General features: G+C 40.6%; 43 protein-coding genes (2 of these 43 cut by a window edge). 39 read left to right on the forward strand and 4 right to left on the reverse strand.

Annotated elements, in window-relative coordinates; translation table 11 throughout:
- From rfbG to speD, 32 genes are all read left to right on the forward strand, one after another.
- Positions 1 to 653 carry the 3' portion of a CDP-glucose 4,6-dehydratase gene (gene rfbG / locus ACFVRY_RS08830; RefSeq protein WP_387499295.1) on the forward strand. The gene continues 409 nt to the left of window position 1, outside the view, so only the last 653 of its 1062 coding nucleotides appear in the window; its start codon lies beyond the left edge, outside the window; it ends in the stop codon at positions 651 to 653.
- Positions 654 to 664: 11 nt separating this feature from the next.
- Positions 665 to 1417 (forward strand): glycoside hydrolase family 16 protein, encoded by a 753-nt coding sequence (locus tag ACFVRY_RS08835; RefSeq protein ID WP_387499297.1) that lies wholly within the window; start codon positions 665 to 667, stop codon positions 1415 to 1417.
- Between the two features lie 1274 nt (positions 1418 to 2691).
- Positions 2692 to 4794, forward strand: coding sequence for a sensor histidine kinase (locus ACFVRY_RS08840; RefSeq protein ID WP_387499299.1), 2103 nt, complete (start codon positions 2692 to 2694; stop codon positions 4792 to 4794).
- Positions 4791 to 5516, forward strand: a complete 726-nt coding sequence (locus ACFVRY_RS08845; RefSeq protein ID WP_387499301.1) for a response regulator transcription factor — start codon at positions 4791 to 4793, stop codon at positions 5514 to 5516. Before ACFVRY_RS08840 ends, ACFVRY_RS08845 begins: the two co-directional genes overlap by 4 nt.
- 265 nt (positions 5517 to 5781) lie before the next feature.
- Complete coding sequence (locus ACFVRY_RS08850) at positions 5782 to 13695, forward strand: NHL domain-containing protein (protein WP_387499303.1); 7914 nt, start codon at positions 5782 to 5784, stop codon at positions 13693 to 13695.
- A 199-nt stretch (positions 13696 to 13894) separates the two neighbouring features.
- Positions 13895 to 14596, forward strand: coding sequence for an RNA polymerase sporulation sigma factor SigK (gene sigK / locus ACFVRY_RS08855; protein WP_066373374.1), 702 nt, complete (start codon positions 13895 to 13897; stop codon positions 14594 to 14596).
- Positions 14597 to 15260: 664 nt separating this feature from the next.
- Positions 15261 to 16349: a 3-dehydroquinate synthase gene (gene aroB, locus ACFVRY_RS08860; RefSeq protein WP_387499305.1), complete on the forward strand. Its 1089-nt coding sequence runs from the start codon at positions 15261 to 15263 to the stop codon at positions 16347 to 16349.
- Positions 16350 to 17402: 1053 nt separating this feature from the next.
- Positions 17403 to 18389, forward strand: coding sequence for an ABC transporter ATP-binding protein (locus tag ACFVRY_RS08865; protein WP_387499307.1), 987 nt, complete (start codon positions 17403 to 17405; stop codon positions 18387 to 18389).
- Positions 18390 to 19199 (forward strand): ABC transporter permease, encoded by an 810-nt coding sequence (locus tag ACFVRY_RS08870; protein WP_387499309.1) that lies wholly within the window; start codon positions 18390 to 18392, stop codon positions 19197 to 19199. It begins immediately after the preceding gene.
- A 1-nt stretch (position 19200) separates the two neighbouring features.
- Complete coding sequence (locus ACFVRY_RS08875) at positions 19201 to 19989, forward strand: ABC transporter permease (protein ID WP_387499311.1); 789 nt, start codon at positions 19201 to 19203, stop codon at positions 19987 to 19989.
- A 50-nt stretch (positions 19990 to 20039) separates the two neighbouring features.
- Positions 20040 to 20303, forward strand: coding sequence for a phosphopantetheine-binding protein (locus ACFVRY_RS08880; protein ID WP_387499313.1), 264 nt, complete (start codon positions 20040 to 20042; stop codon positions 20301 to 20303).
- Positions 20304 to 20357: 54 nt separating this feature from the next.
- A complete protein-coding gene (locus tag ACFVRY_RS08885) occupies positions 20358 to 22199 on the forward strand; it encodes a B12-binding domain-containing radical SAM protein (RefSeq protein ID WP_387499315.1) in 1842 nt (613 codons plus the stop codon).
- Positions 22186 to 23307 (forward strand): radical SAM protein, encoded by a 1122-nt coding sequence (locus tag ACFVRY_RS08890; protein ID WP_387499317.1) that lies wholly within the window; start codon positions 22186 to 22188, stop codon positions 23305 to 23307. Before ACFVRY_RS08885 ends, ACFVRY_RS08890 begins: the two co-directional genes overlap by 14 nt.
- A gap of 12 nt (positions 23308 to 23319) precedes the next feature.
- Positions 23320 to 24789, forward strand: a complete 1470-nt coding sequence (locus tag ACFVRY_RS08895) for a class I adenylate-forming enzyme family protein (protein ID WP_387499319.1) — start codon at positions 23320 to 23322, stop codon at positions 24787 to 24789.
- The gene (locus tag ACFVRY_RS08900; protein WP_387499321.1) at positions 24786 to 25853 is read left to right on the forward strand and encodes a Gfo/Idh/MocA family protein; all 1068 of its coding nucleotides are present in this window, start codon (positions 24786 to 24788) and stop codon (positions 25851 to 25853) included. The genes ACFVRY_RS08895 and ACFVRY_RS08900 overlap by 4 nt, the downstream gene beginning before the upstream one ends.
- Entirely contained in the window at positions 25843 to 26745 is a 903-nt protein-coding gene (locus tag ACFVRY_RS08905; protein ID WP_387499322.1) for an ROK family protein, read from the forward strand. The genes ACFVRY_RS08900 and ACFVRY_RS08905 overlap by 11 nt, the downstream gene beginning before the upstream one ends.
- Before the next feature lie 5 nt (positions 26746 to 26750).
- Complete coding sequence (locus ACFVRY_RS08910) at positions 26751 to 27902, forward strand: DegT/DnrJ/EryC1/StrS family aminotransferase (RefSeq protein WP_387499324.1); 1152 nt, start codon at positions 26751 to 26753, stop codon at positions 27900 to 27902.
- Complete coding sequence (locus ACFVRY_RS08915) at positions 27899 to 28576, forward strand: HAD family hydrolase (RefSeq protein WP_387499326.1); 678 nt, start codon at positions 27899 to 27901, stop codon at positions 28574 to 28576. The genes ACFVRY_RS08910 and ACFVRY_RS08915 overlap by 4 nt, the downstream gene beginning before the upstream one ends.
- Positions 28576 to 29481 (forward strand): glycosyltransferase family 2 protein, encoded by a 906-nt coding sequence (locus ACFVRY_RS08920; RefSeq protein WP_387499328.1) that lies wholly within the window; start codon positions 28576 to 28578, stop codon positions 29479 to 29481. Before ACFVRY_RS08915 ends, ACFVRY_RS08920 begins: the two co-directional genes overlap by 1 nt.
- A gap of 15 nt (positions 29482 to 29496) precedes the next feature.
- Positions 29497 to 29931, forward strand: coding sequence for a type II 3-dehydroquinate dehydratase (locus ACFVRY_RS08925; RefSeq protein ID WP_387499330.1), 435 nt, complete (start codon positions 29497 to 29499; stop codon positions 29929 to 29931).
- A 17-nt stretch (positions 29932 to 29948) separates the two neighbouring features.
- Positions 29949 to 31643 (forward strand): carbamoyltransferase family protein, encoded by a 1695-nt coding sequence (locus ACFVRY_RS08930; protein ID WP_387499332.1) that lies wholly within the window; start codon positions 29949 to 29951, stop codon positions 31641 to 31643.
- Position 31644: 1 nt separating this feature from the next.
- A complete protein-coding gene (locus ACFVRY_RS08935) occupies positions 31645 to 32802 on the forward strand; it encodes a radical SAM/SPASM domain-containing protein (RefSeq protein WP_387499334.1) in 1158 nt (385 codons plus the stop codon).
- Complete coding sequence (locus tag ACFVRY_RS08940; RefSeq protein WP_387499336.1) at positions 32799 to 34028, forward strand: DegT/DnrJ/EryC1/StrS family aminotransferase; 1230 nt, start codon at positions 32799 to 32801, stop codon at positions 34026 to 34028. Before ACFVRY_RS08935 ends, ACFVRY_RS08940 begins: the two co-directional genes overlap by 4 nt.
- Complete coding sequence (locus tag ACFVRY_RS08945) at positions 34022 to 34900, forward strand: sugar phosphate isomerase/epimerase family protein (RefSeq protein WP_387499338.1); 879 nt, start codon at positions 34022 to 34024, stop codon at positions 34898 to 34900. Before ACFVRY_RS08940 ends, ACFVRY_RS08945 begins: the two co-directional genes overlap by 7 nt.
- The gene (locus ACFVRY_RS08950) at positions 34857 to 35633 is read left to right on the forward strand and encodes a PIG-L deacetylase family protein (RefSeq protein WP_387499340.1); all 777 of its coding nucleotides are present in this window, start codon (positions 34857 to 34859) and stop codon (positions 35631 to 35633) included. The genes ACFVRY_RS08945 and ACFVRY_RS08950 overlap by 44 nt, the downstream gene beginning before the upstream one ends.
- Position 35634: 1 nt before the next feature.
- The gene (locus tag ACFVRY_RS08955; RefSeq protein WP_387499342.1) at positions 35635 to 36687 is read left to right on the forward strand and encodes a hypothetical protein; all 1053 of its coding nucleotides are present in this window, start codon (positions 35635 to 35637) and stop codon (positions 36685 to 36687) included.
- Between the two features lie 32 nt (positions 36688 to 36719).
- Positions 36720 to 37841 carry a HemK2/MTQ2 family protein methyltransferase gene (locus tag ACFVRY_RS08960; protein ID WP_387499344.1) on the forward strand — a complete coding sequence of 374 codons (1122 nt, stop codon included), beginning with the start codon at positions 36720 to 36722 and terminating at the stop codon, positions 37839 to 37841.
- A 123-nt stretch (positions 37842 to 37964) separates the two neighbouring features.
- Positions 37965 to 38243, forward strand: coding sequence for an acyl carrier protein (locus ACFVRY_RS08965; protein ID WP_387499346.1), 279 nt, complete (start codon positions 37965 to 37967; stop codon positions 38241 to 38243).
- Positions 38244 to 38258: 15 nt separating this feature from the next.
- The gene (locus ACFVRY_RS08970) at positions 38259 to 39458 is read left to right on the forward strand and encodes a bis-aminopropyl spermidine synthase family protein (RefSeq protein ID WP_387499348.1); all 1200 of its coding nucleotides are present in this window, start codon (positions 38259 to 38261) and stop codon (positions 39456 to 39458) included.
- The gene (locus ACFVRY_RS08975) at positions 39455 to 39907 is read left to right on the forward strand and encodes a GNAT family N-acetyltransferase (protein ID WP_387499350.1); all 453 of its coding nucleotides are present in this window, start codon (positions 39455 to 39457) and stop codon (positions 39905 to 39907) included. The genes ACFVRY_RS08970 and ACFVRY_RS08975 overlap by 4 nt, the downstream gene beginning before the upstream one ends.
- Positions 39908 to 39913: 6 nt before the next feature.
- Positions 39914 to 40945, forward strand: a complete 1032-nt coding sequence (locus tag ACFVRY_RS08980) for an HAD-IIIC family phosphatase (protein ID WP_387499352.1) — start codon at positions 39914 to 39916, stop codon at positions 40943 to 40945.
- A gap of 567 nt (positions 40946 to 41512) precedes the next feature.
- The gene (gene speD, locus ACFVRY_RS08985; RefSeq protein ID WP_387499354.1) at positions 41513 to 41887 is read left to right on the forward strand and encodes an adenosylmethionine decarboxylase; all 375 of its coding nucleotides are present in this window, start codon (positions 41513 to 41515) and stop codon (positions 41885 to 41887) included.
- A 63-nt stretch (positions 41888 to 41950) separates the two neighbouring features.
- Here the strand turns inward: speD and ACFVRY_RS08990 are convergent, their stop codons facing one another.
- The 3 genes from ACFVRY_RS08990 to ACFVRY_RS09000 form a co-directional block, all read right to left on the reverse strand.
- A complete protein-coding gene (locus ACFVRY_RS08990; protein ID WP_387499356.1) occupies positions 41951 to 42226 on the reverse strand; it encodes a hypothetical protein in 276 nt (91 codons plus the stop codon).
- A 332-nt stretch (positions 42227 to 42558) separates the two neighbouring features.
- Positions 42559 to 44481 (reverse strand): ATP-dependent DNA helicase, encoded by a 1923-nt coding sequence (locus ACFVRY_RS08995; protein WP_387499358.1) that lies wholly within the window; start codon positions 44479 to 44481, stop codon positions 42559 to 42561.
- 825 nt (positions 44482 to 45306) lie between these two features.
- Positions 45307 to 46002 (reverse strand): cupin-like domain-containing protein, encoded by a 696-nt coding sequence (locus ACFVRY_RS09000; protein WP_387499360.1) that lies wholly within the window; start codon positions 46000 to 46002, stop codon positions 45307 to 45309.
- Positions 46003 to 47007: 1005 nt separating this feature from the next.
- Here ACFVRY_RS09000 and ACFVRY_RS09005 point away from each other — a divergent pair.
- The 6 genes from ACFVRY_RS09005 to ACFVRY_RS09030 all read left to right on the forward strand — a co-directional run bounded on the left by ACFVRY_RS09005 (position 47008) and on the right by ACFVRY_RS09030 (position 54422).
- On the forward strand, positions 47008 to 47958 hold the full coding sequence (locus tag ACFVRY_RS09005; protein ID WP_387499362.1) for a ThiF family adenylyltransferase: 951 nt from the start codon (positions 47008 to 47010) through the stop codon (positions 47956 to 47958).
- 14 nt (positions 47959 to 47972) lie between these two features.
- The gene (locus ACFVRY_RS09010) at positions 47973 to 49286 is read left to right on the forward strand and encodes a periplasmic substrate-binding domain-containing protein (RefSeq protein WP_387499364.1); all 1314 of its coding nucleotides are present in this window, start codon (positions 47973 to 47975) and stop codon (positions 49284 to 49286) included.
- 12 nt (positions 49287 to 49298) lie between these two features.
- The gene (locus tag ACFVRY_RS09015) at positions 49299 to 50501 is read left to right on the forward strand and encodes an MFS transporter (protein WP_387499366.1); all 1203 of its coding nucleotides are present in this window, start codon (positions 49299 to 49301) and stop codon (positions 50499 to 50501) included.
- A 562-nt stretch (positions 50502 to 51063) separates the two neighbouring features.
- Positions 51064 to 51639, forward strand: a complete 576-nt coding sequence (locus ACFVRY_RS09020) for a TetR/AcrR family transcriptional regulator (protein ID WP_387499368.1) — start codon at positions 51064 to 51066, stop codon at positions 51637 to 51639.
- 212 nt (positions 51640 to 51851) lie between these two features.
- Positions 51852 to 52892 (forward strand): NADH:flavin oxidoreductase, encoded by a 1041-nt coding sequence (locus ACFVRY_RS09025; RefSeq protein WP_387499370.1) that lies wholly within the window; start codon positions 51852 to 51854, stop codon positions 52890 to 52892.
- A gap of 189 nt (positions 52893 to 53081) precedes the next feature.
- Positions 53082 to 54422 (forward strand): O-acetylhomoserine aminocarboxypropyltransferase/cysteine synthase family protein, encoded by a 1341-nt coding sequence (locus tag ACFVRY_RS09030; RefSeq protein WP_387499724.1) that lies wholly within the window; start codon positions 53082 to 53084, stop codon positions 54420 to 54422.
- A 687-nt stretch (positions 54423 to 55109) separates the two neighbouring features.
- Here ACFVRY_RS09030 and ACFVRY_RS09035 read toward each other — a convergent pair.
- Positions 55110 to 56456 (reverse strand): LLM class flavin-dependent oxidoreductase, encoded by a 1347-nt coding sequence (locus ACFVRY_RS09035; protein ID WP_387499372.1) that lies wholly within the window; start codon positions 56454 to 56456, stop codon positions 55110 to 55112.
- A gap of 314 nt (positions 56457 to 56770) precedes the next feature.
- On the opposite strand from ACFVRY_RS09035, the gene ACFVRY_RS09040 reads away from it, so the two are divergent.
- Positions 56771 to 57671, forward strand: partial view of a CocE/NonD family hydrolase gene (locus tag ACFVRY_RS09040; RefSeq protein ID WP_387499374.1) — the 5' end (the start) only. 1079 nt of this gene lie beyond the right edge of the window; only the first 901 of its 1980 coding nucleotides appear in the window; the start codon lies at positions 56771 to 56773; its stop codon lies beyond the right edge, outside the window.

Here is a 57671-nt window from a genome sequence, read left to right on the forward strand (position 1 = left end):
ATACAGGTGGGTTCTGGGGATATCGTGAGTCTGATCCGCTGGGAGGTTCCGATCCTTATAGTTCTTCTAAGGCATGCTGTGAATTAGTGGTAAATGCTTACGCTCAATTTTCCATGGGAATAGCTACGGTAAGATCCGGTAATGTTGTGGGGGGAGGAGATTGGGGTGAACACAGACTTATTCCAGATATTTTTAGGGCAATTGAAACCAATCAGACTCTTTCTGTCCGAAATCCGCTATCTACGCGCCCATGGCAGCATGTTCTTGATTCGCTTCATGGTTATTTGATGCTTGCGATAGAACTGCATCAACAGCCTCAGAAGTATGGCGGAGCGTGGAACTTTGGGCCGCCGGCCGAGCATAGCTATACCGTAAAGGAAGTAGTTGATGAAGTGTATGCTGTCTGTAATATTTCGGACGAGCTGTGTGTGGAAGCGGGACAATTTAAGGAAATGAAGCTTCTGTCCCTTGATTCGACCAAGTCCAATATTATACTGAATTGGCGGCCCAAGCTCTCCTTTAAACAAATGATTGCATTGACTGTCGATTGGTACAAACACTGCGATAGTGCAGATATTCAGCAGCTCTGCCTTGAGCAAATCGCCCTGTATCATACGCAGGATCTTCTACAAAAGCAAGAGTTATTCATATAGGAGGGACAACCATGCCCGGTGAAGCGAAGTGGAGACTCGTCCTGGAAGAAAATTTTGATCAACCTGTTTTGAATTCAAAGCTGTGGTCTTATGTCCAAGGAGGAGGGGGCTACGGCAATGAAGAGCTTCAGAATTACACGGATAGGACCATGAACGTAAGGATCAATGAGGGTAAGCTTATCATTGAAGCCCATGAAGAAGCATATGGTAGCGATCCTTATACTTCGGGGAAAATCATCACTAAGAACCAGTTTTCTTTTCAATATGGAAAGGTCGAGATTCGAGCCAGGCTTCCTAAAGGCCAGGGTATTTGGCCTGCGTTCTGGATGATGCCGGAGGATGAGAAGCTCTATCGTGGATGGCCGTCATGCGGGGAAATTGACATTATGGAGATGATCGGCCATCAGCCGGGGACTGTTTATGGAACAATTCATTATGGGCATCCACATACATATACTAGCGGAGAGTACACATTGAATAATGGAGCCGCGTTTTCAGAGGACTTCCATCTGTTCAGTCTAGAGTGGTCAGAACGCGAAATTGCGTGGTATGTGGACAATCAGGAATACTCTAGGCTGAATGAGTGGCATAGTTCTCCGGGAGGAGAGAGATTGCCCTTCCCGGCCCCCTTCAATGCACCGTTTTATTTGCAAGTTAATTTGGCTGTTGGAGGTAGGTGGCCGGGTTACCCGGATGATTCCACTGTGTTTCCACAGCAACTGGTTGTTGACTATATTAAAGTGTATCAGTCGATACCGGAGTAGTAGAAGGTGACTATACACTCTTTTCACTGAAAACCGAAAGGCTTTTAGCTTGGGATAGCTAAAAATTCGGATAAAAGTGCTTTCGATGGATGCCATGAGCCAACCCTTGGGTTGGCTTTTTTGTTTGGAGAAACAACATGTTCTTGAGATATTTTGATCTGAATGTGATGCTTTATAATTTCCAAATAGAGGAATATACAAGTGTTCAAAAGGGATATATGCTCCGATCCGTATCGGGTAAAAAAACGTTCAAGGCATGCTTACGTTATCCCCCTTTAACGAATGAAAAGAGGTGGAAATGTGAAAGGAAGAGACAACCATATCTGTGATGTGCATGGGGATCTTCTTGTGTATGTTAGATACGACTATTATGAATATAACATTGCCGGCGCCGGCGATGCCTAGTGATTAACCGATTACAGACAGGATTCGATCAGTGGTTGATCGAGCACAACTTGTATTCCTAATGTGATAATATAAAAGGGAGATTAGAGATTTAGAGAACGTGAAGGTGATTATTATATTTCCTCTAAAGAACATCAGAGAGCTTTGCGGCGATATCTTCTACTAACGTGGGAAAGTGTATTACGAGTCTCAACGTGTCATGCGTTCAAAGAATCTCTCTGCACAAATCAGTGGACGTCATTTTCTAAATGGAAAAAATAAAGAATTATTATCCATACGCTAATCCTTTTCTATGGATTATGGACAGGTACTACCTTCCATTCCATCGTAAAGGATTTTTCTTTACCTATGGTCATTTTCACCGAATCTTAAGCAGATTGCAAGAATATTAATGCAACGCTGGTGATATTTTGGGTAAAGCGAGAATCGACATCTTCTTAGTGACTAGTGGTTAATTACACTGAAAATACAAAAAATTTATTGCATTAACGACTACAATGCAGGATATTTGTCGAATTTCGTAGAAATAAAACTATATATTTTTCAAAACAAGACGCCACACTGTGGGGTAAGAAAACGGCGTCCGAATACACCGCTGTAAACTGCATCGGTGAGTCTGCTTCGTTACCTGTCCCTTAAGACTTGGTTTTGCACGTTAATGAATCCGTTCGGGGGTGGACGGTTTTCTTACGTTCATAAAAAAGAACCTCATCGTGATGTTTGTATTCAACGCTTCGTAGATAGTTGTAGGGCATATTTTCTTGTAATGATGTTATTGTTTAGAGAATTAACTAACTTATCGCGCATCTTGTAGATTGGGGTCGGTTTCATCAATGAGGGGTATTTTCCGATTCGGTTCTCGTACTATCTTGCTTTATATAGCTGCTGCCGTTGTTTTTGGTTTGGCTGTAAGCTATGCCGTCATCTCTGCTCCGGATTCCCCTAAGCTACAAAGTAAAAAAGGCATTCTGGATTTAACGCAGGTTCATGTCACTGAGAATCCGGTAAAGTTAACAGGGGAGTGGACATTCTATTGGAAAGAGCTACTGTCGCCTGAGGAAATAAAGAATCGTTTAACAAGGGATGGAAATGATGACCGCTGGATCAGTATCCCGAGCTCCTGGCTGGGTTATCGGTTAGATGATCAGAAGCTAAACGGTACAGGCTTTGCAACCTTTCGGTTGGTCATAAAGCTTAGCGAGCAGGATAGGAATGAGCGGCTTGCTCTGCGGCTGCCTACCATCTTTCATGCGTATAAATTATGGGGTAATGGCGAGTTACTGGCGGAAGTAGGTGTGGTTGGTCAGGACAAGAGCAGCGTGACACCGCATCTGGCAACGAAGCTGGTGTTCTTCCAGCCCAAGAATGACAGGGTAGAGCTTGTAATGCAAGTCGCCAACTTCCATCATGCGCGAGGCGGCATCACCAAGTATATAGAGCTCGGCGGCAGTGATGTGTTAACGGTCAAGACCAATCTGAGAATTGCTGCTGAGATGTTCGTAACTGCAAGTCTGTTAGTGATTGGTGTGTATCACCTGCTGTTGTTCATCCTGCGACTCAAAGACAGGGCTACATTGTATTTTGGTCTGTTCACTCTGTTGTTTGGTATCCGATCCCTGATGGTCGGCGAGTTCTTGATCACACAATTGTGGCCAGCTATTCCGTGGGAATTGCAGTTCAAGATGGAGTACCTGATTCTTTGCAGCAGTACTTATATCATCACGATGTACTTTGATTGCATTTTTCCCAATTATGTGTCGCGTTGGTTTCATCTTAGCACGCGAATCCCCACCGGCGCATTCTGTATAATTATTGTGGTGGCCCCTGCACTTATCTATACAAAATTATTACTGCTGATCGGTATCATGATTGTTCTGCATATGGTTTATCTGATGGTTGGACTGGCCCGGGTGGCTATGCGGCGTATGGAGGGAGCGCTGATCTTCCTGCTGGTGTCGGTGGTTGCTTTGGCTACTGTCATCAACGATTTTTTATATTACAGCGAATGGTCACTAATCGGAAATACCTCTCCGCTTGGTCTGTTGGTATTTACGATTGCGCAGATGATGCTGCTTTCTTCAAGATTTACGAGGGCGGCAACAAACGAAGAGAGGATTGCACGTGAGCTGAAGGACGCTAACAACCAGTTGACCGAAATGAATATGAATTTGGAACGGACTGTGCAGGAACGCACAACTGCCCTATCCGAAGCTCATGATGGTCTCCGCACTTCGTATGACCGGTTGCTTCGCTCCGAGCAAGGGAGAAAAAAGCTTCTTGCCTATATTACACACGATTTGCGTATGCCGCTGTCCAGCATGCTTGGGTATGTAGAAGCTGTGCAGGACAAGATCAAGCCGGAACGAAATGAACAGTACCTGAAGTATATCCGGGATAACACGATAAGGGTTAACCGTATGATTGAGGAGTTGTCCTTCTTGTCGCATTTGGAGACAGGACAGGTCTCGTACCGAATGGAGCCGGTTCATGTGATTGACTTCTTGCGCCAATTCTATGAACAATATGAGTTGGTTGTAAGTGACGCAGGGTTAGATTTCATGCTGGAAATCGGAGATGCGGAAAATCAAGGACAAAGCCTGCCTGTTGTAGAGATGGATGCGCAAAGACTAGATCAGGCGCTGTTCAATCTAGTGTCGAACGCAATGAAGTTCACCTCTAGAGGTGGGGTGGTGCGTCTTGCGCTAGCTGTGAACAAGGTGAAAGATACCCGCTATGCGATAATTAGCATAGAAGACTCTGGCACGGGTATTCCTCCAGATCAGCTCGAGCAAATCTTTGATCGCAATTACAAGTATGATCGGCCGGACGTGGAGGATGGTATAGAGGGCAGCGGGCTCGGGCTGGCGATTTGCAGGGAAATTATACAAGGGCATGGAGGGACGGTTCGAGCGGAGAGTGACGGCAAGACGGGATCGATATTCTACGTATCGCTTCCTTGTATTGTTAAATGAAAGAAGGTGACGGTGTGGTAGACACTCACAAAATAATGATCGTCGATGATGATCCCCATATATGCGAGATTGTTCAGATGTATTGCGAGAGGGAGGGTTACAAATCCTCCTACAGTCATAGCGGGACAGAAGCGATGAAGCTGCTTGAATCGTTCGATCCGGATTTGATTGTACTGGATGTAATGCTGGCTAATGAAAACGGCATTGATTGGTGCAGGAACGCACGTAGCTACACGAATGCGCCGATCGTGTTTCTGAGCAGTCGTGAGGAAGACGAGGTGAAAATCAGTGCATTATCTGATGGCGGCGATGATTATGTGACCAAGCCGTTCAGTCCGGGAGTACTCATGGCCAAGATCAAGGCTCACCTTCGCAGAGTGTCGGCGGGCAGAAGGGAACAACTGCTGGAGTTACCGGGTTTGACGCTGGATTTCTACGCACAGTCCGTCAACATAGAGAGTAAAACTGTCTTTTTATCGAAAAAAGAGTTCAGTCTACTGTCCTATATGGCACAAAACGTTAATACTGTCGTCAGTGTCGATACGTTGTTTCAGATCATCTGGGGAATGAAGAGTCTGGAGGATACGAGAACGGTCGCTGTACACATCAGTAATTTGCGTAAAAAAATCGAGGCTGACCCTGTCCATCCGGAGAAAATCATTACGGTTCGGGGGGCCGGATATATGCTGGTTGCCAGAAATGCATCGCAAACGCGAACATAGCGTTAAGGTTGGTAGTGTGACTACTTCTGCCGTTAAACTTAAAAGATCGAATGTATTAAACAATAGCGACGTAGGAATATCTCCCTTACGACGCTTTTTTTATGCACTGTTACGATAGGACATTCCTTAATTCTTATAGTGATAAGAAAAGGCCGAGCGCGAACTTAAAGTTTTCTTTGAGTTTCATTAATGGGCTAAACTATCATGATAAAATACAATCAGGAAAAACACTGTGATTAATCATACTTTAGGAGGAAAAACATCCATGAAAAGGCGCATGATAAGGCGCATGATGAGTTTGTCGTTAGCCTTGCTACTAGCTTTGCCCCCTGTTGCCTACACGGCAAGCGAGGGTACAACGATCAGCAGCATAGCTGGCAGAGGGACCGCCGGATATTCAGGAGATGGAGAGGCAGCGACGTCAGCTCAGTTAAACGATCCACGAGGAATGACTGTAGACAGCAACGGGGATGTGTATATAGCGGATAGAAGTAACGCAGTCGTTCGGAAGGTGGACAAGTCGACGGGGTACATCAGTACGGTCGCGGGTACGGGGATTATTGGCTATTCGGGAGACGGAGGAGCGGCGACCTCGGCACAGTTGCAAGAACCGATGGGAGTAGCTATTGACAGCAGTGGAGATCTGTATATAACGGATACTGGAAACCACACGATTCGAAAAGTAGAACAATCGACGGGTATCATCAGAACGGTAGTGGGTACGGGGGATGTTGGCTATTCGGGAGACGGAGAAGCGGCAACATTAGCCCAGTTGAACTACCCGGAGAAACTAGCTTTTGACAGCAACGGAAATATGTATTTCGCGGATCATTATAACCAGCGGATCCGAAAAGTAGATAAGTTGACGGGTATCATCAGTACGGTGGCGGGCACGGGGATTGCTGACTACTCAGGAGACGGAGAAGCAGCGACCTCGGCCCCCTTGAGTTTCCCGTCAGGAGTAGCTTTTGACAGCGACGATAATCTATATATAGCGGAGAATGGAAGCAACACGATCCGGAAAGTTGATAAGTTGACGGGTATCATCAACACGGTAGCGGGCACAGGGGGTACTGGCTTTACTGAAGATGGACAACCAGCGATACTAACCACCATGAGCAACGTGACTGACGTAGCTTTGGACAGCAGCGGTAATATATATATAGCCGATACTACTAACCACCGGACTCGGAAAGTAGATAGATTGACCGGTATCATGGGCACGGTGGCGGGTACGGGGGAGGCGGGCTATTCAGGAGACGGAGGAGCAGCGACGTCGGCCCAATTGTTCTACCCGAATGGGGTAGCTGTGGACAGAAATGATAATGTATACATAGCTGATTCGAGTAATAACCGGATTCGAAAGGTAGGCCTATCTAGCGATGCTAGTTTGAGTAACTTGACGTTGTCGAGCGGAACGCTGAGTCCGGCATTTGTGCCGGGTGTGAAAAGCTACACAGCGAGCGTGGCAAACAGCGTGAGCAGCATCACGGTAACACCAACGGCGGGCGATAGCAGCTCGGCCGTAACCGTAAATGGTATGCCTGTGAAGAGTGGTTCAGCATCGGGAGCGATCGATCTGAACGTGGGGAGCAATAACACAATTACCGTCGAGGTGAAGGCGCAGGATGGTACGTCGAAACAAACGTATACCGTGACGGCTGAGAGAAAGCCTGCTGCAGCAACGATCGAGCTGACAGCGACAGCTGGCAACGGACAGGTGACGTTGAACTGGAGCAGTGTACCGGAAACCGTTACATATGATGTTTACCAGGGAACGGCAACAGGGCGCTATGACTCCACTCCGGTTGCGACCGTCAGCGGAGCAACCAACAGCTACACAGCATTGGAGCTGACGAACGGAACAACTTACTATTTTGCAGTACAAGCAAGCAACGCTACAGGCTCTATCAGTTACTCTAACGAAGTAAGTGCAATTCCACAGAAAGGTAATACAACGTTGGCGGCCACCGATCTGACCATCGGGACAGCTACACCCGTGACAGGCGCGACCCAAGCTGACGGAACGAATACATTTAACCATGCAACAGCGGCTGTAACATGGTCGAGCGGCGGGGCTTATGCGCCAGCAAGCGGAGCCTACTTGTCGGGTACAGCTTATAAAACGAAATATGTACTCACAGCCGATACAGGCTATGTGTTTGACGCAGCAGCTAATGCATACGGGAAAAACGGAGCGCAGGATTTAACTAGCCGAATTACCAATCTAGGTGCAGGCACATTTACAGCAACGGTATCAAGTACGGTTAAAACAAACGATACGCTAACCATTGTCGCAACCTGGCCGGCAACTTTTCAGAATTTGGTCAAAGTGAACCTGGATAACACGACTTACTTTCAAGCCTATCATAATGGCGCCACCATTCCTGCACAGGGGGTGAATATTGCTGGCGGAAGTGATTTCGGCATAGAATTGGCGAATACTTCGGTTTCCCCGTCTCAATTAAAGCCTGTAGTGGTTAAAAGCGTTACGGCTGTCGATGATAAGGGAAACAATGTACTGGTCAATTTAACACCAGATACCACGCATAGTGCTTGGGGCTTGAATTTAAACATTAAAGGAAATTCCACGCAAACGAACAGAACAGTAACCATAACTGTAAAAACGGATGCGGCGTATTCGATTAATCATTTGACCAATTTTACAGGCACAGCTGCTTATACGGACAGCTCAAGAAATGTCTATCCGAATCAGTACAACGCCGCACAGTATTTTACTGCCGGAGATAAATTGACCTTGAGTCTTTCCTCAAACGCAGTTATTCCTAATGGCGTCCAATTAGTCGGTACAAAAACCTCCAAGTTGGTTGAGCTGACGAACACACTTTTTGACACGATTAATTATAAATTCCAATATACATTTACAATGCCGAATGAGCCTGTATCTGTTGTTGTAAAATCAAGTACTAATGCAAATGCTCCACACAACATAAATGTAAGGCAAACAATAGATAACGTGATCCATCCAACGCTTTCGGGCGGCTCGACTTTTGTTCAGGCAACAGCAAGCGCGCCAGCGAGTGCAAAGGCGGGAGAGAAGGTTACAATTAATCCTGGCAACTACAATACGAAATTTTATTCAATTACCGGTATTGATGTAAGATCGGCGCTCTTTAATGAAGTTGTGCCGGTTACTAAGAATGACAATGGTTCCTACTCTTTTGTTATGCCTTACACCGATGCAAACATAACAGTGAATATCGTAGCCAATCCGTCAATTGCGATAACGACCGCAGCTAAAAATAATAGCAGCGCTCAAATTACATCTGACACCAAAAATTATTATCCGGGAGATCGAGTAAGTTTTCAAATTACGAATACCGACCCGCACAAAATGTTGTCAGTTGTCCGTTTTATAAGAACATCGGACAATACTGTAATCTCTACCTTAGACAAGAGTAGTCATGCGTTCGATTCAAGCATAAGTGATAGTTATGTCATTTATCCTAGCGGTCGTCAAGTATCTTCCAATGAAGGAGTAACTATTGTTGCCGAGTTTAATGATTATGCAGGAATTCCTGTATACAAGGGTACGCAAAATACCAAAACTGAGGCGCAGTTTTCGGCTTATCCGGCAAATGTGCTGAAAAATCAGCCATTTACTTTTAACTTTACTGTACCGGATGATTCCAATAATACGCATACTCCGCAAATAAAAGTTACAAATAGCGATGGTACAGCATCTTATATCGATTCTATCTATGAAAGTACAGATTCTCAAAATCAGAATATAAGCACCTATAAAGCTGACCTTAGCAGTTTGAAAACAAATCCGCAAAGTATTACTTTAATGGATAAAATCAAATCTGCTAATAAGGGAAGACTCATTCAAGCGTTAAGCGCAAATTCAAAATTGCCTGGTTTATTTACGACCATAGTGGTAAATGGAACCAACATGAATAGTACAAACGGAGATCAAAAGGTGTACATCGGTACATCCTCGAATCCAACCCAACAGGCCACTTTATCAAACATAACTTCAACCTCTTTTGAAATAAAGGTGCCTAGTAATATGCTGCCAAAGGACAAAAATGTAACCTATTATATTTCTGCAAACGGCGTGCAGAAATCATTAACCATCCAAACGGAACAGGAATTGAGTCATAAGACCTTTGGTGTATTAGCTGTTGTGTCATCGAATCAGAGTCATTCTGTCATTATTGGGGCGGACGATACAGACATTAATCAACAGTTGGGTAGCAGAAAGTCCATACTTACAATGAAAGGGAAATTCGCTGTCACTGGAAGAGAATATCAATTCAGCGACACAACGATTATTAATTCTGTAGTCAGTAGTTATATGGAAAGGGAGGGTAAGCTGAAGGTTACGGATTCCGGAAACGGGAATGTAACGGTTGATGCCAAGAATGTCAGCATGGCCGCAGGCGGTATGACCTTTATGAGGGGGAATTCGAAAATCGAACTGAAAAAAGGAATCGAGTACGATATCGAGGAGTACCAAAAAGGGGATACAGGCGATTGGAAGTTCCCAAATAATCAAAATATTAAAATTGATAATGTGGATGTCAATCTCGGGGGATTAGCTGTCATTGACAGCGGGTCTACAGCAAAGATTACTGGCGCTTTGTTAATTGGTAAGAACTTCATGTTTGAAGGTAAGGTTTTTGTGGGAATCATGGCACCGGGCGGACAAGAATTTGGGCTTTCGCTGAATATAGACAGACTTCAATATGGTCTGAATGAACAAGGACGACTGGTTTATAAAGGCCTTCAAGCCGGAGGGGCCATAACGCCTCCAAGTGATTTTTATGAAAAGCTGCTTCCCGGTTTTAAACTTAATAACAGAGTGTCTATTGAAGGATCAATTGATACTTTTGAAAAAGTATACGGACTGGGATTTGACTTAGACACGAAGCTAGCGAAAATAGCTGCCAGCGGGGTTTTAAAGCGAATTGACGGCACATTTTTACCTAATAAAGTGAAGTTAATCGTCGGTTCAGAGGCGGGGCTTCCGATCTTGCCTACTGTTATTTTAAGTAAAGTTGGTGGCGGTGTTGACGGTCTTGCTGATTATATAACCAAAAATTATAAAGGCATACCACCAATCGTGTTTATGTTGTACGGTCAGTTGGATGTAGGTCCTCCTGGTGTACCCGCTGATAAAAAACCATTGCACTTTAATAATCTAGAACTGGTGTTAGGACCTTCAATGGTTCAACTGACGGGTATGCCTAATCTCTTGGGAATCGATTTGTTTAAGTCATTTAGAGCGGGTTTGTATAGGGATATGGATAAAGTTAGTTTCCAAGTGGATCTTGATGCCAATATACTGAAAAATTTTGAAGTCATACTGGCACAGGGGAAAGCCAATGTTACTTCCTATAGTGATCCGAAGCGAAAGACGGATTTTTATGGCCTGCTTCAGGGAACTGTACAAATTCCTAAAATAACCTTGGCTCGCACATGGTTTGGTAATATTACCGCCGGACCGCTAACTTTGCGTCAAATGGGAGTTGGCTTGAGCAACAGCAACGCTTTTGCTACGTTCTCTATTTTGGGCTTTGGTCTTAAAGCGGATTATAATTTTGGAAGTAAATCAGTATCTGTATCAAGATCCTTGTTGGCTTCCAGTCAAATGGACAATACGCAGACATACTATGATGAGAACGGCAAATTCGCGGGCGAGATGCAAAGCTTCTCCAATATTAAAGTAGTAGCTACCAGCCCTTCCCAGGCAGCAGGGCGAATGTTAATGGCCGCTTCTTTGGGTGTGTCCGATCAGCCGACGATCAAGACGAATGACGCATCTACGATTCATACGATAACATTTCCTGCAGGCTTGACACAGGATTACGCGGTTACGGTAACTGGCAGCACTAACGATTTCAGCATCACAGATCCGGAAGGTCATCCGTATGCCATCACGTTTCCCAAAACGTTGAGTGACGGAAGCATCTATTATGATGATCCAAATGCTAACGCCGCCTTTTTGTCCGACGATACGATTATGTTTAAGCTAGGCCATCAAGCAGGAGACTGGACGATTTCGTCCGCGTCAGGCCAGCCTTTTGCAAGTGCTGTTCTTAACATCATTCCGATTCCGCAAACCGACAGTGCAGTGCTTGATTCGAAAACAAAAACCGTTAGTTGGACACTTAAAGGCTTGGATACAGTCAATGAAACCTACCAAGTGCAAGTACATTTGTCCACCGACAATGGCGATGACAAAGCAAACCTAAGCCCTGGCGTTCTAATTCAGACGATTAACGTTGATCCGGCACAGGTTGTGAACGGTGGAATAAGCGGCAGTTATGTATTCTCGCAATCTGAATTGAGTCATTTGCAAAGCGGAAGTTATTATCCTAGAATTGCGCTTATTGGCATACCTAAGGACAATAAAGATAAAAATATACCTTATTCCAGCATGAATGCTAAGCAAGCTTTGGTCACAACCAATCCGCTGGCACCTGGTGCTGTAAGCTCTGTTTCCGTATCAGCAGGCGGTGGTGGAACATTAAAGGCTGCGTGGAATGCGGTTCCCGGTGCGGATGGTTATCTGGTCAACTTGTTTGATGATCAAGGTAGAGCTGTAATGACACCTATATCTTATACAGATGAAATTGGGAGCGATGGAAAGGCTACGGGCAATCAAATTCCTCACGCCGGCGTACCGATCAGTTACATTATCTCACCAGACTATGCTGTCGATGGAGCATTTACAGTTGATTTTTCAGGAATGACTCCAGGCAGTAGTTACAAAATCATGGTATCTTCTTTTTCATATGCCGATAAAACAGATACAAGCTCAGCTCAATTTTACGGCAACCCGACGGTTTCAAATGTTGCCTTTGTACCTGTTCCGCGAACTCCGGTGTTGAATGTTACATCTAGTATCGGAAATGTGATAACAGACGAACAAGCGGGCAATTTACTTTACGTGAATGGAAATTTAAATCTGGATATTGTATCCACTTTCCTTAATCAAAAGGATGGGACAAATGTGAATCTAGACAGTAAAATTACCGTATTGCAAAGCGACGGAACAATTAACTCGGAGACGAGCAAACCTAACTTCAATACGATTTACAGCAGTGCCGATTATGAGAGTACGATTTCCGTTCCCGTTGCGATCAGTGATACAAACCGTTCAAGCATCATTAAAATTGTGGCTGAAAACCAAGATGGCGATAAGTCGAGCTACAGTCTAGTTGTTCATTATAACAACGATGCTCCTGCGTTATTTGTAAATACTGATTCCAAAGGCACTATAGTCACGGACCAAAACGGCTATTATCAAATTCAAGGCAGCACACAGCCATTTATAACCGTGAGAGATAATTTTGGGAATCAGGTAAAGGCCGACGAACGCGGCAATTTTACAATCAAAGGAACGTTGAGTGCTGGATTGCAGGCTTACAGCACCATAACAGCAACGGATTCGTTCGGTAATTCTGCACAAGATGATGTAGTTATAGCTAGAACTACAAGCTACAACGGAGGGGATAGTTCTTCGTCTCCTAGTCCAAACAGCAACACATCTAATCCTGCTTCACAAGATAGTGGCGCAACTAAACCTGCTTCTCCAAAAGATGACACAACAAAAACTGATGATAAGACTCCAAGCAGTGGTGTTGTAAAATCAACATTTAAGGATGTGCATTTAGAAGCGCCTTGGGCAGAACAAGCTATTGAAAAAGCTTATGCACTAGGCCTTATAAACGGCAGATCAGTCGATATCTTTGATCCGAACAGCAATACAAAAAGAAGAGAAGCTATTACAATATTAGCTAGAGCTAAGAAGCTAACTTTAGGCCTTCCAGCAGATCTTAATAAAGCTGCATTGCATTTTGCTGACTGGGACAGTGTGCCAGAATGGAGCAGGCCTAGTATCGCGGCAGCATATGTAAATGGGCTAATAAACGGCTCAAAAGTTAATGGGAAGTTTTATGTGAACTCAAATTCCAATATAACAAGAGCAGAGCTTGCGGTACTTATACAAAATGCGTTTAAGCTAAAAGCTGACATGAATAATGTCAAATCATTCTCTGACGATATCCCGTCATGGGCCGCTGAAAGTATAGCCGCATTATCATCAAACAAGGCCATTAATGGTTATCCGGGTGGAACCTTTAAACCGGGTGCCAATGCAACAAGAGCAGAAATGGTTGTTATGTTGATCAACGTTATTAAACCGTAATAGCACAATAAAAAATCACATTCTGTAGCAGGTTATGCTCAGAATGTGATTTTTTAGGTTCTGGTGCCAGAATAACTTGTACCTATTTCCTCCGTACATGCACTTCTAGGCCCCTGCCCACATAGAATAAAAGGACCATGAACCCGTAGTTCTCACCACTGACCGGTTTCATTGTACATGTGCGGGAGGTGTCGCCAAATTGCCCGGAATCATAAGCACAATTGCCCTGTTGATTAAAGAATTGACGCTGTTGGTGTCGTATGTAAGGAACAACGCATTTCCACAGCCCCTGACCGAAGAAGAGGAAAGCAGGTATCTGGGGCGGATGGCGGAGGGGGATGCCAAGGCCCGTAATCTGTTGATTGAGCATAACTTACGACTGGTTGCCCATATTGTGAAAAAGTTCGATAATACCGGCGAAGACATGGAGGACCTCATCTCCATCGGAACCATTGGCCTGATCAAGGCGATCGAGAGCTATCGTCCGAATAAAGGTACCAAGCTGGCTACCTTCGCGGCCCGTTGTATCGAAAATGAAATTCTCATGCACTTGAGATCGTTAAAAAAGACCCGCAAAGACGTCTCCCTGCATGATCCCATCGGGACGGACAAGGAAGGCAATGAAATTACACTTATAGATATCCTCGGTTCGGAAGCCGATGATGTAATCAAGGAAGTCGATCTGAAGATCGAGAAGAGCAAAATCTACCGCAACCTCGATATCCTGGATGACCGGGAAAAAGAGGTCGTTGTCGGCCGTTTTGGCCTGGATACGGGCGGGGAGGAACGAACGCAGCGGGAGATTGCCAAGGAGCTGGGCATCTCACGGAGTTATGTATCGCGGATTGAGAAGCGGGCGCTCATGAAGCTTTATCATGAGTTTTATAAGGCGAAGCGGTAGCTGAAAGCCACAATAAGGCGTTAAGAAAGCGACTTGTCTGCGGATGAGTTGCTTTTGTCTTTTTTAGAGAGAGGGGGGGAATATTACAAGAGTATCTATGTAACTGAAAGATGCCCGTAATCATAATTAATCATGCGATGTAGGCGTAACATCCATTCGTCCGGTAATCTCTCAAGCAGCAGCAAGCAGGTAAATCGAACAAAAGAAAGCTCCTCAAGACGGGGCAACGCGTGCTTCGCACCATCATACAGCCATTTGAGCAGTACTATACTAACGAATCAATACAAGAGGGAGAAATGAAAAACTCAACATTATTATTCCAGTTTATAACCAATTAAATGCGTTACACCTTATCCTTTGTTCTATTTAAATATAAGAATTTTGGCTCAACACTAAACGTAGTGCTTGAACAGCCATTTAGCTTGTGAATGTGACGAAAAATATAGAAAAACATCTGTGCATTCCGTAAGATAGTTGTGCGACCCACCCAACATAGAGGGAATGACAGATGCACAATCATTTACATATTTGATAGATTTAATCGTACTTAGCTTGAAAATAACGCCAACCAAACGAGATGTTACGGCTAATGTATTACACACTATATCAGGGTTCTTTTTCAGTGGTTTCTTCCCAATTTATTTTGAGAGGTAAGGGTGAGAGGATGCATTCATTTACAGTTGAACTAAAGGAACGAACTTATCCCATTATCATATCGGATGATATTAATGATTTCTCAGAGGCTCTTCTTCGGTCATGTGTTGGGAAAAAAATAGTTATTGTCACAGACAGTATAGTTTCGGAATTATACCTTCAAAATTGGGTAGAGTATTTAGTTAATTTGGGTTACATTGTTGTATCTTATATTTTCGAGCAAGGTGAATCATCTAAGAATTTAAAAACAGTAGAGGGGATATATTCTTTTTTAATTGAAAATAAAATTCAAAGGCAAGATACGATGATCGCTCTTGGCGGCGGAGTTGTAGGCGATATAACTGGATTTGTGGCTTCAACATATTTGAGGGGGATATCGTTTATTCAATGTCCAACAACTCTTTTAGCGCAGGTTGATAGCAGTGTTGGAGGAAAGGTAGGATTTAATTTTTGTAACATTAAAAATAATATAGGATCATTTTATCAACCTAAAATGGTAATGATAAATCCCGATTTTCTAAAAAGTCTAACACGTAGAAATATTAATGGTGGTATTGTAGAAATTCTGGTTCATTGTTTGATTTCTTCTGAGCATTTATTTGAGTATGTGCTTGATCATATCCAGGATATATATTCAAATCATCATGACATTCTTGAGTATTTGGTATATGAAAATTGCAAAATTAAAAGCGATATTGTTTGCAGTGATGAATTTGATTATGGCAAAAGAGCGATATTAAACTTTGGTCATACAATTGGTCATGCTGTTGAAGCAGTATCTGAGTTTTCATTAACACACGGTGAAGCTGTTTCAATTGGGATTGTGGGTGCTTTTATTTTAGGTGAAAAACTTGGGCTGACCAAAAACGGAGAGAAGGAAAAGGTGATTTCTTTACTATCAAGTATCAGTTTACCTATTGATCTAAAGGGGTTTGATATTGATACGGTTTATGAAAGGATACTGTATGATAAGAAAAGCCATGGAGAAGGTATTGAATTTATTGTACCTATTTCAATCGGACATGTAGAACGTATTCTCGTAAGCAATAAAGAGTTAATTTATTCTGTTTTGACTGATCTGTCGAATCGTACTGAGTAGTACTGTCCTGATGTGATAAAAACTTATCATTATAGAATCTGAATTTATCATATAAGCCGAAAATAAGCTGTAAGGTACATTAGGCCAGTTTCAATACTCATTATCTGTAAGCGTCTCCTTTTAGTGCTTCGCTGAATCCGTTTTCCGGATGGCACCGATTCCTATCCATCGTACATCCGGAGAATTCAGTGTAGGGTTGCCAACCTCAAGAGCCAGCCGTAGCCAGCATCTTTCGAAATCTCACACCGAAGCTGTTTTTTAATACATTGTCTATGGAGGGACGTAATTCTCCATACTCGTGTACCGCTTCAGAGAGAGAATTTAGTGACAGATTGCATAAAGCATGGTTAATAAACACTGGTACCATTGTTTTCATTTCCGCGCTGTAGTTATCATCCTTTTCAGTCCAGTTCTTCGTGAAGTTTGGAAAGTAGATGTGTTTAAAGAAAAATTCACCAACCAATGCAAGAATGTCAAATCCTTAGCAGATACATTTTCTTATCAAACCCACACTCCTTGTAAGATACCTCGACTTTATACTTCATATTTACAAAATTTAAAACGCCACCGTCATTCGATTATAGTTGTTTTAGTTTTTACACCGTTTGGCTTATTTAATTCCTCTAATGCTGACTTCCTCTTTCACTTCATAGAATACTCATCATAACTATTGTAGGCTTCAATATTCGACTTATTCATTTTACAGAGGATCAAAACAACATTGGTATATTTTATCTTTGTTTTCTTTAAAATACATAAATTTTTATATAATGAGATCGAATTTAATTTGTGTTAAAAAAACATTATACTGTTAAAAAAAGCACGGAAACAAAGTTATTATATGCTTTATAATCCTTTAAGGAAGGAAAATATTTCATAATTAGTTTTTTAATCTAACCTATTACTTTATAAGGAGGTGCGAATAAACGTAGTAACACGGCTAGGTTTTAAAAGTGCCTTAAAGATTGTGTGAATTAATCTATACAAATATTCAAATGAGTAGATAAACGAATTAACGAAGAATTTCTAAACTGATTGGAAATGAGGAGCTAGATGTCATCAATTATTTATGCAGATAACCTGAGTAAGTCATATACTGTTCTACATAAAAAGCCAGGAATATCATCATCCATAAAATCACTTTTTTCTCCAGAGTACGTACAAAAACATGCGATTAAAAATTTAAATTTCTCCATAGAGACAGGAGAGGTCGTTGGAATATTAGGTCCGAATGGGGCTGGTAAGACTACGACTATGAAAATGTTGGCGGGAATTCTTCACGCAAGTTCGGGAACGTGTAAAGTATTGGGATATACGCCTTGGGAACGTGATAAAAGTTTTAGAAAACGTATAGCGATGATTATGGGCCAAAAGAATTCATTGTGGTGGGATTTGCCTGCATCAGATTCATTTCTGTTAAATAAAGAAATTTACGATGTTTCAGATAAGGATTTTGTTAAAGTAGTTGGTGAAATGTCAGAAATTCTCGGGGTTGTCCATTTGCTTAATACACCGATCAGAAACTTATCATTAGGTGAACGAATGAAAATGGAAATAATCTCTGGTTTTTTGCATAATCCAGAAGTTGTATTTTTAGACGAGCCGTCAATTGGGCTGGATATTCCTTCCCAGAGAGCAATTCGAGATTTTATTAAGACAATCAATTCACTACGTAATACAACATTATTAATTACAAGTCATTATATGGCTGATATTGAAGAGTTATGTAAAAGGGTTATTATCATTCATGACGGGTCGATTCTTTATGATGGTTCATTGAAGGATATCTCAAGTAATTTCTCTGATCAAAAGAAAATATCACTTGTGCTGCAAAGTGAGGTACCGGTGGAGATTTTAAGCGAAATAGGGACCGTTACGGAAAAAGAGGATGTAAGAGTATCTCTTGAGGTAAACAAAAATAATCTCAATCAAGCCCTCGAAAAAATAGGCAGACTTCCTGTTGTAGATCTTAACATTCAAGAGATTCCTGTGGAGAAAGTTATTGATGAGATTTTTACTTTGGGGAAGGTGCGAGGATAAATGCAAGGTATTACCATTGTTAAAAGAATATTTTTAACGGAAATTCAATATCAGGCTATGAGACGCATCGATGTAATTATAGGGTTCCTATTTTTATGGCTCCCTATCCTCCTAAATGTTTTTCTTTGGAAGGCTGTATATGGAATGGATCCTGGAGCGGATGCTCAGCTAGGATATTCTTTAGATCAAATTACAACTTATTTTGTTGTGGTTCTTATCTGTAATCGGTTGGTTGGGACAAATATTAACACAACAATGAACCAGCAAATACTGGATGGTTCACTAAATCAGTTTTTGTTAAAGCCTAGCAGCCATTTTACATTTCATATTGTTAAGCATATCGGTCATAAAAGCGCTGAACTTATTTATATGTTAATACCCGGGTGTGTGTTGTTTTTTATATTTCAAAACTCTTTGTTAGTACCAAAATGGGAAGATTTTCTCTTATTTGTTCTCGCTATTTTATTGGGTTTTTGTATCCATTTTTTAATGTATTACGCTTTGGGGATGTTAGGTTTCTGGTTCGGTAGAGCGGGCCAAATCATGACATTCATAGTATCCATTATCTCGCTTTTAGATGGAAGTAAATTTCCAACGGATTTTTTACCGAAGTGGTTAAATGGTATTTTTTTATACTTTCCATTTCAATACATTTTTTACTTTCCGATAAGAATATTTTTAGGGTCTGAATCTATGGCTTCTATTCTGCGAGGCTTGACTCTGCAAGGAATATGGGTATTTGCAATTGGCGCCATTTGTATTGTGGCATGGAGAAAAGGTATTGCTAGATTTGGAGCATTTGGAGGGTAACGTGATAAAGTACTTGCGTATTTATAAGACAGTTTGGAAAGTTTCTCTTATCGCTGATATGTCACATCGAGTAAACTTTTTCACAAGGATTTTTAGCGGAATATTGTATTTGCTTACTGGCTTAGGGATGTACGTATTTGTCTATACCAAGTTAGACACACTTGGCGGTTGGAGTTTTGGAGACATGTTGATTTTCTTGGGTACTACTTTTTTAGTTGATTTATTGTGGATGACCTTCTTTTTCTTTAATCTATTAGGTTTACCCACACTAATTAATAAAGGAGAGTTTGACATGTTGTTGTTAAAGCCTGTGAACTCTCAATTTCTTGCCGTTATGGGAAATGTTAATCTGGATTCGTTTTTTAACAGTATCATTGGTGTGGCACTAGTGGTTTATGGGGTTAACCTTAATAATTATTCAATCTCATTTATAGACGTATTGTTATACATCGGTTTACTAGTGAATGGCGTTTTATTATTTTATTCTACCTTTTTAATGATAAACTGTATTGCTTTCTGGCAGACAAGATTTCAATTTGCCTGGGATTTGATTGAATGGTTTTATGAATTCGCAATGCGGCCGGATTTCATTTATAAAGGTGGAGTTCGTGTAGTTCTTACATTCATCATTCCTGCATTAATGTTAGTTAATATTCCTGCAAAAATGTTGATGGACAGATTTAACTTTAAAGAAGTCGGGTTTGGATTTTTACTAACTACCCTATTTTTTATCTTGTCACAATGGGTTTGGAAAAAGGCTATTAGCAATTACTCAAGTGCAAGTAGTTAGTGGAATTATGTATTTACATTTAATGATCTTAAATTATGGAGGTTTTTGGTATGATCACGATGGAATCTGTTGAACAGGAAATTAAAGAAATTGCTATTGAAGTGCTTGGAATGGAGATTACTGCTGATCAAATAGTAGCCACTGAAGAAGGTTTTTTGGAGAAGTACGGTTTTAATTCTGTTGATGCGCTTGAATTACTGTTACATGTTGAGAGAAATTACGACATTGAAGTTGCTGATGAAGACCTGAATGCTAATCTTTTAAAGTCAATTAGATCTTTGGCGAGTTATGTAATTAACCAGAAGACGGCTTAAGTGCCTAGAAATCTTACATTTTCGGCAATTGATTAATACAAGGAGTGCAATTATATGGATGCGATTCTTATTTCACCAATGGAAGTATCCTTGCGGCAAACACCACGTACTTTTCGCGAAAATAATGTAAAAAATGATGTGGATGCGCTTACTTCAGGACCATTAAATCAAGTATTTGTCCGTCGCTACAGAGAGAATTTAGGGGTTGCTTGTTTAGGGGGGTACTTACGCGAGAGAGAGATGGATGTCAGGATTTTGAATGCAAATATTATGAGGCTGACATTAAATGATGTGGTAAATGATATAATGCAGCACAATCCTACGCTTGTTGGTATCAGCGCACTGTATGACCTTCACGCATTTCAGACAGCACAGATCATTCGTGAATTAAGGAGGCGTGGATATTCGGGGCATATTACACTAGGTGGTCCATTTGCTTCCTTTACACATCAATATTTCTTAGCTGCTTTTTTTGGACAACTTGATTCTGTTATCCGCGGAGAAGGAGAAATTCCGCTTTATCAACTGCTACTTGCATTAAAGAGCGGTGAACCGTGGAAACACATTCAAGGACTCTCATCAGTTGAAGAGAATCGTAACTTTCTTGACAATGGCAACGGAGAAGTTGAAGAACTTGAAAATCTCCCTCTTCCATCCAGAGATGCATTGGATGCACTTCGTGAAGTAGGGATACAGCCACGGGTAGCGTCACTTAATTCAAGCCGAGGATGTTATGGACAATGTACTTATTGTCATGCTCCAGCAACGGCCAAAATGGTTGATGCAAAAAAATGGAGGCTAAGGCCCGCTGAAAAAATTCTTGATGAGATTGATTATCTGGTGCGAACATACGGTGTGGAGTACATTTATTTTAATGATGATAATTTTATGGGGTATGGCCCGGCTGCCAAACAGCGACTGATTGAACTTGCTAAAGGAATAATTGCTAGGGATATAAAAATTTCATTTCATGGTGAATGTAGAGTAGACACAAAGTCGTTCTTGGATCAAGAATTCCTTGAGTTAATGAGGCAAGCAGGCTTGAAGGATGTGCTTTTGGGATTAGAGTCAGGATCACAGACTACATTAAATAGATGGCGGAAGGGTACTACTGTAAGCGGTAATCTATCTGCTACTCAAAGGCTGTCTGAAATGGGCTTTGATGTAGAGCCGGCAATGATACTGGTTGATGCATATACGACGGTTGAAGAGTTTTCAGAAACGGTAAAATTCATCAAAGAAGCTAAGTTGCACACTATGGGTTCTCCACTTTATTTGTTTAATCGTCTTGTCGTCTTTCCTGGCGCACCAATTGAGATGGAACTGGCCATGAAAAATATTATTGAAGTGCTTGATCCCTGGGATATACGGCATGATCTGAATTCCGATGAAGGATTGTATGAACATATTCGGAGGATCTCTTCGCGTCCTTATAAAATTCAATCTAAGGAAGTTGCAGTAATGTGGGATATTGTTGTCATTTATTCTGACTATTTAACTTTCTTGGTCGATGATGTAATGCCAGATATTTTACGCCAATGGAGAACTTATATTATGGATACCAACTTGTTAAAGGAGGAACGTAACAATTCAAAAAGTGATTATTTAGACTTCGTTAAACAACTTCGGGTATGGAGAAGGGATTTGGGTGAACTTGTAATATCAGTTTTGGATTCATGTGTGGAATTGATTAAACAATTGGACCCTGAAAGCCCAGATTCAATCAAGGCTTATCACGATCGCTTTAGTCTACTGATTAGGAAATATGAAGAAACGTGTTTTAGTACAAGTTTAAATGACAGGTTGAAAGGAAGTTCATTCTTGAAAGATCCCTTACCTAATGCTTTGCTAGCTTTTAATAATGACCGGATAGGTGAAGATTATGTCCTCTCATAAGGAAAAAGTGAAATTGTTGTTTAACGACTTGGTTGTTCGAGAGGATACTTGCAATTTTCGCTGCACGTATTGCCTTTCTTTTGAGAACACTTTGAAAACAGAAGATAACGTGGAACATGTACAATATGCAACCGTTAAGAATGAACGTCTTCTTTACGCGCCTGGCAGTCCTCTTAAGGAACGATTGGATCATGCTGTAGATCAATTTGAAAAAGTGGCCGATGCGTCGATCTTGCGTATCAGCGGTGGTGAAATTTTGCAGATAAAAGGAATATTTGATTTTTTTAAGTTAAAATCACCTAATTATGAAACAATTCAGATTTTAACTAATGGCTATCACCTTCTTCAGCCACTGGTCGATAATTTACTTACACTTGGTAATACGCAGGTACATATGTCTATTGACGGGCATAATTTAGATCTAAATGGATACAGAGTGAAAAAACAAGCAATTCAAGATAGGCTTTTAGACAACTTAGATAGAATCATCCAATCAGGTATACCTACGGAGGTTGGATCTGTATTAACCGATAGAAATATAGGGAAATACCATACCTTTTTAGATTATATGCTTAAATATGAAGGTAAAGTTACAATTTATCCTTTTCCAGTTAGAGGACAGATCAAGCAAGGCATGTGGCCTACTAACAGCGAAATAGAAACTTTTATAAAAGAAGTTGTTGATAAATACGATAAATATGCCGGCATTTTGGCACCTAAGCCCTTTTTTGATGAGCTATGCCACTTACTCATTGAAGGGCAAAGACGTATGCGCTGTCATGTGCCTGCAGTTATGGTGCAATCATTTGATGACGGTCTTCTCACTCCCTGTCCAAATTGCTGGGCTACAGAGTTGGGCAATGTTCTAAAAGAGGATCCCTTTGATGTTATAGATCGCTTTGGGAAAGATCGGATGTACAGTGTTTTCTTATGGCCTTCTCCTAGGCTGCCATTTTGCAAACAATGTTTTACCTCTTTTGATATTATCAATTTTTATGTGAATGGTTTTATATCAGATGAGGATATTCTTAACATTCCTCTATATAGTCGTCCTCTCACGTGGGAACGCCTGAGACAATTGAAGACTGAGAGAGCAAACTCCATTTGAGGGAGAGGGAACATGAGCCTGCTTTTGAATACCATTTCTAAACATGATGCGAATGTAATTGCATTGCGAGATGCAACTTCAACCCTTACTTGGGGTGAACTCGTTTTGCGTCTTAACTCTATAGTTGAATGGTGGAATAAAGAGGATAACATCATGAATTCTAAAAACATTTATATTTTTTTAGAAAATGATGTCGATTCAATATTGTGTCTTTTGAGCGCACTTATTATGGGCAAAAATGTCGCTCTAATCGATCCAAATATATCAGCTGCTAAATGGGAAGAAATATTCTCTGAAACGGATTTTCAACTCATTTTAGGGTCCGCTCAAGTAATTCAGTGTCTTGGTTTAGAGGATTATGCATTAACTGTTCAGCAAATAGTTACTAATCGAGAAACAGCAGTTCAATCATTTAACCGATATTTTAATGATGAAGGAAGTGTATTCTTTCTTACTTCTGGATCAACAGGAAAGCATAAACTTGTACAGAGGAAAGTGTCCTCCCTGTTAAGTGAAGGGAAATCGTACGGAGAAACACTGAATCTTACGGAGCATGATGCTTATCTGGCAGCCTTACCTCTTCATCATGCATTTGCGTGTGGCTGTGCACTATTTGGTTCGATTTTCAACGGTGGTACTTTAGTGCTATCATCACTCTTCTTCCCACGAGCCATTCTGAAGTGGATTTACGAGTATAAAATAACTGTTCTGCCCCTTATCCCTTCGCTTGTAAAACTTATGACGGCTTCATACACTAAGCCTTTAAAAGTTGAACATCTTCGTTATGCTTTAATAGGAACAGGTCAAATTTCGACCTCTCTAGCTGAACTTTTTTATTCATTATATGGTGTGCGATTGTCAGGTAATTATGGGAGTTCTGAAACTGGTGGGATTGCGATGAGACTTCCGGAAGTTCATCCATATCTTAATTTGGTGGGACAAGCAATGAGCGGGGTCGATATTATAATTGAGGATGATAATGGGCTAGCTGTGCCATATAACATTGAAGGGAATGTTACGGTACGAACTTCTTCATTATTTTGTGGATACGTGGGCGAAAATCAAGATGTTCAATTACCTGCTAAGCATGAAAGATGGTCTACTGGAGACATAGGTCATCTTACTGAAGATGGTATGTTATATATTAGTGGGAGGAAAAGCAATTTACTTCAAAGAAATGGGAAGAAGATAAATCCGGTAGTCATTGAGAATGCGTTATTATGTATGCCGAATATTGCAGAAGCTGTTGTTATTGGACTTGATAAAAAAGAAACCTATGATGATTTGATTACCGCTGTTATAGTTCCCAAAGTGCCAGTTTTAAATGAAGCGCAGATACGTGGATATTGTTTACAACAACTTGAGGCTTACATGACTCCCGAAAAGGTAGTGTTTGTTTCACAAATTCCGCGGACAGTAACGGGTAAAGTTGATCGTGTATCGTTGATTGAGTCACTTACCTGCGGTAAGGAGACAATATGAGAAAATTGAGGGTTGGATTAATTGGAAGTGGCTGGATAGCAATGAATGCACATTTGCCGGTACTTAGTGTTCGGGATGATGTATCGGTCGTCGGCATCTGTGATGTCGATTTGTCAAAGGCTTCCGAAGCTGCAACTCGCTTTGGGATATCGTTTGCGACAGACAAGGTTGTTGAACTAATGGAGAAAAAGTTGGATCTGGCAATAGTAACAACACCGACAAACACGCATATTTCTTTAATAGAATACTTTTTGAAGGAAAATGTGTATGTGCTTTGCGAAAAACCACTTGGCATGTCAAGTATGGAAATAGATAAATTGTTAGCCTTACCTAATGCATATACGCATCTAAGTGTAGGTTATGTTAATCGCTTTCGAAGGGATGTCATCCAGTTTTTGGATGAAATCAACAATGTTCATTCGTGTTCGGTAGTTTGGAGACGTTTTAATGGAATTCCAAGGCCCGGAAGTTGGATTACAACTAAAGAAATATCCGGCGGTGGAGTGTTGATGGATATAGGTTCTCATATGTTGGATTTGGCTTTTGAATGTTGCAATATGGGGTGTTATAGCCCTAGCGGAACTCTTTCTTCCAGCGGCGCGATCCAAGAAAAAGGGGCAACATGGTTTCATTCAAGCGAGACCAAAGGTGAGGTTAATACTGAGGATACAGCAATTGTCAAGTTGCAAGATGAGAGGAATAGACACATTGAACTTCATGTAAGTTGGAACGATAGCACTTGTGATGCGGACTATACTCAAATTATATGTCATTCAAAAGAACGAACATATGAACTAAGGACATTGTTTGGTTACAGCGAGCAAAGGCGATGGCCATTCCCTGAAATTATTATATATGAAAATGAAAAGGGGATTGTTAAAAGGGAGCAGCCCTACGGAGAGAAGTACCCATCGCCTCTGGAAGCATTTATAAATATGTATGATGATCTAATCACCAAAATTCAAAATAATGATGTACTTTCGTGTCAGATAGACACCGGCCGAAGAGTGGCAAATGTTATTGATTATATTTATACGGAAAATATGAAGAACTATGAAAAATGAATATGTATGGGGATTGGATATAGGAGGTACTCATTTACGGATTGGGCTCTTTAATAGAGGGACTCTTATTTCTGTCCAAAAAAGAGCTTGGGAAGGAAATGATTTTGAACAAGATACTAAAACATTTTTAAATTTAATACATGAGTGTATATCCGAATGGGGAGTTCCCTGTGCATGTGGAATATCTTTTGCAGGGATTTTAACACCGGATCAACTTGAAGTAATATCTTGGCCGAATCGTCCTTGGTGGAAGGGGATACCGGTAAACGTGTTTTTTAGCTCATTGCCATCTCCGTTTGCAATAGAAGATGATGCAGCGTCAGCTTTATTAGGTGAGCTTAATTATGGGGCTGGTAAGGGGAAAACTCATCTTTTTATGGCTACTGTAGGGACTGGAATTGGGGGGGGGATGGTGCTAGAAGGTAAATTATACCGTGGGCGATATGGATGGGCGGCTGATTTGGGTCATATGCAAGTTAGCAACAATTATATGATTTGTTCTTGCGGTAAACGTGGATGCCTGCAGGCTCTTGCTTCGGGACCGGCAATCTTAAGACAAGCTCGGATGCTTTCCCCGTACAAGGACATTAGTGAAAATCAATTGTCGAATGCAATCTATAATAGGGAAACATGGAGTAATCAAGCAGTTAGTCAAGCAGCATCCTACTTGGGAAGAGCTCTGGCTAATGTGGTAAAGCTCATTGATCCAGAAATGGTTATTGTAGGTGGAGGTATAGTGCAAAAGCTTAAACTTTACTTTGATGAATGTGAGTCTGCATTTAGAAATGAATTAGGAGAGAATTCAGAGCTTGTGATAGTAAAAGCTGCTTTAGGCGACGATGCAGGTCTATATGGCGCCTATTCACTGATATCAAAATCAAATAAGGAGTGATTGAAATGCATCAAATTAATTTTCCAGAATGGCCAATGTTTGATGAAAGAGAAGAAGAAAATCTGACTCAGACTTTAAGAAGCAGAAGTTGGTGGCGTATGAGCGGCAGTGCAGTGACACAATTCGAACAAAACTTTGCTAAAGCGCATGGGGTCAATTATGCAATCGCTGTAAGTAATGGAACGCATGCAATTGAATTATCCCTTATGGCAATTGGCATTGGTCCAGGTGATGAAGTTATTGTACCAGCCTATACATTTATCTCAACAGCTACTCCTGTATTCCGTCAAGGAGGGGTTCCCGTTGCAGTTGATGTGGATCCTAAGACGCTCTGCATCAATCCTGAAGAAATTGAAAAAGCCATTACAGATAAGACCAGGGCAATTATAGTTGTTCATTTTGCAGGACATTCAGCAGATATGGATAGAATTATGGAAATTGCTCAAACACATGGGCTCCGGGTTATTGAGGATGCTGCCCATGCTCATGGAGGAACTTATAAGAATAAGCCACTGGGGAGTATAGGTGATATTGCTTGCTATAGTTTTCAATATATGAAGTTAATGACCTCCGGTGAAGGTGGAGCTATTATCACGAATAATAAAGAGCTGTATGAAAAAAGCTGGTTAATCCACAATGTAGGTAGACATAGTCAAGATCGCGAATATCAGCATAGTGTGCTGGGCTCTAACTATCGTATATCAGAGTTTCAGGCTGCTGTTCTATCCGCTCAATTGGAACGACTGCAAGAACAAAGTCAACGGCGCATGGTCTTGGCTGAAGAATTGCAGCGGCTGTTAGCAGATGTAGATGGGCTTACTCCACTTGTTCATAAAAAAGAAGCTACACTACATCCTTTTTACATGTTTACGTTGAAATATGATTCAGAACATTTCGGGAATAAATCAAGATTGGAATTTGTCGATACACTAAAGGAGAAAGGCATTCCTGCATTTGTAGGATATTCGGCTATACATCAGACAGAGGTGTGGCAGCAATGTGGGGGCAGATCTTTGGATTGTCCTATTGCTGAAAAGGCAGCTAAGGAAATGATATGGTTACATCATCGGATTCTTCTTGGGTCGTTGGGGTCTTTAGTGGAGATGGTAGACTATATTGTCTCTTTACAAGAAAATTGGCAGGGAATAAAGGCATGAAATACCGAGGTGTGATTTTTGATTTAGATGGTGTACTGATAAACTCTATTCACTTAATGAAAAAAGCATATAACAACGTAATTGAGAACTATATTACGGAAGAAACATCTTGTGTTCCTGCTTTTGAAGAGTATTGTCTTCATATGGGAAAACGGCTTGAGGATATTTTTTTGGCTTTGCAAATCCCGCTTGAACTGACAAAGGTTTATCAAAATTACTGTTTAGAAAATGAGCATCTTATTGAAATGTTTCCTGATATTATTATGATTCTGGAAAAGTTGTATGAGCTTAATATTCCAATAGCCGTCTTTACAGGCAAGGATCGGTACCGTACTTTGCGCATATTGAAAAATCATGATATTGAACACTTTTTCAGTTGCGTGGTTACATCAGATGATGTCACATTGGGCAAGCCGGCTCCGGAAGGTATATTCAGAATATCGGAATACCTTCAATTATCTCCTAATCAATTAATTATAATTGGCGATTCGCCGCATGATATTTTATCGGGAAAAGAGGCTGGCGTCGGAACTATTGGAGTTACATGGGGATTTTCTTCAAGCGAAGAACTTCAAAGCACTAATCCTGATTATATCGTATCAGAAGCTGGCCAACTGATGAGTAAATTATATACCTTACTTGGCTATGAAGTTCAGGCGATTGAGGTGGTGTAATGGATTTAAGTATCGTGATTCCCACACGCGACAAGTGGCCGCGCTTACGTCTCACATTGTTGTCGCTGGAAAATGTTGTTGCCGACTACTCTTTCGAAGTTATTATTGTGGATGACGGCAGCGAGGAAGAAATTCAGAACAAAATTCTTCATTATGCTATGTCGTGTCCATATACCATCCGCATAGTTCGAAATAATACACCGTTAGGCAGATCAGGCGCCAGAAACAAAGGAATTACTATTAGCAAAGCGGATCGGATTCTCTTTCTTGATGATGACTGTTTAGTTTCACCCCTAATTGTAAGCGAACATGCAGGCTTAAAGGTTTCTGAAATAGGACATGGATATATATTCAATATTCCATATATTAAGTTTTTTGAAGATCCAGTGCAGGGTTTTTATTATGCGCAATATGCAAAGACTCGGCAACACGACGGATTGAAGCAATTTCTCTTAACAGATGAACTGATTAGCACAAGGTTTGACGAAATCGTAGAGAAGAATAAGAAAATGAATTCACTAGAGTTATTGGCTCTAAGCGTTTTCAATTCACCCGACTGTGAGTCATTGCGTTGGGTAGGATGTGCTGGCGCAAATCTATCCATCCCTATGTCTATTTGTCATGAGATTCAGTTTGATCTTGAGTATGGAGTAAGGTGGGGAGCGGAGGACCTGGATTTGGGGATTCGACTTATTGAAGCGGGTCATTCGATTAGACTGTTGAAAAATGCAGGGGTTTATCATATGGATCATCCCAGGGAAAATTATGTGGAAGATGTGGAGTATTCTTTTTCCTTGTTAAAGGGAAAATTTCCATATCGCCCGGAAATTGATCTTGTCAGACAATTTTTACTCAAAGAAATAACTATTGAATCTTTATTATTGCTAAACAAACAAAATTCATAAAATTTTGAGGTTGATATGAAAATTATAATAATTAACGGACCTAACATGAATTTGCTTGGCAAAAGAGAAGTGGGGATTTATGGTTGTGAAACGCTCCAACATATTAATGAATGGTTAAATGTTGAAGGGGATGCGTTAGGGGCGAGCCTTGAGTTTTTTCAATCTAACTCTGAAGGGGAGATCGTCGATATTATCCAGAATTGTGCTGATCGAGTAGAAGGTATTGTCATTAATCCAGCCAGTCTTTCACAATCATACCCCATCAGCGAAGCTTTGAAAGGAATAGGTCTGCCAGTTGTTGAGGTTCATATGTCTAATATTTATGCAAGAGAAGAATGGCATTCAAAATCAATAATTGCACCTATTGCACTTGGTCAAATCTCGGGATTCGGAAAATACAGCTATCTAATGGGTATAACTGCTTTAGAGATGGCAACAAAAATTCATTAGAAAAAGGGTGGAATATTATGTATATACTTGGCTTGGGAGGCTCTGACCACGACGTTTCTTCTTGTTTGGTCAATGAAGGAAGAATTGTATGCGCCATTGAGGAGGAAAGAGTTACCAGAAAAAAATACGGATTTCATTCAAATTTGTTGTTGGGACACAGCCGGAATTATTGCCTGCAGGCTGCGGGAATTACGACAGATGACCTGGAATTGATTGTAGTTGACTCGATCTTGGTGCCAACAGCTTATTTTGGGGTCAGAAATAAGTCGGTGGTTACTTTGAATCACCATATGGCCCATGCATCTAGTGCATTTTTTCCTTCTCCTTTCGAGGAGTCCGCTATTCTTATTATGGACAACGCCGGAGATTTAGTTACATATGAAGGGGAAAATGGAATTGAAACTGTTACTTTTGCTTACGGCAAAGAGAATGAAATTACGATATTGGACAAAGTTATCGCTGAGCAATATAAAACATCACCAATAACATTTCAAGGGAAGCCTTATCAGAAGGGAGATCCGGATGATTCACTCGGACATTTCTATAAAATAATATCACATTACTGCGGGTTTGATTTTTTAAATGAGGATAGTTTTTATTTTACAGAAGATGGAAAAACAATGGGGCTAGCTCCTTACGGAAATAATACCTACTATGAGAAGTTAAAGTCATATGTTCAATTGTTACCCGAAGGGAAAATTAAGATCGACTTACAGTCGGGAACATTTGAAACTGCACTACAACAAATCATACAAGAGGATATTTCTAAAGACGAATTCCAAGTAAAGGCAGATATTGCTTATGCAGGTCAAGCAATATTGGAGGATGCCGTTATTCATTTGGCTAACGCGCTGTATGAAAAAACAGGTTGTGAGAATCTGTGTATTGCCGGAGGCGTTGGTTTGAACAGTGTAGCGAACGGGAAAATATTAAAACATACACCATTCAAACAGTTATATATACAACCTGCTTCTGGTGACAACGGAACATCTATAGGTTGTGCATTGTGGGGACACTTTGTATATAATCAAAATCCTCGAAAAGTTAAAGAGGGTTTATATATGGAGCATGCTTATTTGGGACGTTCCTATTCAAGAGACGAAGTAATGAATTCTTTTGATAAGTTCACAGAGTTAAATATAGAGGCAATTGAATATCCAGAGGAAATTGCCGCCCGTTGGTTGGCAAACGGGAAAATTATTGCTTGGTTCCAAGGAGGCGCTGAATTTGGTCCCCGGGCTCTTGGTCATCGTTCTATTCTGGCAAACCCGACACTTACACATATGAAGGATGAAATTAATCATAGGGTAAAGTTCCGGGAATCGTTTCGTCCATTTGCGCCCGCTGTTATAGCTGAAAAAAGTAGGGAGTTTTTTGATATTAATCAAGAGACTCCGTTTATGCTGATTGTATGCGATGTGCTCCCTGACAAACGTTCTGTTCTCCCGGCGATCACACATGTTGACGGAACTGCTAGATTACAGACCGTTTCTAAAGCAGGCAGCCCTGAATTTTATAGATTAATAGAGTTCTTCGGTGAGTTAACAGGTGTTCCGGTAGTTTTAAACACATCTTTCAACGTTAAGGGCGAACCTATAGTGGAAACTCCTGAAGATGCTCTTCGTTGTTTTTCTAATACAAACTTGGATGCTTTAATTATCGATAAATTTTTAGTTACTAAAAGAACCCAAAATACGGACAGGAGAGAATAGTATGCTTCAGCCTTTGGAAAATCCGCATACTGCATACTTATACCCGACTTTATTATGTAATTTGTCATGTGAAATGTGCTATTCGGGAAGTCACCACAGTAAGCAAAAAATAAAAAAGGAAATGAGCCTAGATGAGTATCGGAGAGTGATTCCTGAACTTTACCAAGTTGGAGTAAGGACATTCGATATTAGTGGAGGAGAGCCTTTCCTAAGGAAAGATATCTGGGAGATATTAAAAATTATTAAATCATTTCAGGATACTAAAACTTTGCTGGTCAACAATGGAACCCGCCTTCGGGCGGTTATGGCTGAACTGCAACAACATCTGAATTTAATAGACAAAATATATGTATCGATCGATTCACCAGTTCCTGAGGAACACAATGAAATCAGGGGGAATTCCCGTGCATTTCAAGAGACACTGGCTGGGCTAGCTGAACTTCGATCCCGCGACTTTAAGAGTCTGGGTTTCAATATGGTGGTAATGGATAAAAATAGACATCGCGTTAGGCAGTTTCTTGATCTGGCTGTTGCCAATGAAATTAAATATGTCAATCTGCTTCGATTAATTGATGTTAAATCAGGCGGGACGGTTCCAGAAGATACACCCTCAGAGCTGGGAATGGATCAGGCATATCTAGACACTTATCAGTGGCTGGAAGAATATGCATTAAGTAGTTCTGCTAAGCCGTTTGAAATTACGATCGTACTCCCCGGTTGCTTTTATGTATCGTATCAGAAAAGCCCGCGGCGGCGCACTTGGCCTGCGGGTATCCAGCTAAAAGTTGAATTTGATCCCATTCGGGGCTGTCCCGCATTTGGAAACAGTATCATTGTAGGCGGGACTGGCGAAGTTACAGGATGTACTGCTTTTGTTACACAAGCTACTTTCCAAACAGGCAATGTCAAAAAACAGAGCGTAGAAGAGACTTTGGTACCGTGGCAAGAACAACGAAGAAATATCCGAAAAAGGGAAGAGTATTTAAAGAACCTGGAACCCTGCCAAGATTGTGAATATTGGCAGGTTTGTCGCGGTGGCTGTCCTGCTACAGCGAATAAATATTACGGAACGATGATGCAATCAGACCCTACCTGCATAAAGGCACTGCAAAACGGTACGACTCGGAGCTTGTTAGAGAATATGGAGGAAAGTCTATGAATGTGAACTCCTGGCCAAAGTTTGATCAAAGGGAAGAAGAATTGCTATTAGAAGCTTTTCATAGCGGACATTGGTGGAGGGGCGCTTATGATACGTTAGAGGGCGAGGCGGCACATTCCAAAGGATTCGTGCAACGCTTTGAAAAAGCAATTGGTGAAATGCTTCAAGTTAAACATAGCCTGGCTGTTAGTAGTGGTACGATGGCGCTGGATATGGCTATACGTTCCCTGAATTTAGAAGTTAATGATGAAGTTATTACTACACCATATACCTATGCAGCAACGGCAACTTGCATTCTGCAAAGTGGGGCTGTTCCAGTTTTCGCAGATATTGATCTGGAGACTTGGAATTTGGATCCGAATGCGGTTCGTCGGGCTTGTACAGAGCGTACAAAGGCGATAATAGTCGTTCACTTTGCTGGTAAACCTTGTGATATGGATGCGTTTCTCGAAATTGCGCAAGATTACAATTTAGTTTTAATTGAGGATGCTGCCCATGCGATTGGTGCAACATGGAAAGGGCGTCCTGTAGGTACAATCGGAGATATAGGTTGTTTTAGTTTTCAAGCCTCTAAGAATGTTACCACGGGAGAGGGAGGGGCGATTGTGACTAATAATGACGATGTAGCCTCGACCTTATATTCATTGCATATGGCTGGGAGAAGAGTTAACGGTGAATGGTATGATCATCAACGGCTTGGATGGAACGGACGTATGACCGAGTTTCAAGGTGCAATCGGCATTGCACAGTTAGAAAAATTCCAAGAACTTCACCGTATAAGGGAAGATAATGCCGTTTATGTCACCTCTATGTTGTCGCAGTTAGCCGGGATTACACCTCAATGTGTCTCGGACGAATCTAGTCGGCATGGCCTACATTTAATTTGTTTCCGTTATGACAAGGAATATTGGGGGGGGATGTCGCCCAAACGTCTCTTTATGGCTTTTCGTTCTGCGGGAATTCCCATTATACGGGGCTATGAAAGAGCAATATATTATAATGAAGTTTTCTTGAATCCACCTGCATTTGCGCATAAGGCTGATAGAATAGAATGCAATTGGAAGGAACAATGTCCAAATACGGAAATTATCAGTAAGACAACATTTTGGCTTCATCATTCTTTACTCTTGGCTGAACGTAGTGAAATTCAAGATATTCTTCAAAAGATCGCAGACGTACAAGTGAAAATGAATAAATTAGCTGTCCGAAGTGGTTCAGAATGTTGAAGGGTTTAACTATCTGGGCTTTTCCAGGCGGCTTGCTGGGCCGAACTAGAGTTCAGAAAGCTGCTGAAATAGCATTGACAGCTGGCTTTGATGGTTTAGAGCTTAGTCTTACTAACATAGGAGACATCTCTTTCCGTTCAAAAACAACTGATATTGTAGAGCTGCGGAAGAGTGTGAATGCATCAGGATTAAAAATGTTTAGTTTATCTACGCTGTTATTTCATGATTATTCATTAAGCAGCCATGATGAAGATGTTGTAAAGAAGGCTATGGAAATAGCAAACAAAATGTTGGAGTTGGCCGCCCTTCTTGAAATACCCTCCATAACCATAAGTCCCGGTATAGTTAATGAAGAAGATTATTATAATGATTGCTATAGTAGATCGGTTGAACGGATAGGGATATTGCTAAAGCGTGCTGAAGAATACGGTATTGAACTGTGTATTGAAAATGTCTTTAACAAGTTTTTATTGAGCCCGCTTGAAATGAAGAGTTTTTTGGATATGTTTTCCTCTAGGCAAATAGGCATGTGTCTGGATGTTGGTAATGCTAGACTCACTGGTTATCCTGAACACTGGGTTCATGTATTAAAGCAGTATATTCGCAAGATTCACGTAACTGATCTATATGTAACTTCTCCATTTCAGGCAGAGATGGTTGAAGTGGGTCAAGGACATGTAAATTGGGATGCAGTATTAGGTGAATTAAGAAAGGTGAATTTTCAAGGACCAATGATCGCCGAAGTATTCGATGCTAAAGATGACTACTATATGAATAGAATATCTAGAATAAGTAAATTCATGCATCATCTAGAGATGGGGTGGGAATGTGGAGAAAAAATCAATACTAATATTAAGCCCACATCCGGATGATGCCGCTTATTCTCTTGGAGCTTCATTGGCGTGTAGAAACAGTGACAGACATATAACAGTGCTTAATGTTTTTTCAAAACAAGATTATTCCATATTAAACATCAAGCATGAGGAAGCTCTAAAACAAATCTTAATAGAAGAACAAGCAGTTTCTCTTTGTTTGCGCTACAATGCTATGTTCTGTGATTTGCCGGAAGCGCGATTGCGCGGTTACAAGAGACTTCGGGAAATTATCGGAGGAACGAAGGAACCTTGGAAACAATCATCTGAACATTACTGGATTGAGGCAGTGCGCAAAGAAATTCTTTCGGCGCTAGATTCCAACAAGCCTTCTATTGTATTAGCTCCATTAGGCGTAAAGCATGTAGATCACATTCTGTTAGCGTATGTGATTAAGCAAATGTGGAGTGAACTACACGCCAGAAAAATCAGATTATTTTTCTTTGAAGATTTGCCTTATTGCATAGATGAACAGGCGAAAATAGAAGTTTTGAACATACTCAGTCAGGAAGGCTTTGTCCTGAAACCAAAAAATATTATTTCTGATAGTCTTAATGATAAAGTACGGGCTCTTAAGGTTTACCACAGCCAAAGTAAAGAGAGAGATATTGTGAAAATAATCGAATATGGGAAGCCGATGGGAATATCGATTTCCGAGCGAATTTGGTTAGTTAGTAGACCGACTGATGAGACTAAATCAACAGGAAAAGGAAATATCTATGATGACTATTAACTTGGAAACAAACAACCAGCATGAATTCGGAAATTGTTTTGTTCAAATTATGGATTATGTTGTACGTCATTATACAGGAAATTGCTTGCCTGAGAATGTTTTGTTTGCAGCAGGGTCGGGAATGCTCTGCTCTTTTGGCAAGAAGTTTGTGGACAATACATCCTACCCTTATATCATAGGTTTTGCAGGGAAAGGTTATTTTGAAAGAGCGAGCAAGAATTTAAACATACGGACTTCTCTAGAACGTGAGCCTGTGAATGCGGAAGAAGCTGCAGGGAAAATTTTGGAGTATGTAAAAAATAAACATATTATTTGTTTTCAAATGCATGAGAATGATATTGGAGAGCATCCTGCATTTAAGGTGCAAAGAAATAAAAATAATATTCTTAACAAGAATTTTCATCATGTTATTCCTGTTGGTTTAGATCTAGATAAAAAGCAAATTGTTGTCTGGGTTTCGGCGAGTCCCAGCAGTTTTGTATGCACTCTGCCAATAGATATGGTTGTTCAATCATGGTTACATTCAGTCGAAGTATTTCCGGGAAGTTCGTTTTTCTGGGAAGGCGCAGATAATTCCAATACTCAGGATTTCTCCCAGTTGGAATACCTAAAAGAAGTGTCCAATGAGATTTTGAATAATCATTCTCTACCTGAACGTTGTTTTAGCTGGTTCACTCCTTCTTGCTTTGGTTTAAACGCTATGTGGCAGTTTGCTAATGAATTGCCTTTATGGATGCACAATGTTAATTCGGAAGAAGCTGTATACCGAAAGGCCTTTTCTGAACTAGTTGCATTAAAAGCTGATATTGGCTATTGCTTAACTCAAATCCATTATACAGTTCAGCATGTTTATGACAATACTAAGAATCCTATTCTATCTGAGCTTCCTGACGCCTTTCTGAAAATAGCTGAAGAATGGGGTGTTATTTCCAATTTGTTCTTTAAAGCATCCTTTTTAGAGTCGCCAACCTTGTTAATTCTTCGGATATCGGAGCGCATTAAAAAAAATCATGACCAACTAGAGAAAACGTTAGTGTTACTAAATAAATTATAGTTAATTAATTATGTCAAAGGATGATGATATTGATGACTTCCCCTTCTTTTATACCAACAAGCGTATTAGCTAAACTAGCAACATTTTTGGAAAGGCATCATTTAAGGGAAATCATTGAAGCGCTCTATGGAGAGCGCCTTGCACGGGCACCATGGACCCTTAAGGAGATGGAAAATAACCTTGGCTATGAAGTAAATGAGTTGTTGAAATTATTCCATATGGGGCAAAATATCAAGAATCCAGAGACATTATTGGGAGAAGAGTTTTTTAAAGAACTTTTCAACCATAATCTTATAATAAAATCAACTGAGGGCTGGAGTTTAGGTGGACTTCATATTATCCCTTTTCAGGGGCTATGGCTGTTTAGGGACGTATGGGTGCCAGGGGAAATTGTTGATTTTGATCAGATTTGGTTTGGAGAAGATTCGATGTATCTGGCAAAAATGTTACCCAATTTACGAGGTAAGCTGGTATTGGATCTATGTACCGGCACAGGGATCCAAGGATTAATAATGGCTTCTTACGGAGCAACAGTAGTTGCTGTAGATATAAATAGCAGAGCTGTAGCTATTGCTCGTATGAATGCTGCTATAAACGGCCTTGAAGAATTTTTTTCTGTGGTGCAAGGCGATTTATATTCTGCAGTAGAATCATCGAAATTTGATCTTATAGTTGCCAATCCTCCATTTTTGCCTGTAACTAATCTAACCGATGTCAAGGTGTTATTTGCAGACGGTGGCGTAGATGGACTGGAAATATTGCGAAAAATAATTCGGGAAATGCCGTCTTATCTAAATCCAAATGGTAGATCTATTTTTTTTGCTGGCGGGTTCGGCAATGAAGATGGTCCGATGTTCGCCATGGAGGCTAATAAGCTAGCTGCAGCGCATTCTTGGACTGGGGATATTTTACTGACAACAAAACAAGATGCAAAAATAGAAATTCTGAAAATAGAAGAAAAATTTCCGAATTACAGAGGGAATCTTCAACGATCAGATTTAGAAAGTAATCCTAATATGAAGTTTTATTATTCCTTTGTTATGTGCATAGAGGCTTTGAATGAAACTTCTCAAGGTAAACCAGGAGTTCGCTGTATGCATTGTTATACTACTTTAGGGCAACGGCTGAAGGAAATGAGAAAAGCCCTCAAATAGGGATTTAGTTGTTATGGAAGTGGAGTGGTATGAATGGAACAACTATATAAATCAGTAGTGTATCCTTTTTATTGAACCGCATTATGAGGTGAAAAAACTATGGAAAAGCAGAGGAGTTAATTAATGGATAATATTAAAAGTAAGGTTCTTTCTATTATTAAAGAAACCCTGAATGAGTCCAATATCGTTCCTGCCGCTATTCAAATAAACGATAAGTTATCAGATATTGGGATTAATTCCCTGTCTTTCATCAAAATAATTGTATTGCTTGAAGAAGAATTTTCCATTGAATTTAACGATGAACAACTGGATGTTATATCTTTTGAGTCCGTTGAGAATTTGTGTGATTACATCATTCAAGCTGTAGATCGGTTGAGTACATCAAATAGTGATGAAAAGTAGAGAGGTGGAGATGGATTGGATGAATCCAGCAATCAAATCATAGAGCAGGTGTACTCTCGGGTGAGAATAAATGAAGGAGAGCGGATTATTGAGCAAATCCTGCTGGATATTTATTTTACGTCGGGCATTTCAACAAAGGAATTGGCTAAGAGATCATTGTTGCCACTCCCATTGGTTTCAGCAATAAAAAAGGAATTTATTAAACTTGATGTTTTAATGCAAGGTAAAGGTGTAAGTTGTACTGCTAAGGGAAAGGATTTTGTCGAAAATGTAATGGGTTATAAGGGACTGGAGTATGACCTTTACTCCAGACTTTTGGACAATAAGTGGGAGCAAGAAGATTTAAAAAATATGCAAGATGAACTTCAACAAATTTTTGAAGAACGGCCACAAGTGGATGTGACCATTGATCAATCAAAAAGTACAGTGGAGACAAGCATTAAAAGAGCAATTTATTGTTTGAGTCATTCTACTCTGATTGGTAAAAAAATTATGTGCATCGGCGACGATGATTTTATCAGTGTTGCTTTAGGGTTTTTGTTGAAAAAAATTTTCCCCCGAAAAAAGTTATTTACGACCCAGATTTGTGTCGTTGATATTGACGAAAGAATTGTCAATTATATTAATGAAGTAGCAATTAAGTATGAACTTCCAATTGAATGTCACCAAATTGATCTGCGAAACCCGTTACCTTCGAAGTTAGCGGATAATTTTGATTGTGTTTTTACAGATCCTCCTTACACCTTGAATGGGCTATGTCTATTCCTGAACAGAGGCATTCAGTCCTTAAAGCAAAAAAAAAATTTACCTATCTTTCTATCGTTCATGCATAAGTCTCCCGATGAATTGCTGGATATGCAACGAAAATTCAACGAATTTGGAATTGTCATAAAATCTATTAACACTAGATTTAACGAGTACATAGGGGCTGGAATTATTGGGAATACCAGCCAACTGATGACATTGGAAACTACTAGTGCAGCAAAGCCGTTGTTCAATAATTTTTATTCCGATCGCATTTATACAGGTGAATTTAATCGTACTGTTCGAAGTTATCAATGTAATCAATGCGATAATGTATTGAATGTTGGGAGTGAACAAGAGTTTAAAACAATAGAGCAATTGAAGAATAAGGGTTGCCCATATTGCAGGCATGTTACTTTTAAGCTGATTGAGAAAAAAAAGTATTCAAAGGTAGGGATAGATTTATTTTGATTAGAACAATTCAAAGCAGTGATATTGCTCTTATCGCAAAGTTTGAAAGAGAAATATCGCTCATATCATTTGGTGATGACGCGATTACCGATTTATCCTTTCATGAAGAGAAAATAAAGAAAGCGATGGATAAAGAAAGAGAAGGAATGATGGTTTTAGAACTGGAGAGGAATATTAGCGGTTGGTTATGGATGGCGAAAAAGATGAATTATTTAAGCAAAGCTGTTTATGTCAATTTTAAAAGTTTTTATATTTTGGATAATTATCGTGGATCCGAGCATGTGAATGCATTAATGAACGAAGGAATTAGTTTCTGTGAGAGGATTGGAGCAGAATCTATCAGTTCAAAAGTTCATGTGGATAATTTGCCAATGCGTATATTATACAAACAATTTGGATTTGCTCCCACACACCTCTCAATGGAACTTAATCTTAAGGGAAAGGATTAAATTGTAATGATTAAGTGTGTTGTTTGGGATCTCGACGGCACAATCTGGGATGGGATTTTGTCTGAAAACTGGGATGTACATCTATTCCTTGGAATACATAAGGTAATTCAAAAACTAGATCAATGTGGTATTTTACAGACTATTGCAAGCAGGAACAATGAGTCTCTAGTTAATAAGAAACTGACAGAGCTAGGTATCCGATCCTACTTTGTTTTGTCTCAATGCAATTGGGGTTCAAAGACAGACAGTTTAAAAAGAATATCCGATAAGTTGAACATTAGTCTCGATTCACTTGTTTTCATAGATAATGACCCATTTGAACTTTATGAAGTAAACGTTTATTTACCTCAAGTTAAAACATTAAATGCAAGCGATTTTGATCATCTTCTTGAGTTGACGAGATCGGAAGAAGAGAGATCGGAAGAAACAAGCCAAAGGCGTGAACTGATCAAATTGAAACTAGTGAGGGATGAATTTGAAAGCGCGTTTATTGGCTCACGTGAGGACTTTCTTAAATCTTGTGAGATGAAACTAAATGTACATCTTGCCAAAGACAAGGATGTACCCCGGATATTTGAATTATCCAGACGAACAAATCAATTAAACAATTTATCCGAAAAGGTATCCTTGGCAACGGTTCAAGGATATTTGAAACTACCAAATAAAATATGTTATGTCTCAGAATTATCCGATCGATTCGGATATCATGGATTAATAGGAGTATGCTTTTTGACGAAGGAAGAGGGCCACGTAAACATTGATTTATTTTGTATATCATGCAGAGTGGAAGGGAGAGGGGTCGGTACTGGCTTTTTATATGAAGTAATTCATCAGATACAAGAAAACTGGCCCAATGTATCAACTGTGAAAGTTAAATATCAAATGACTATTAAAAATTTGCCTGCAAAAATACTTTTGGAGCTTGTTGGTTTCAAGGCAATTAAAAAAAAAGGTAATGAAGTCTTATATGAATTACCCCTGCCCCATGTCCAATCGATGCCGGATTGGATTGAGGTGAATCGAATAAATAGGCAATAAAAGCCGTAAATTGTTCGAAATATACCTACTTGGAGAGTCAAAAATGGATATAGAAAAAAGAGTTTTAGAAATTTTGAGATCGTATAACCCTAATTTTAATCCCGTAGAGCATCATGACATAATAGGTGAGGGACTAATAGATTCAGTAACCATAGTACGATTTCTTTATAGTTTAGAACAAGAATTTGGATTTTTAATTGATGTTGCAGACTTATCCCTAGATTTCTTGTCTTCATACGAAACTCTTGTATTGACGATAACGCAGTGGACCCAAATGCGATAGGTTTACCTTCTAAAGATGTTATTTCTCACGTTTGTTGATTAACCAATTAATGGGTCTTTAATAGGTTATTAATGGATTTTTTGATGTAAATTGTTGATTTTGATTCCGTAATTATGTAATTTGGGGTGGAGAGTGAGGTGAATCAAAGTTTAAAGAATGAAGGCAGTACCGCAGCAGTTGAATAATATTTTAATGAGTACCTTTATATTTTGTTATAGTCTATTGATCTCAATATTAATACATTATGAAGAATGTTTTGTTTCATTAAGGAAAGGAATATCATTATGAACATTAACTTCTTGGGTAAACACATATTAGTGGAATTCTATAGTTGTGACCCGTATGTACTAAGCGACCACCAAAATATCGAAAGTTATATGATACAAGCGGCACACTTATGTCAGGCACAAATTGTTCAAAGTTGTTTTCACAAGTTTAATCCATGGGGTGTGAGCGGTGTCGTCATCATAAAAGAGTCACATCTTGCGATACACACATGGCCCGAGTACAATTACGCAGCTGTAGATCTTTTTACTTGTGGGAGTGAAGTGCGTCCTGATGAAGGTATTAAATATCTGGGGCATGTGTTAAAAGCCGAGGATTGGGAGTTAAGAGAAATCCGGAGAGGAATAAAGGATAGGATTACTCAAAAAATATAGAAAAACATCTCAACATTCCGTAAGATGGTTGTGCGCCAACCCATCACCCGTACTTCTGGTAAATCAAGTATAAAATCTATGCGACATAGACCAGGCGCCCAAGTGTTTCTGCCGCCGCTTGGCCGACTCCGGCAGCTTCGACGTACCAGTCAAGGGTGTGTTCAATTGCTCAGGCAGCGCCGGACGAGCTCCCGCCCGCTGACCGGTTTCCATCTCACGCACCCGGCACGGCGCTTGTCCCTCGTACTCAATCCTCAGCTTCGTGATGTTTGCCGGTTCATGCAAGACATCGACCGTGCAGCCGATCACCGTCAGGCCCACTTCATACTTTCGGTTCATAAAGCTAATGCAGCCCGACTTGTCGACTTTTGGCTTTTCACTATGTATGAACGCGTTCGCCAAGGTATCAGGGTTCATCCAGCGTCTTCGGCTTCTCGAAGGCAACTTCGCTCAAAAACGAATCGACAATCTGGTTAAACCGTTCGACCTTGCCCTTGGATTCAGGCGAATAGAGCAGCGGGGTTCCGAGCTTGGAGTTTAGGATAAATAACCTGTAGGAAATGAGGAACTAAGTTCTCAACCCTACAGGTTCCTTATGTTTCTTTATCATGAACAAACGTAGGAAATCATCGTAGTGATTTTTGTTTTCTAGTAGACTAGAAAATACAAATCTAAAGTAATATCCCTTTTTCCTCTACAAACTTCTCCAGAACTCTAAAATCCTCGGTAACCTTTTTAAATGGTAAAGCTTCTAATACCTTATCCTTGTAATCTTTTTTGGCTGCATTGGATAGACGGGAATCGAGTATGCTGAGTATACCAAGGTCAGTTTCACTGCGGATCAGACGCCCGGTTCCTTGTCGTAAGCGGAGTAGCATGTCCGGTACAAAAACCTCTTTTAAAGGATTATCTGCCATAGATGCCTTATATTCATAGACAGGATCAGAAGGAACAGGGAAAGGAAGGCGGAAAATGATCAACTGCGACAAATCAGAACCTTCGATATTCACGCCTTCCCAGAATACACCGGTGCTAAGAAGGACGCCTTTACTGCCCCGGAATTCAGTGATGACCCCGTCTTGGGACGATCCTTCTCTTTGAACATGCACCGCCCATGCAAGCTTCTCGGAGTTTAACTTCTTATGAATGTACTTCATATCCTCCTTCGCTGAAAAAAGAACCAATGTCCGCCCGTCCGTTAAATTGCAGAGCCTCATCATTTCCTTGTATGCTGCTTCAAGATAAGCTTCCCGGTTCTGATGATTATAGTAGGGGATGTCCTTGGCAATATACATCATGGTGTGGTTGTCATAATCAAACGGTGAGGCCTGGCGCTCCATATAATCTCCCCTGTATCCAAGGGATTGCGTGAGATATGCGTATTGTTCCTCTAGCGTTTCACCGCTTTGGCACATAGTTGCTGATGTTAAAACAACAGAGGTCTTCCCATTAAATAAGGTATTTTTTAAAAATTGGCTTATGCCTTTAGGACAGATGCTAATAGTGCCCTCCCGCTGGGTGTTGCTTGCCCAGATCAGATAATTATCCTTCACTCTGGCGAGTACATCAAAGAGGTCTATAAGTCCGTTGATATCCTCAAAAATATTGTCGATCTCCCGCTCATGCTTAGAAGTTAAGACGGAAAGGCTGAGATTAATCTCTTTTAAAATCTGTGCCCCCCGTTTTAAGGGAACTCCTGTGATCTCCGATACTTTTATACGATCGTTATCCTGCTTGGCTGTTCGGAGCAAATCCGTCTCGACTTGTTTAAAAATATGGCTAACACATCTCTTTAAAAATTTAAATTGCGCCATAAGGTTCCTGTCTGCGGATTGCTTGAAGAGAATCTGTAGGGCATCATCTAGCAAACGACTGGTTCTGCGGAATGTAAACTCGAGCGTCCGAGCATCTCTAACCTTGGCTTCCAGATTATGAGCTTCATCTATTACGATCAGAGCAGGCCGTTCAGTAATTAACCCCTTCGTTCCTTCTTTTTTCTTGATCAAATCACGGATAAGTAGATCTTGGTTTACGATAATAAAATCCATGTCGCTGGCGTCGGCATTAATTTTAGCCCTCATCTCATAGAACGAACATGTACTTTTATAATGGCAACGTTCAAATTTGCAATCATTCACACATACGTTGGACCATAAAGCATCACTAATTCCACCCTTAATGTCTGCTCTCTCATCAATTTCATAGTCCACAATCCGCCGGGCAAGAGTAGACAGAGAGGAGCTTGAATCATCAGTTGTGAACAGGTCTGCTGCCCTGTACCGGCAAGCATACTGCCCCATGCCTTTTCCAACCACGGAGCGAACTCTTGTAAAACCGAGCCGGCTTCCGATGAACCTCAGATCCTTATGTATCTGTTCTGAAAGTTGTATGGAGGATGTGGCAATAATGACCGGCTGCTGCGAGATATGATTAATGAGCAGGCTGGGAATGAGGTATGCAAAGGACTTGCCGATGCCGACTCCAGCTTCAATCATCGCATTTCGGCCATGAATATAAGCGTCAGCGATATCCAGAGACATATCTTGCTGACCGATTCGCTCTTTAAGTCCAATCCGGGGAAATCTATCATACATCCGGAAAATAGCATTGACTAAAGAGGGTTCGATGTCCTTTTTTAGCTCCCGCTTCTGTAATTTATAGAGATCAATTAACCAGCTAATAACGACCGCCCCTTTTCATAATCAATGATCTTCCTGCTACAGTTTTTTGGTGAGGTTGTAATTATCTTCTATACTGCCTTCACAGTCAAGTAGGAGAAGATAATGTAATAATTTAATGATTTTTTGAAATTGGGGAAGTGAACTGCTGGGATGACATCATATTCTTCCCAAGGATACTTTGCACCGTCATGAATCTTCAATAGAGGATCTGCCTGCAATATAGATCAGCTGAATAGCTTAGACGGACAGGTCGTCCTTGAGACCAAAGATGGCAAATTGAAGTATCACCTATTCCAACTTGCCGGATTAGGCTGATACTATTCGAAATTAGTTGAACGGCATATAATCTGCTTCCTAACCGTGTTCATCGCCCAAGACATTTTCGCAAGAATGATGCTGTACGATTTCGCTGAAATGATTACCTCACACGTAATCATTTTCTACGCCCAGGGCAGCAGAGCACACGCAAAATCCGTTGGAAATCAGTTGTTAGTTTCGTCTACAGAGTAGCATAATTCGTTTCAGTTGAACAATTTTAAAGCGAATCTTTCTCCGCTTTGTTTGCTGTACACTTTTTCCTTGCTTGCACCAAAAAAATAAACGGCACAGGACTTTGCCCATGCCGTTTCGGATTCCATTTTTATTTCCGCTCTTGTCTTTGAGCTAAACTTAATGACATTGCGCTAAAGGGGTGCTTTTTGGTCAAATATCAAGAAAAAGGATGACCGTTATTACTTTTTACTTTGATACTGGTTCTTTAAGTTCACTTTCAAACCAGAAATTTTCACTTACAGAGAATGTGTGTTTCACATTAACAACCTGATGCCACCAATTTCTTGGTGCGTAAATTATTTCGCCAGCATATTGGCTAATGAAATAAGGTGTCGCTGAAGTAGGAATTTCATTCGAGAAACAATCCATATTTCCATTGTTTAGGTGTTTGGTGTCATCTTCAGAAAAAAACACCCATTTTTTCTCGCCAAAAATTACTCCATTCCATGCGTGAGTATGATTGAAATCTTGATGTAGTGGAGTCCCTGTGTTTTCTGAGCCTAAGAAGAACCACCTAAACTCCCGTGCAGCATCTTTCATTACTGTATTAAAACTAAAGTAATCTAAGGTTTTGTATACAGAACGCAGGTCTTCAGCACCGAAAATAGGATAATTCCAATCACAGTACCATAGGTCATTATTATTATCTATGTGCTCAATATAATTTTTTAACTGAATTTGTTTAAAGTCGCGAACATTATTAATTCCGGACTTTCTGATGGTTACTTTTCTATCTCCAAGAGAAGAAGCAAGGTAGTTTAAATCCCATGTATTACATTCCCAATCGTCCATAGCCCCTTGAATTATTACTGGCTTTTTATCAGCAAAATCGTGGAGAAAGGTTTCATAAGTTAAATCATTCACGTTAATTTTTTCGATCATCTTTAAATTCTCCTCGTACTTATTGTATTGGAATATTAATATTCATTCGAGAAATATTAATACAATATTCGATCTTATGTAGTTGAGTATTTATTAGGGTGTGTACGCAAACTGAACAACGCATAGAAATCTAGTGAAATAAGGAACATGAGACGAAGATACGAGTTAACGGATGAAGAATGGAATAAACTTGAATCCCTAATGCCCCGACCCGAAAAAAATAAGGCGGCGTCCGCCTAAGGATCGAAGCCTGGCCACTCGTTATGAAAAAACAGCGAATATTCCATGTCTTTTTTGACGCTACTTTCTATTCGCTTGTGGCTCAAATAGGTTTGTACAGGCAAGAGGATTTAGATTAAGTATGTTTTTTGTTTTATTAGTCTGAGTTCAGTGATTTTTTTCAGAATAGACCCCAAAATTATTGGGGTCTATTCTCTTAATATTAGGGATTAAGTACGTTGAGCCAGTTCACGGGATTCGATAGGGAGTTCGAGTTCTTCGATTTGCATAGTTAACACCTCCTATAGCGTTGGGAATAAGAATTTATTAAGTACGTTGAGCCAGTTCACGGGATTCGATAGGGAGTTCGAGTTCTTCGATTTGCATAGTTAACACCTCCTATAGCGTTGGGAGTAAGAATTTATTAAGTACGTTGAGCCAGTTCACGGGATTCGATAGGGAGCTCGAGTTCTTCGATTTGCATAGTTAACACCTCCTATTAGCTGGGGATTAAGAGTTTTAAGTGTGTTTAGTATGTAGGGCTGTTTCTTTATAAAAAAAGAAATAAGTACCAAATTACCAAATTAACACCTGAACTCCATATAAATACAAACTATAATCTGGAATTTGATATAAATCAAGTCTTTATATTTTTTTGAAAAAAATGTATTGTTTAAATATTGGTTATTCAAAAATAGTATTTAAATATACACTTATTATTCGTTTTATTCGTTTTTTAAGAACTGTTTGTCGGATTACTAAGTAGATGGGATGGTCATAACTGAGATGAGGAAGCTAAAGGATTTTGCCATTGTAACAAGAGATGATAAGCATGTATATATTAGTCACAAGAAGGTTATTAAGCTTCAAAAAAATGAAATTGTTGAAATAGTAATAGATAAGTTACGAACAGGTTTTGAGGCAGAAGAACTATACGAGTTAATCGGGGAAGTGGATACGGAAAATTTGCTCAATATCTTAGAAAAACATGATTTATTAATAGACTTTTGGGAGCATTCATTTTTGGATACTATTGTAGAGAAACAAGTGTATTATCTCGAACAATTTAATGTTGATCCGATCTTAGCTCAAGCGAAATTAAATAACGCAACAGTCGTAATTCTTGGGGTTGGAGGGGTTGGATCTGTCATTCTGCAAAATTTGTTAGGTAGTGGGATTATGAATTTTGTAGTGATAGATTCAGATTACGTTACGATTTCCAATCTAAATAGACAATTTCTATATACAAGAGAATCGATAGGCCGGTTAAAGATCGAAGAGGCTAAAAGGTATATTCAAAGTGTTAATAATCAAGCCCAGGTAACCTGTTATAAGAAAAGGATTGAGAAGGTTGAAGACTTTGCGGTGTTAGATAACTTACAATTTGATGTTCTAGTTAATGCAGCAGATACTCCGAGTACTATTACTGATCTATCTCTTAAATATGCAAAACAAAGAGACGTTGGGTTTATCACAGGAGGAGTAGGGGTGTACAGTGGAAGTTGGGGTCCATTTTTAACGAACGAATCATACGAAAGAAACATTAGTTATAGTACAAACTATAATGGGCAAGAGTTTGATCCAATTAAAGCGTCATTAGGTGCGACAAATACGGTTATTTCTGCGCAAATGGCTTATGATATCATTTTGTTTCTCATTGGACTTAAACCAAAATCATTTGAGAGCATCATTTCAATGAACTTTGAAACAACAGAAATGAAAAAGTACCCCATTTAGAGAGGTTTGACAACATGGTTCATACGAACATTGCTAGAAATCAAATTACTATTGAAATTGATTCATTACCAACCAGTCTTAATCCATTAATAACCACTGATTATACAAGTAGATATATATGCAGTGCAATCTATGAAGGCTTACGAAATAACTACAATTGTTCCATAGTAACAAACGACTTCATTAACTTTGTAGTTAAAATTTCTCAAAATTATTTAGGAAATGCATTTGAGCTTTTTGATGGGCTTATGTTTCATCTGAATAGTGAGAACAAAAGTGTCTTTGCGCGTCAGCTTTTTTCTGTGAAAAATGCAATGAGTTATTATAAAGGTGAGAGTAGTGAGGATAATGTAGGGATTGTTATTATTGATGCAGATACATTGTTAATTAAACTTAGCTACCCGTGCGAGTTTTTTATTTCTGTTTTAGAAAGTAACTACATTATTCCGATACGAGACGAAAAACCAATTGAAACAGGTCCATATAAACTTTCAGGACAAACGTCAGAAACTATTGAATTGACCAGGAATAACTTCTATTGTAGCGATAACTTGAGGCCTATACATACAATTGTATTTAAACTGAATAATAAGATCGAAAATAGTTTGTATTTATTCGAAAATGGTCTAGTAGATATTACATGTCATACTCAATTTTTACATACAAATATGTATTTGGCTAAGTCAAACATTTATAATGAGGTGTATTCTTCATTGATGTATACCCTATATATAAATGACTCGGATTTAAAAGAGATAATAAGAAGTGAACTTGATCGCTCTAAGATTTCGAACCAAATTAGGGAGATCGTAACTCCTTTATATACTCTAACGGGATCCTTAGACTACAAATTAGAGCATAATGACATTACAGTTCGTCCCGACATGAATAATATGAATAAAGAAATCACAGTAGCCTATGCTGACTTCTATCCTAATAATTTGATAGTTAATTCAATAACTACATTGTTAGAGGATTTGGGATTTAAAGTTTCGTTAACCATCTTTTCTGATTTTGGAGATTATATGAAGATAGATGTCAGAAAATTCGACGTATCGCTTCATTTATCTTTTCCACTTTATTTGCATGGCTCTAGTTATGTAAAAGCCTTTATTTTAGATATTGCTCAAGATAGTAAAAGGCAAGAAACGATTACAGCATTAAATGAAGGAAACGTTTTGAAGTTAAATCAACTCTTACAATCAACAGAGCATTACGTTCCTTTATTTTTGGGGAAAAGCATATACTTAAGCAAGACGAAAATTGAAGGTTACGTGTTAAATGCAAGTGGATATCTTTCTTTAGAGAACTTAAAATATAGTGAATAGATAGAGGTTAACATGAAGAACAATAAGAATTATTTATATGCAGCTGGATTTTTTGGGAATTTCTTTTTTGAAAGAGGAATTTGGATATTATATTTGCAGAGTATTAGCTACTCAATGTTTCAAATTGGTATTTTACAAGCAGTTTTAAACTTTACAATGTTTGTGAGTGAGATACCTACAGGAGTCATTTCGGATAGGGTTGGAAGGAAAAAAGCACTCGTCTTAGGGCATTCATTCATTATCTTATACTTAGCTACTTTTATTTTCTTTGAGAATTTTTGGTTCTTATTCATTGGGCATATATTTTACGGCATTGGTTTAACATTTATCTCAGGCACAGATCAGGCGTACTTATATGATAGTTTAAAACAAAACGGTAATGAGAATAGTTATGGGAAAGTAATTGGTATGTATAATGCTTTTATAATTAGTGCACTTGCAATATCTATGGCTTTAGGTGGCTTGTTGCAAGGTTTTTCTTGGAAGCTCGTTTTTGTGGGAGGTCTAGCATTTCAAATAATGGCGGTATTTATAATATCTCTTTTAAAAGAAATAAAGATTGAAGGCGAGGAAAATAAGGACACAAGTGAAATTAGCTATAAGAGTGTATTTAATGACATAAGGGAATTTTTGGTTCTTAACATTTCCTTTAAGTTTTTAATAGTATGTTTCTCTGTTTTTTCTGCATCGATATCTGTTTTTTATATGTTCAGTCAAGATATATTTGGGAAGTCAGGGATAAGTGTATCTCAAATCGCTATAATATATTCAATAATATCAGTTCTTCAAGTTATTTTTTCGGTTAGTTCACACAAGCTTGAAACTTGGTTTTCAACAAAGGGAATATTAGTAACGATTTTTTTAGTAATCGGAGTACTGTATCTGCTGATTAATGTAGGAGGTTCAGCACTACTAATTCTCTCTTTTATTCTCATCAATTCAATTTGCGAACTAGTTGAACCTTTATCAAGTAAAATGATAAACGATCAAATTTCACAAAAGATTCGAGCCACAGTGATTTCTATTTTGAATTTATTTACATCATTTCTTATGTTTTTGTTATTTCCGTTACTGGGCTATTTATCGGAATTCATAAACTCAAGAGTAATGGTATCTAGTATGGGATTTGTATCGATAATGATATCACTCATATTGATTATTATTTATTTTAATCATAAGAAAAAGTCTGATAATGTTTCATCTAAGATTATTTAAACTTGCATCTGACCTCATGAGCTAACACAAGTTAAAACATCTTCAAAAGAATGCTACTACATCGTAAGATGTGAGAGACAACTTTGGAGGTGTTTTTGCTTTGGCAACAAGAGTATGTTATCCATTAGTGTTGCATAAAAGCAAAATAAACCGAATGGCACAAATAGACTGGCGATATGTAAAAGGATCGAACTTTGTTCGATCACTATACTAAAAAGATCACCGTCAAGAGATGCTACGTCCGCGTAAAGCATCCAAAGGGAAACCACCGGGCTTCGGAGAAAAAACCAAGACCTTACGAACAACGGTGGGAGGGCTCCGGCCAAGCAAAAAGTAAATGACACATTAAATAATGAATTAAGTTTACAATAATTTTATTATATTTGTATTTGTTTTGATTTTTAGCTTTGAAGAGAAAAATAAACTGTGAAAATATAATTCAAAACCCATTAATTTAATTATAGAGTTCTTATGTCATCATGAAATAACGAAATTTTGCTTTCTGAATGGCACTGATGATAAGTTGTTGACTCTATAGTCAAGAAGTGATAAAGTAACTCCCATGAGCAGACCAAGAGAGTTTGATGTCGATCGTGTGTTGCACCAGTCTATGGAAGTATTCTGGAATAAAGGATTCAAGGCAACCTCCTATGAGGATTTAACCCGTACGACGGGGGTTAAGAAGCAAAGTTTTTATTGCGTCTTTAACGATAAACGGACGTTATTCTTGAAGGCGTTGGGACGCTATCGTGAACACAGCATAGCAATACTTGAAAAGTTAGAAGCGCAGCAAATGTCTCCACTGGACAAGTTGGAGTCTTTACGCGAATCTCTTCTTGACGAGGAAGTCTCGTGTCGCGGATGCCTGATGGTAAATTCCGCAATGGAGTTTGGAACAGAAGACGATCAGGTCACCGGTGAAATAGAGTTGATGTTCGCTGAAGCTGAACATGTACTAGAGAAGATCATCATCAGTGGCCAGGAGCAGCAGTTGATTACGACCCGTTATTCCAGCAAAGAGTTGGCATCTTATCTGCACAACGCTATTATCGGCGCGAGAATAATGGAGAAATCGGGTGCATCCCGGGAACAGATCGAGGCCGTTTTGCGAGTGTCTTTTTCATTAATTTCGCCTTGATCTTTTTTTTTGTTAAGTTGTTGACTCTGTAGTCAAGTAAATGTCGTCACTATTAAGTAGAACGCTATTATTACATTAAAGGGGGTGATGCGTTTCGAGATGCGCCTTTAGGCTAAATTAGAATCGAAGTAAAGCAGATCTTAAGCGCAGGCGACAAGTCTGTGATAATACTTAAATTTTTCAAAAAATATATATTAAATTTGGAGGCTATTATGAACAATACTCAATCCGTAGAACCCTTGTTTACATCTTTTGAACTAGGCAACTTGAAATTATCCAATCGCGTCGTAATGGCACCAATGACCCGTCAATTTTCTCCGGACGGCGTGCCTGGAGCCAATGTAGCTGCCTACTATCGTCGCAGAGCTGAGAATGGTGTGGGACTTATTGTCACCGAAGGAACGGTAATCAATCATCCAGATGCGTCCAATCAAGCCAACGTTCCGTTCTTTTATAGTGAAGCTGCACTAAACGGCTGGGCCAATGTGGTGTCTGAGGTGCATGCAGCAGGCGGCAAGATCATCCCGCAGATCTGGCATATGGGAGCAAAAGGCCAAGTGAATGATTATTCGGAAGCGGAAATTGCCGACATCGTTCAAGCTTTCGCACAGGCGGCAGCCGAAGCTAAGCAGCTTGGCTTTGATGGTATTGAGCTGCATGGTGCGCATGGATATTTGATCGATCAATTCTTCTGGGAAAAAACCAATCAGCGTACGGACCGTTATGGTGGTAATATGCTTGCACGCACTCGCTTTGCTGTGGAGGTTATCGAGGCCTGCCGTCAGGCCGTAGGACCAGAGTTCCCGATCGTCTTGCGTTTGTCGCAATGGAAATCCACTGAATACACAGCTAAATTGGCTGAAACACCGGAACTGCTGGAACAGTTCCTGGCGCAACTGGTTGGTGCTGGTGTGGATATTTTCCACTGTTCCACTCGCCGTTTCTGGGAGCCTGAGTTCGAGGGTTCTGAGCTGAACTTTGCCGGCTGGACCAAGAAGCTGACAGGCAAACCGACCATTACGGTTGGGTCCGTTGGTCTTGATGGTGATTTCACGAGTCTTTTCACTGAAGGAAAAGGAGCAAATCAAGTTGGGGTTGATGAGTTAATCCAAAAGATCGAACGTGAAGAGTTCGATTTGGTAGCCATAGGCCGTGCCCTGCTAGCTGATCCTGAGTGGGTAGCCAAAATCCGTGACGGCCGGACGGATGAGCTGGTTCCTTTTACAGCAGAAGCATTAAAAACACTTCATTAATACCTCTCTCAATTGACAGAACACACTATTATATGTAAAATTTAAATCATACTTATCTCATCGACATAATAAAATATTGGTGTAGTTGACCAGTTCGACTGGAGACTGAGGCGGAGTTCACGACATGTGACCCGCGCAGTCTCCTATTTGCGTTTATCGCCAAAGGAGAGAGAGCGGATGAGCGAAAGGCTGAACGGAAGCAAGAAATGGAGATTCGATACGCTACAGGTGCATGCTGGGCAAGAACCCGATCAGACTACTGGAGCACGGGCGGTCCCGATTTATCAGAGCAGCTCTTTTGTATTCAAAAGCACGGATCATGCCAGCGCGGTGATTAATTTTGAAGAAGAGGGCAACATCTACACGCGGATCAGCAATCCGACGAATGCTGTGCTGGAGCAGCGGATCGCCGCACTGGAAGGCGGAGTGGGGGCACTTGCCGTGGCTTCGGGCTCGACAGCGGTAACGTATGCGATTTTCAATCTGGCCGGAGCCGGAGATGAGATTGTTGCGGCCAATACTTTGTACGGCGGTACGTTCAATCTGCTGGATGTCAGTCTGCCGAAGCTGGGCATCAACACCGTATTTGTCTCACCGGATGATCCGGACAATTTTCGCCGTGCTATCACAGACCGGACCAAAGCGTTGTTTATTGAATCTATCGGCAACCCAGGTTTGAATGTCGCGGATATTCAAGCTATAGCGGATATTGCTCATGAGCATCACATTCCATTAATCGTAGATAATACGTTCGGCAGTCCTTACTTGGTGCGTCCGTTTGAGCATGGTGCGGACATTGTGGTGCATTCTGCGACCAAATATATTGGCGGACATGGCACCTCCATCGGTGGCCTGATTGTGGATGGGGGCACCTTTGATTGGACTAGCGGCAAATTTCCGGGTTTTACGGAGCCAGACCGCAGCTACAATAATCTCCGTTATGTCGAGAAGTTCGGGGAACTAGCGTATATCACCAAAGTCAGGGTGCAGATACTGCGAGATATGGGGGCAGCGATCAGTCCGTTTAATTCTTTTTTGCTGCTGCAAGGATTAGAGACTTTGTCTTTGAGGCTGGAAAAGCATCTTGCGAACACGCGGGTTATTGTTGAGTATTTGGAAAACCACCCACATGTGGCTTGGGTCAACTATCCTGGCTTGCCCAGCAGTCCATATTATTCGTTGGCTGAGCGGTATTTTCCGAAGGGGCCGGGGTCGATCTTTACGTTTGGTTTAAAAGGGGGCTATGAGGCAGCGAATGTCTTCATCAATAACCTGGAGTTGTTCTCGCATCTGGCCAATGTAGCTGATGCCAAGTCGCTGGTCATTCATCCCGCCAGTACGACACATGCCCAGCTCTCACCGGAGCAGCAGCTCGCCGGAGGAATTACTCCCGACCTGATTCGGCTGTCGATTGGCATCGAAGATCCCGAGGATCTGAAGGAGGACTTGGAACAGGCGATTCGGAAGGCACAGCTGGCTGTTGCGTTGGAGGGAATAGAAGTCACAGAGGCGGAGCAAATAACTGGTTAGTAACGTTAAGACAGGATAGAATAATGCACAAAACGGCCTTGTTTCGCATTTACTTGCGATAAGGCCGTTTTATTATTTTGTGAACATACAAGCCAATTACATACCTGGTTACTACCGATTGCAGCCACCGTTATTCACGAATTAGGAATTCTCTGATTAAAAGGAGACGTTCTTATGAAAAAGCGCAACAAATATATTTTGTTTGGAATAGTGATGTTAATCTTCGTTGGTTTAGGCATTTTCTATCTGTCTCCGAGTATAAATCAGGAGCTGCTGTAGATGAAAACGAAGTAACCATTACAGATCCGGTCGACATCGAAAAAATACTAGGCACGTTCGCTCACTTAAACTTGAGTAAGTCGAGGCTATCTAACATTAAACATAATGATTCATATTGGATAACCATCATGACTAAGGGTGGGAATTTGAAGTTTGGAATCAAACTTTATGATGAAAATTATTTAGAAACTTATGAATATAATGCAAAGATTCCTAAAGATAAAATCCAATCCTACAAAATAACGAATGACTTTGATCTAACAGTTATCCGCGATTTATTTAAAAAGTGATATCGATCTCTTGCACTTTAGATATTCAAGCATACAAAAAGCAGCCATTCTCCAGTATTTTAGAGAGTCGCTGCTTTAGTTTTTTCGGCTGCCAGCTATTTTGTTGCTATGTTCCCTATTACAGAGAAGCCGGTTCCTTAGCTGCATTACGATTCGACGGGACTTCTAGCCCCAGATGTTCCCTCAAAGTGCTACCTTCATAGTCCGTCCGAAACAACCCGCGCTGCTGCAGAATCGGCACGACCTGATCCACGAATTCTTCAAGTCCGTCTGGCAGAGAGGGGGCCATCAGCATAAAACCATCGGCTGCGCCTTCCAGAAACCATTTTTCCAGAGTATTCGCAATTTTCTCCGGTGTGCCTACCAGATGGTCCTGACTGAAGGAGCCGATAATGAGGGAATAGACCTCCCTGAGCGTAGGATTCTCCCGGGCAATGACGGGCTGGTGCTTGATATAGTCAGGATTCCGGGCCTCCAAGTGGATCAGTCCTGCCTGCGCGGCGGTGGTCTGTGTCGTAAATCCGCTGAAATCTACTTCCTTAAAATAATCGGCCAGGAAGCCGAGAATATCGCTATCCGGTAGCAAATCTTCCAAGCGTTTCAGCTTGGTATAGGCTTCTTCTTCTGTGGGGGCTATGACTGGAGATATTCCTTGGAGAATAAAGACATCGTCCGGATTCCGGCCGTATGAGGCTACCTCCTGCTTAAACTCCTGATAATACGCTTTGGCATCCTCAAAATTGTATTTAATGGCGAAAACAACTTCTCCGACGCGTGCCGAGAACTTCCGCCCAGCCTCCGAATTGCCTGCCTGGACCAGTACGGGATGACCTTGTTGGGAACGCGCAATATTCAGCGGCCCTTCCACGGCAAAAAACTCCTCTTTATGATGTAGCCGATGCAGCTTATCTGGATCGAAGAACTGTCCGGACTTTTTGTCATACAGAAAAGCATCGTCCTCCCAAGAATCCCACAGGCCGCGCACGACATCTACGAATTCCTCGGCTCTTTTGTAGCGATGGTTGATCTCGAAGTGAGACTCTGCTCCGAAGTTCCGGGCTGTATTCCCGGACAAGTCCCGGGTAGTGACGATATTCCAGCCTGCTCTTCCTTTGCTGATCTGATCTACGGACAGAAATAAACGAGCCAAATTAAAGGGTTCAATGTAAGAGGTGGAGGCGGTGGCTACCAAGCCAATCTTTGAAGAGGAGCCTGCCAGTGCCGCAATTAGCGTAATGGGTTCGAAGCGGTTGAGGATATTGGGGTGAGATTGTTCATTAATCGCCAGGCTGTCTGCGAGAAAAGCCACATCGAACTTCCCGCGTTCAGCGGTCCGTACCAGTTCACGGTAATAATCAATATCTATGCTGGCGCCAGGTTGTGCAGACTCCAGTCTCCACGATGAAGCGTGCATACCTGTCCCGACGAGATAAGCGGATAATTTAATTTCTCTTTTTCGTGTCATTTGGGGGCACTCCTCCTAAAATGAGGGTCTCCAGTTGGCTGGTCGAAACTCATGTGATAAATATAGTATGTAGGTTTGATTAATAGGTATTATGCAGAAGATTTTAAATAGATGAACAAGGTTTGTCAACTATTAAATTTTCAAATTATTAGCAAAAAAATAGGCTGTTGACGATCGTTAAAATTTGCGATACTATGACCTCAATATAACCGATTGAATTACTCGGAAATAAATGCGCGACCAGTCAACTGGAGATGCTGCTTCTAAATCAACCATTTAGAGCTGCATCTTTTTTTATGAGATGAGGTGGGGAAGTGGCAAGGATAGGCGCGGCAGTCGTAGAACGAAATGTGCCAGTACCGATGAGGGATGGAACCCTCTTGTATGCGGATGTGTACCGTCCGGAATCCAAAGGTCTTTATCCGGTGCTGTTGCTCAGAACGGCATATAACAAGGAAGATGCTCAGACGATGAATTATGCCCATCCGTCCTGGTATGCACGGCAGGGATATATTGTTGTGGTGCAGGATGTCAGAGGGCGGTGGGCTTCGGAAGGTGAGTTTCATCCTAATAGCCATGAAGAGGAGGATGGATACGACACGGTTCAATGGGCATCCGCGCTTCCAGGCGCTCTGCCCAAAGTTGGCATGTACGGGTTCTCCTACTGCGGGGCGGTGCAATGGCAAGCTGCATTGGCCCGGCCACCTGCACTGACATGTATTGCTCCGGGAATGATCGGCTCGGATGTCTATCAAGGGAAGACGTATCGCAATGGCGCTTTTGCACTGGCGAGCCTGCTGTCTTGGGCGCTGTTCGTGGCTCAGGATACAGCGCTGCACCGGGGGCGGAGGGATTGGGCGGTGGATATCCCCGGACTGTATGCGGGAATCCATTCGTTATATGGCAAGCTACCGCTGAAGAATCTGCCGGGGCCGCTGGAGGAACTGGTTCCCTTTTATAAAGAATGGCTGGAGCATCCAGAAAGAGAGGAGTACTGGCTTCCCTCGTCACTAAAGGAGCAGTATCAGAAGATTGAGGTGCCTGCTCTGCATATCGGCGGCTGGTACGACTTGTTCATTGACGGAACGATTGAGAATTACAATGGTGTCCGTCAGCATGGGGCCACTCAGGTGGCCAGAGAGAACCAGCAGCTATACATCGAGCCATGGTTTCATATGCCATGGTCCAGATATGTAGGCGAACTGGATTTTGGAC

This window comes from Paenibacillus sp. NPDC057934, assembly GCF_042887565.1.
GTDB lineage: Bacteria > Bacillota > Bacilli > Paenibacillales > Paenibacillaceae > Paenibacillus_AQ.

What these genes read in the sequence shown, in the direction of transcription:
- ACFVRY_RS08835 (WP_387499297.1), top strand. Translation starts at nt 665, where the DNA reads ATGCCCGGTGAAGCGAAGTGGAGACTCGTCCTGGAAGAAAATTTTGAT.
- ACFVRY_RS08845 (WP_387499301.1), top strand. Translation starts at nt 4,791, where the DNA reads ATGAAAGAAGGTGACGGTGTGGTAGACACTCACAAAATAATGATCGTC.
- ACFVRY_RS08850 (WP_387499303.1), top strand. Translation starts at nt 5,782, where the DNA reads ATGAAAAGGCGCATGATAAGGCGCATGATGAGTTTGTCGTTAGCCTTG.
- aroB (WP_387499305.1), top strand. Translation starts at nt 15,261, where the DNA reads ATGCATTCATTTACAGTTGAACTAAAGGAACGAACTTATCCCATTATC.
- ACFVRY_RS08865 (WP_387499307.1), top strand. Translation starts at nt 17,403, where the DNA reads ATGTCATCAATTATTTATGCAGATAACCTGAGTAAGTCATATACTGTT.
- ACFVRY_RS08870 (WP_387499309.1), top strand. Translation starts at nt 18,390, where the DNA reads ATGCAAGGTATTACCATTGTTAAAAGAATATTTTTAACGGAAATTCAA.
- ACFVRY_RS08880 (WP_387499313.1), top strand. Translation starts at nt 20,040, where the DNA reads ATGATCACGATGGAATCTGTTGAACAGGAAATTAAAGAAATTGCTATT.
- ACFVRY_RS08885 (WP_387499315.1), top strand. Translation starts at nt 20,358, where the DNA reads ATGGATGCGATTCTTATTTCACCAATGGAAGTATCCTTGCGGCAAACA.
- ACFVRY_RS08890 (WP_387499317.1), top strand. Translation starts at nt 22,186, where the DNA reads ATGTCCTCTCATAAGGAAAAAGTGAAATTGTTGTTTAACGACTTGGTT.
- ACFVRY_RS08895 (WP_387499319.1), top strand. Translation starts at nt 23,320, where the DNA reads ATGAGCCTGCTTTTGAATACCATTTCTAAACATGATGCGAATGTAATT.
- ACFVRY_RS08900 (WP_387499321.1), top strand. Translation starts at nt 24,786, where the DNA reads ATGAGAAAATTGAGGGTTGGATTAATTGGAAGTGGCTGGATAGCAATG.
- ACFVRY_RS08905 (WP_387499322.1), top strand. Translation starts at nt 25,843, where the DNA reads ATGAAAAATGAATATGTATGGGGATTGGATATAGGAGGTACTCATTTA.
- ACFVRY_RS08910 (WP_387499324.1), top strand. Translation starts at nt 26,751, where the DNA reads ATGCATCAAATTAATTTTCCAGAATGGCCAATGTTTGATGAAAGAGAA.
- ACFVRY_RS08915 (WP_387499326.1), top strand. Translation starts at nt 27,899, where the DNA reads ATGAAATACCGAGGTGTGATTTTTGATTTAGATGGTGTACTGATAAAC.
- ACFVRY_RS08920 (WP_387499328.1), top strand. Translation starts at nt 28,576, where the DNA reads ATGGATTTAAGTATCGTGATTCCCACACGCGACAAGTGGCCGCGCTTA.
- ACFVRY_RS08925 (WP_387499330.1), top strand. Translation starts at nt 29,497, where the DNA reads ATGAAAATTATAATAATTAACGGACCTAACATGAATTTGCTTGGCAAA.
- ACFVRY_RS08930 (WP_387499332.1), top strand. Translation starts at nt 29,949, where the DNA reads ATGTATATACTTGGCTTGGGAGGCTCTGACCACGACGTTTCTTCTTGT.
- ACFVRY_RS08935 (WP_387499334.1), top strand. Translation starts at nt 31,645, where the DNA reads ATGCTTCAGCCTTTGGAAAATCCGCATACTGCATACTTATACCCGACT.
- ACFVRY_RS08940 (WP_387499336.1), top strand. Translation starts at nt 32,799, where the DNA reads ATGAATGTGAACTCCTGGCCAAAGTTTGATCAAAGGGAAGAAGAATTG.
- ACFVRY_RS08945 (WP_387499338.1), top strand. Translation starts at nt 34,022, where the DNA reads ATGTTGAAGGGTTTAACTATCTGGGCTTTTCCAGGCGGCTTGCTGGGC.
- ACFVRY_RS08960 (WP_387499344.1), top strand. Translation starts at nt 36,720, where the DNA reads ATGACTTCCCCTTCTTTTATACCAACAAGCGTATTAGCTAAACTAGCA.
- ACFVRY_RS08965 (WP_387499346.1), top strand. Translation starts at nt 37,965, where the DNA reads ATGGATAATATTAAAAGTAAGGTTCTTTCTATTATTAAAGAAACCCTG.
- ACFVRY_RS08980 (WP_387499352.1), top strand. Translation starts at nt 39,914, where the DNA reads ATGATTAAGTGTGTTGTTTGGGATCTCGACGGCACAATCTGGGATGGG.
- speD (WP_387499354.1), top strand. Translation starts at nt 41,513, where the DNA reads ATGAACATTAACTTCTTGGGTAAACACATATTAGTGGAATTCTATAGT.
- ACFVRY_RS08990 (WP_387499356.1), bottom strand. Translation starts at nt 42,226, where the DNA reads ATGAACCGAAAGTATGAAGTGGGCCTGACGGTGATCGGCTGCACGGTC.
- ACFVRY_RS08995 (WP_387499358.1), bottom strand. Translation starts at nt 44,481, where the DNA reads ATGTATGATAGATTTCCCCGGATTGGACTTAAAGAGCGAATCGGTCAG.
- ACFVRY_RS09000 (WP_387499360.1), bottom strand. Translation starts at nt 46,002, where the DNA reads ATGATCGAAAAAATTAACGTGAATGATTTAACTTATGAAACCTTTCTC.
- ACFVRY_RS09005 (WP_387499362.1), top strand. Translation starts at nt 47,008, where the DNA reads ATGAGGAAGCTAAAGGATTTTGCCATTGTAACAAGAGATGATAAGCAT.
- ACFVRY_RS09010 (WP_387499364.1), top strand. Translation starts at nt 47,973, where the DNA reads ATGGTTCATACGAACATTGCTAGAAATCAAATTACTATTGAAATTGAT.
- ACFVRY_RS09015 (WP_387499366.1), top strand. Translation starts at nt 49,299, where the DNA reads ATGAAGAACAATAAGAATTATTTATATGCAGCTGGATTTTTTGGGAAT.
- ACFVRY_RS09020 (WP_387499368.1), top strand. Translation starts at nt 51,064, where the DNA reads ATGAGCAGACCAAGAGAGTTTGATGTCGATCGTGTGTTGCACCAGTCT.
- ACFVRY_RS09025 (WP_387499370.1), top strand. Translation starts at nt 51,852, where the DNA reads ATGAACAATACTCAATCCGTAGAACCCTTGTTTACATCTTTTGAACTA.
- ACFVRY_RS09035 (WP_387499372.1), bottom strand. Translation starts at nt 56,456, where the DNA reads ATGACACGAAAAAGAGAAATTAAATTATCCGCTTATCTCGTCGGGACA.